At 70.5% G+C, this 57,671-nt stretch carries 45 protein-coding genes and 9 pseudogenes (2 of these 54 running past the window's edge); 33 read left to right on the top strand and 21 right to left on the bottom strand.

From position 1 onward, the window contains the following. The 3 genes from glmS to Pflav_RS37055 form a co-directional block, all read left to right on the top strand. Window positions 1-859 carry the 3' end of a glutamine--fructose-6-phosphate transaminase (isomerizing) gene (glmS, locus tag Pflav_RS37045; RefSeq protein ID WP_173041292.1) on the top strand. It extends 1,013 nt beyond the left edge of the window, so the window shows 859 of its 1,872 coding nt (coding positions 1,014-1,872); the start codon falls outside the window, past its left edge; it ends in the stop codon at window positions 857-859. 149 nt (window positions 860-1,008) lie between these two features. Then, entirely contained in the window at window positions 1,009-1,401 is a 393-nt protein-coding gene (locus Pflav_RS37050; protein WP_173041293.1) for a holo-ACP synthase, read from the top strand. Window positions 1,402-1,459: 58 nt separating this feature from the next. After that, complete coding sequence (locus Pflav_RS37055) at window positions 1,460-2,893, top strand: NAD(P)H-hydrate dehydratase (protein ID WP_173041294.1); 1,434 nt, start codon at window positions 1,460-1,462, stop codon at window positions 2,891-2,893. Window positions 2,894-3,418: 525 nt separating this feature from the next. Here the strand turns inward: Pflav_RS37055 and Pflav_RS37060 are convergent. Continuing rightward, complete coding sequence (locus tag Pflav_RS37060) at window positions 3,419-4,165, bottom strand: glycosyltransferase (RefSeq protein ID WP_269474574.1); 747 nt, start codon at window positions 4,163-4,165, stop codon at window positions 3,419-3,421. 26 nt (window positions 4,166-4,191) lie between these two features. Further along, window positions 4,192-4,389, bottom strand: a complete 198-nt coding sequence (locus Pflav_RS49185) for a glycosyltransferase (RefSeq protein ID WP_269474575.1) — start codon at window positions 4,387-4,389, stop codon at window positions 4,192-4,194. 42 nt (window positions 4,390-4,431) lie between these two features. Between Pflav_RS49185 and alr the strand changes: the two genes are divergently transcribed. From alr to Pflav_RS37085, 5 genes and pseudogenes are all read left to right on the top strand, one after another. Further along, window positions 4,432-5,607 (top strand): alanine racemase, encoded by a 1,176-nt coding sequence (alr, locus tag Pflav_RS37065; RefSeq protein WP_173041295.1) that lies wholly within the window; start codon window positions 4,432-4,434, stop codon window positions 5,605-5,607. Continuing rightward, window positions 5,604-6,739: pseudogene (locus Pflav_RS37070) on the top strand (alpha/beta fold hydrolase). Before alr ends, Pflav_RS37070 begins: the two are co-directional and overlap by 4 nt. Before the next feature lie 88 nt (window positions 6,740-6,827). Next, a pseudogene (gene ung / locus Pflav_RS37075) lies at window positions 6,828-7,492 on the top strand (uracil-DNA glycosylase). After that, window positions 7,489-7,929 (top strand): ribosomal protein S18-alanine N-acetyltransferase, encoded by a 441-nt coding sequence (gene rimI / locus Pflav_RS37080; RefSeq protein ID WP_173041296.1) that lies wholly within the window; start codon window positions 7,489-7,491, stop codon window positions 7,927-7,929. The pseudogene ung and the gene rimI overlap by 4 nt, the downstream one beginning before the upstream one ends. Window positions 7,930-7,998: 69 nt before the next feature. Then, window positions 7,999-8,253, top strand: coding sequence for a hypothetical protein (locus Pflav_RS37085; protein WP_173042850.1), 255 nt, complete (start codon window positions 7,999-8,001; stop codon window positions 8,251-8,253). Between the two features lie 5 nt (window positions 8,254-8,258). On the opposite strand, the gene Pflav_RS37090 is transcribed toward Pflav_RS37085, so the two are convergent. Beyond that, window positions 8,259-9,980 (bottom strand): substrate-binding domain-containing protein, encoded by a 1,722-nt coding sequence (locus tag Pflav_RS37090; RefSeq protein WP_173041297.1) that lies wholly within the window; start codon window positions 9,978-9,980, stop codon window positions 8,259-8,261. A 230-nt stretch (window positions 9,981-10,210) separates the two neighbouring features. Here Pflav_RS37090 and Pflav_RS37095 point away from each other — a divergent pair, with 230 nt between their 5' ends. The 5 genes and pseudogenes from Pflav_RS37095 to Pflav_RS37115 all read left to right on the top strand — a co-directional run. Continuing rightward, on the top strand, window positions 10,211-11,644 hold the full coding sequence (locus Pflav_RS37095; protein ID WP_173041298.1) for a DUF6318 family protein: 1,434 nt from the start codon (window positions 10,211-10,213) through the stop codon (window positions 11,642-11,644). 67 nt (window positions 11,645-11,711) lie between these two features. Then, window positions 11,712-13,409, top strand: a pseudogene (locus Pflav_RS37100) (ABC transporter ATP-binding protein); the annotation flags it as partial. A 7-nt stretch (window positions 13,410-13,416) separates the two neighbouring features. Then, entirely contained in the window at window positions 13,417-15,156 is a 1,740-nt protein-coding gene (locus Pflav_RS37105; RefSeq protein WP_173041299.1) for an ABC transporter ATP-binding protein, read from the top strand. Between the two features lie 45 nt (window positions 15,157-15,201). Next, window positions 15,202-15,777: an ArsR/SmtB family transcription factor gene (locus Pflav_RS37110; RefSeq protein ID WP_173041300.1), complete on the top strand. Its 576-nt coding sequence runs from the start codon at window positions 15,202-15,204 to the stop codon at window positions 15,775-15,777. Continuing rightward, a pseudogene (locus tag Pflav_RS37115) lies at window positions 15,774-16,928 on the top strand (MFS transporter); the annotation flags it as partial. The gene Pflav_RS37110 and the pseudogene Pflav_RS37115, both read left to right, overlap by 4 nt. A 33-nt stretch (window positions 16,929-16,961) precedes the next feature. Here Pflav_RS37115 and Pflav_RS46685 read toward each other — a convergent pair. The 8 genes from Pflav_RS46685 to Pflav_RS37155 form a co-directional block, all read right to left on the bottom strand. Further along, the gene (locus Pflav_RS46685) at window positions 16,962-17,252 is read right to left on the bottom strand and encodes a DUF1707 SHOCT-like domain-containing protein (RefSeq protein ID WP_232072348.1); all 291 of its coding nucleotides are present in this window, start codon (window positions 17,250-17,252) and stop codon (window positions 16,962-16,964) included. Between the two features lie 123 nt (window positions 17,253-17,375). Continuing rightward, complete coding sequence (locus Pflav_RS37125; RefSeq protein ID WP_173041302.1) at window positions 17,376-18,560, bottom strand: ROK family transcriptional regulator; 1,185 nt, start codon at window positions 18,558-18,560, stop codon at window positions 17,376-17,378. Window positions 18,561-18,594: 34 nt separating this feature from the next. Then, on the bottom strand, window positions 18,595-19,851 hold the full coding sequence (locus Pflav_RS37130; protein WP_173041303.1) for a sugar ABC transporter permease: 1,257 nt from the start codon (window positions 19,849-19,851) through the stop codon (window positions 18,595-18,597). Then, window positions 19,848-20,699, bottom strand: coding sequence for an ATP-binding cassette domain-containing protein (locus tag Pflav_RS37135; RefSeq protein WP_197939039.1), 852 nt, complete (start codon window positions 20,697-20,699; stop codon window positions 19,848-19,850). The genes Pflav_RS37130 and Pflav_RS37135 overlap by 4 nt, the downstream gene beginning before the upstream one ends. A 167-nt stretch (window positions 20,700-20,866) precedes the next feature. Further along, window positions 20,867-21,973, bottom strand: a complete 1,107-nt coding sequence (locus tag Pflav_RS37140; protein ID WP_173041305.1) for a sugar ABC transporter substrate-binding protein — start codon at window positions 21,971-21,973, stop codon at window positions 20,867-20,869. 261 nt (window positions 21,974-22,234) lie between these two features. Beyond that, window positions 22,235-22,711: a Cys-tRNA(Pro) deacylase gene (gene ybaK, locus Pflav_RS37145; RefSeq protein ID WP_173041306.1), complete on the bottom strand. Its 477-nt coding sequence runs from the start codon at window positions 22,709-22,711 to the stop codon at window positions 22,235-22,237. Between the two features lie 11 nt (window positions 22,712-22,722). After that, complete coding sequence (locus Pflav_RS37150) at window positions 22,723-23,886, bottom strand: class I SAM-dependent methyltransferase (protein WP_173041307.1); 1,164 nt, start codon at window positions 23,884-23,886, stop codon at window positions 22,723-22,725. A gap of 49 nt (window positions 23,887-23,935) precedes the next feature. After that, the gene (locus Pflav_RS37155; protein ID WP_173041308.1) at window positions 23,936-24,124 is read right to left on the bottom strand and encodes a DUF1918 domain-containing protein; all 189 of its coding nucleotides are present in this window, start codon (window positions 24,122-24,124) and stop codon (window positions 23,936-23,938) included. 273 nt (window positions 24,125-24,397) lie between these two features. Between Pflav_RS37155 and groES the strand changes: the two genes are divergently transcribed. From groES to Pflav_RS37170, 3 genes are all read left to right on the top strand, one after another. Continuing rightward, window positions 24,398-24,712: a co-chaperone GroES gene (groES, locus tag Pflav_RS37160; protein ID WP_089012574.1), complete on the top strand. Its 315-nt coding sequence runs from the start codon at window positions 24,398-24,400 to the stop codon at window positions 24,710-24,712. Window positions 24,713-24,784: 72 nt separating this feature from the next. Beyond that, window positions 24,785-26,440, top strand: a complete 1,656-nt coding sequence (gene groL / locus Pflav_RS37165; protein ID WP_173041309.1) for a chaperonin GroEL — start codon at window positions 24,785-24,787, stop codon at window positions 26,438-26,440. 109 nt (window positions 26,441-26,549) lie between these two features. Further along, window positions 26,550-28,052, top strand: a complete 1,503-nt coding sequence (locus Pflav_RS37170; protein WP_173041310.1) for a molybdopterin-dependent oxidoreductase — start codon at window positions 26,550-26,552, stop codon at window positions 28,050-28,052. Here Pflav_RS37170 and Pflav_RS37175 read toward each other — a convergent pair. Beyond that, complete coding sequence (locus Pflav_RS37175) at window positions 28,015-28,413, bottom strand: WhiB family transcriptional regulator (RefSeq protein WP_173041311.1); 399 nt, start codon at window positions 28,411-28,413, stop codon at window positions 28,015-28,017. The two genes, Pflav_RS37170 and Pflav_RS37175, sit on opposite strands and share 38 nt — an antisense overlap. Before the next feature lie 170 nt (window positions 28,414-28,583). Here Pflav_RS37175 and Pflav_RS47715 point away from each other — a divergent pair. Continuing rightward, window positions 28,584-29,452: pseudogene (locus Pflav_RS47715) on the top strand (response regulator transcription factor). A 15-nt stretch (window positions 29,453-29,467) separates the two neighbouring features. Here the strand turns inward: Pflav_RS47715 and Pflav_RS37190 are convergent. Further along, entirely contained in the window at window positions 29,468-29,869 is a 402-nt protein-coding gene (locus Pflav_RS37190; RefSeq protein WP_180201294.1) for a DUF5319 domain-containing protein, read from the bottom strand. Window positions 29,870-30,019: 150 nt separating this feature from the next. On the opposite strand from Pflav_RS37190, the gene guaB reads away from it, so the two are divergent. The 3 genes from guaB to Pflav_RS37205 all read left to right on the top strand — a co-directional run bounded on the left by guaB (window position 30,020) and on the right by Pflav_RS37205 (window position 34,186). Beyond that, the gene (guaB, locus tag Pflav_RS37195) at window positions 30,020-31,513 is read left to right on the top strand and encodes an IMP dehydrogenase (protein ID WP_232072350.1); all 1,494 of its coding nucleotides are present in this window, start codon (window positions 30,020-30,022) and stop codon (window positions 31,511-31,513) included. Between the two features lie 9 nt (window positions 31,514-31,522). Beyond that, window positions 31,523-32,641, top strand: coding sequence for a GuaB3 family IMP dehydrogenase-related protein (locus Pflav_RS37200; protein WP_173041313.1), 1,119 nt, complete (start codon window positions 31,523-31,525; stop codon window positions 32,639-32,641). 108 nt (window positions 32,642-32,749) lie between these two features. Then, window positions 32,750-34,186, top strand: a complete 1,437-nt coding sequence (locus tag Pflav_RS37205) for a M1 family metallopeptidase (RefSeq protein ID WP_232072352.1) — start codon at window positions 32,750-32,752, stop codon at window positions 34,184-34,186. Here Pflav_RS37205 and Pflav_RS37210 read toward each other — a convergent pair whose 3' ends face one another. Then, complete coding sequence (locus tag Pflav_RS37210) at window positions 34,187-35,296, bottom strand: LCP family protein (RefSeq protein ID WP_173041314.1); 1,110 nt, start codon at window positions 35,294-35,296, stop codon at window positions 34,187-34,189. A gap of 65 nt (window positions 35,297-35,361) precedes the next feature. Between Pflav_RS37210 and Pflav_RS37215 the strand changes: the two genes are divergently transcribed. Beyond that, complete coding sequence (locus Pflav_RS37215; protein ID WP_173041315.1) at window positions 35,362-37,044, top strand: FAD-dependent oxidoreductase; 1,683 nt, start codon at window positions 35,362-35,364, stop codon at window positions 37,042-37,044. Window positions 37,045-37,055: 11 nt separating this feature from the next. Continuing rightward, window positions 37,056-38,609, top strand: a pseudogene (gene guaA / locus Pflav_RS37220) (glutamine-hydrolyzing GMP synthase). On the opposite strand, the gene Pflav_RS37225 reads toward guaA, so the two are convergent. Then, complete coding sequence (locus tag Pflav_RS37225) at window positions 38,610-38,861, bottom strand: PspC domain-containing protein (RefSeq protein WP_173041316.1); 252 nt, start codon at window positions 38,859-38,861, stop codon at window positions 38,610-38,612. A 144-nt stretch (window positions 38,862-39,005) separates the two neighbouring features. Between Pflav_RS37225 and Pflav_RS37230 the strand changes: the two genes are divergently transcribed. From Pflav_RS37230 to Pflav_RS37240, 3 genes and pseudogenes are all read left to right on the top strand, one after another. Further along, entirely contained in the window at window positions 39,006-39,950 is a 945-nt protein-coding gene (locus Pflav_RS37230) for an NUDIX domain-containing protein (RefSeq protein WP_173041317.1), read from the top strand. 10 nt (window positions 39,951-39,960) lie between these two features. Next, window positions 39,961-40,860, top strand: a complete 900-nt coding sequence (locus tag Pflav_RS37235; RefSeq protein WP_173041318.1) for an NUDIX hydrolase — start codon at window positions 39,961-39,963, stop codon at window positions 40,858-40,860. Window positions 40,861-41,098: 238 nt separating this feature from the next. Then, window positions 41,099-41,976, top strand: a pseudogene (locus Pflav_RS37240) (CDP-alcohol phosphatidyltransferase family protein). 78 nt (window positions 41,977-42,054) lie between these two features. On the opposite strand, the pseudogene Pflav_RS37245 reads toward Pflav_RS37240, so the two are convergent. The 3 genes and pseudogenes from Pflav_RS37245 to Pflav_RS47720 form a co-directional block, all read right to left on the bottom strand. Then, window positions 42,055-43,259, bottom strand: a pseudogene (locus Pflav_RS37245) (phosphatidylserine decarboxylase). A 78-nt stretch (window positions 43,260-43,337) separates the two neighbouring features. Beyond that, window positions 43,338-43,700 carry a hypothetical protein gene (locus tag Pflav_RS46695; protein WP_232072354.1) on the bottom strand — a complete coding sequence of 121 codons (363 nt, stop codon included), beginning with the start codon at window positions 43,698-43,700 and terminating at the stop codon, window positions 43,338-43,340. Beyond that, window positions 43,697-45,333, bottom strand: a pseudogene (locus tag Pflav_RS47720) (PspC domain-containing protein). The gene Pflav_RS46695 and the pseudogene Pflav_RS47720 overlap by 4 nt, the downstream one beginning before the upstream one ends. Window positions 45,334-45,769: 436 nt before the next feature. On the opposite strand from Pflav_RS47720, the gene Pflav_RS37260 reads away from it, so the two are divergent. Next, the gene (locus tag Pflav_RS37260) at window positions 45,770-47,059 is read left to right on the top strand and encodes a PspC domain-containing protein (RefSeq protein ID WP_232072786.1); all 1,290 of its coding nucleotides are present in this window, start codon (window positions 45,770-45,772) and stop codon (window positions 47,057-47,059) included. Further along, a complete protein-coding gene (locus Pflav_RS37265) occupies window positions 47,056-47,724 on the top strand; it encodes a response regulator (RefSeq protein WP_173041319.1) in 669 nt (222 codons plus the stop codon). The genes Pflav_RS37260 and Pflav_RS37265 overlap by 4 nt, the downstream gene beginning before the upstream one ends. Before the next feature lie 6 nt (window positions 47,725-47,730). On the opposite strand, the gene Pflav_RS37270 is transcribed toward Pflav_RS37265, so the two are convergent. Then, the gene (locus Pflav_RS37270) at window positions 47,731-48,468 is read right to left on the bottom strand and encodes a PIG-L deacetylase family protein (protein WP_173041320.1); all 738 of its coding nucleotides are present in this window, start codon (window positions 48,466-48,468) and stop codon (window positions 47,731-47,733) included. A 448-nt stretch (window positions 48,469-48,916) separates the two neighbouring features. Between Pflav_RS37270 and Pflav_RS37275 the strand changes: the two genes are divergently transcribed. From Pflav_RS37275 to Pflav_RS37295, 5 genes are all read left to right on the top strand, one after another. Then, window positions 48,917-50,575 carry a peptide ABC transporter substrate-binding protein gene (locus Pflav_RS37275; protein WP_173041321.1) on the top strand — a complete coding sequence of 553 codons (1,659 nt, stop codon included), beginning with the start codon at window positions 48,917-48,919 and terminating at the stop codon, window positions 50,573-50,575. Window positions 50,576-50,724: 149 nt separating this feature from the next. Next, window positions 50,725-51,651 carry an ABC transporter permease gene (locus Pflav_RS37280; protein ID WP_173041322.1) on the top strand — a complete coding sequence of 309 codons (927 nt, stop codon included), beginning with the start codon at window positions 50,725-50,727 and terminating at the stop codon, window positions 51,649-51,651. Continuing rightward, the gene (locus Pflav_RS37285) at window positions 51,644-52,639 is read left to right on the top strand and encodes an ABC transporter permease (RefSeq protein ID WP_173041323.1); all 996 of its coding nucleotides are present in this window, start codon (window positions 51,644-51,646) and stop codon (window positions 52,637-52,639) included. Before Pflav_RS37280 ends, Pflav_RS37285 begins: the two co-directional genes overlap by 8 nt. Window positions 52,640-52,648: 9 nt before the next feature. Next, window positions 52,649-53,686, top strand: a complete 1,038-nt coding sequence (locus Pflav_RS37290; protein ID WP_173041324.1) for an ABC transporter ATP-binding protein — start codon at window positions 52,649-52,651, stop codon at window positions 53,684-53,686. Continuing rightward, the gene (locus Pflav_RS37295) at window positions 53,679-54,725 is read left to right on the top strand and encodes an ABC transporter ATP-binding protein (protein ID WP_173041325.1); all 1,047 of its coding nucleotides are present in this window, start codon (window positions 53,679-53,681) and stop codon (window positions 54,723-54,725) included. Before Pflav_RS37290 ends, Pflav_RS37295 begins: the two co-directional genes overlap by 8 nt. Before the next feature lie 60 nt (window positions 54,726-54,785). On the opposite strand, the gene Pflav_RS37300 is transcribed toward Pflav_RS37295, so the two are convergent. Together Pflav_RS37300 and Pflav_RS37305 are read right to left on the bottom strand one after the other, a co-directional pair. Continuing rightward, window positions 54,786-55,100, bottom strand: a complete 315-nt coding sequence (locus tag Pflav_RS37300; protein ID WP_173041326.1) for a chorismate mutase — start codon at window positions 55,098-55,100, stop codon at window positions 54,786-54,788. Window positions 55,101-55,337: 237 nt separating this feature from the next. Continuing rightward, a complete protein-coding gene (locus Pflav_RS37305; protein ID WP_173041327.1) occupies window positions 55,338-57,203 on the bottom strand; it encodes a bifunctional metallophosphatase/5'-nucleotidase in 1,866 nt (621 codons plus the stop codon). Between the two features lie 225 nt (window positions 57,204-57,428). Between Pflav_RS37305 and pcrA the strand changes: the two genes are divergently transcribed. Further along, window positions 57,429-57,671, top strand: the beginning of a protein-coding gene (gene pcrA / locus Pflav_RS37310; protein WP_173041328.1) for a DNA helicase PcrA. Its footprint extends 2,181 nt past the window's final position; the window shows 243 of its 2,424 coding nt (coding positions 1-243); its start codon is at window positions 57,429-57,431; its stop codon lies beyond the right edge, outside the window.

Consider the following 57,671-nt stretch of genomic DNA (forward strand, 5'->3'; position numbering starts at 1 on the left):
CAGCGAGTTCCGCTACCGCGACCCGGTGCTGGACCGGTCCACGCTGGTGGTGGCGATCAGCCAGTCCGGCGAGACGATGGACACGCTGATGGCGCTGCGCCACGCCAAGGAGCAGAAGGCGCGCGTGCTCGCGATCTGCAATACCAACGGCTCCACGATCCCGCGCGAGTCCGACGCCGTGCTCTACACGCACGCGGGGCCGGAGATCGCGGTCGCCTCGACCAAGGCGTTCCTCACCCAGCTCGTCGCCTGCTACCTGGTCGGGCTGCACCTGGCCCAGGTGCGCGGGATCAAGTACGCGGACGAGGTGGCCGCGGTCGTCGCCCAGCTTCAGGAGATGCCCGGCAAGCTTCAGGAGGTCCTGGGCACGATGGAGCCGGTGCGCGAGCTGGCCCGGTCGCTGGCCGAGGCGAAGAGCGTGCTGTTCATCGGCCGCCACGTCGGCTACCCGGTGGCGCTGGAGGGCGCGCTCAAGCTCAAGGAGCTGGCGTACATGCACGCCGAGGGCTTCGCGGCCGGCGAGCTCAAGCACGGCCCGATCGCGCTGATCGACGAGGGCTGCCCGGTGGTGTGCGTGGTCCCCTCGCCAGCCGGCCGGGGCGTGCTGCACGACAAGATCGTCTCCAATATCCAGGAGGTGCGCGCCCGCGGCGCCCAGACGATCGTGATCGCCGAGGAGGGCGACGACGACGTCGTGCCGTACGCGGATCACCTGGTCCGGGTACCCCGCACGCCGACGCTCCTCGCCCCGCTGGTGACCACCGTGCCGCTCCAGGTGCTCGCCTGCGAGATCGCCGCCGCCCGCGGCCACGATGTCGACCAGCCCCGAAACCTGGCCAAGTCCGTCACGGTCGAATAGTCGCCCGCCGTTAGGGTTGACCGCGTGAGCGAGCGAGTTGGCGCGGCGGCGTCTGGACTGAGCGGCCCCGCCGACGAAGTCGGGGTTTCGGGGTTGCGAGGGAAGACGTCGCCTTCAGCGCCGCACGAGCGAGCGAACCCGGAGGCACAGTGATCGTGGCTGTCGGCATCGACGTCGTCCTGGTCGAGCGGTTCACCAGCGCGCTGGTCCGGACCCCGCTGCTGGCCGACCGGCTGTTCACCGAGGCGGAGCGGTACACGGCGTCGGGCAACCCCCGCTCGCCGGAGTCGCTCGCCGCCCGCTTCGCGGCCAAGGAGGCGGTGGCGAAGGCGCTCGGTGCGCCGGTCGGGCTGCGCTGGCACGACTGCGAGATCGTCACCGACCCGGACGGCCGCCCCTGGCTCACCGTCTCCGGCACGGTCGCGGCCGTTGCCACCGAGCGAGGGATCACGCGCTGGCATCTGTCGTTGTCACACGACGGGGGTATCGCGTCCGCCATGGTGGTAGCGGAGCGCCTGTCGGAAGACGTGGCTTCCCAGTGACGCGGGGGCGGCCGTGCCTTCGCGCGACGGCGGCGTGCGAGCGGGCGAAGGTGGGGCGATGAGGCGGGCCTGGCGGGTCAGCGACGTGCGTGCGGCCGAGGAGGCACTCATGCGCACCCTGCCCGAGGGCGTGCTCATGCGCCGGGCCGCCGCCGGGCTGGCCCGTCGCTGCGCGCTCCTGCTCGCCGAGCGTGGCGGTGTGTACGGCGCCCGCGTCCTGCTGCTCGTCGGCCCCGGCAACAACGGCGGCGACGCGCTCTACGCCGGTACCCACCTTGCCCGCCGGGGTGTCGCCGTGTCCGCGCTGCTGCTGGCGCCGGAGCGGGTACACGAGGGCGGGCTGGCCGCGCTCCAACAGGCGGGCGGCCGGGTGGTCGACGCCGTGCCCCGCGATCTCGACCTCGCCGTCGACGGCATCGTCGGGCTGGGCGGCTCGGGTGGCCTACGACCCGCCGCCGAGGCCGCGGTGCGGCTGCTCCAAGCGCGGGGTACCACGATCGTGGCCGTCGACGTCCCTAGCGGGGTGGACGTGGACACCGGCGCGCTGAGCGGGCCGGTGGTGCGGGCAGACGTGACCGTCACGTTCGGCTGCCTCAAGCCGGCGCTGGTGGTCGGGCCGGCCGCGCCGTACGCCGGCGAGGTGGAGCTTGTCGACATCGGGCTCGGGCCGTGGCTGCGGGCGGACGCCGCGCTGGCCGTACCGGAGTGGCCGGACATCGAGGAGTGGTGGCCGCGCCTGGAAGCCGCCTCGGAGAAGTACACCCGCGGGGTCGTCGGCATCGCGACCGGCTCGGCGATGTACCCGGGCGCGGCCGTGCTCTCGGTGGGCGGCGCGCTGGCCGGGCCGACCGGCATGGTGCGCTACGCGGGCGGCGCCGCCAGCCACGTGCTGCGCCGCTATCCGTCCGTGATCGCGACCGAGCGGGTGGCGGAGGCCGGACGGGTGCAGGCCTGGGTGTGCGGCTCCGGCCTCGGCACCGGCGAGGCGGCCGCAACCGAGCTGCGTACCGTGCTGGCCACCTCGGTCCCGGTCGTGCTCGACGCGGACGCGCTGACACTGCTTGTCAACGGCTCGATGACCGACCAGCTGCGGGGCCGCGACGCGCCGACCGTGGTGACCCCGCACGATCGCGAGTTCGCGCGGCTGGCGGGCGGCGAGCCCGGTGCCGACCGGGTCGGCGCCGCGCTCCGGCTGGCCTCGTCGATGAACGCGGTCGTCCTGCTCAAGGGCGACCGCACGATTGTCGCCACGCCGGCCGGCCGGGCGTGGGCCAACCCGACCGGCACCCCCGCGCTGGCCACCGGCGGTACCGGCGACGTGCTCGCCGGGCTGCTCGGCTCGCTGCTGGCCGCCGGGGTCTCACCGGAGCGGGCGGCGGTCGCGGCCGCGTACCTGCACGGTCTGGCCGGACGGGACGCCGCCCGCCGCGGTCCGGTGACCGCGCCCGACGTGGCCGCCGCGCTCAGCGACGTCGTGCCCGCCTCGTCCTGACCATCTTCATAGAGATTTGAAAGATTTGAGCTACCGCGACCTCCGCCGTGGTCCGGACCGTCGCTCCCGCGGCCTCACCCTCCGCGGTTCACAATCCAACCCGAGCCGCTTGGCGAAGTAGGCGGCCTCCCGGACCGCATCCGGCCCGGCCGCCGGGCCATGATCAGGACGCGGCGCCAGGGCACGGACGATGAGGCTGTTCTTCGATCGAGGGCGACCGCCGTCGCCGAGCCCACCCGACCCGCGGGGCCGGGCCTTCGCGGCCTTCGCCGCCTTGCGGGGCGCGTCAAGATCCAGACAAAATCCCTGATTTTGTTGCTTCCAAGGCGGTCTGAGGCAACAAAATCAGGGATTTTGCTGCCTAACTCGGCCGGTGGGCTGTCGGCGGGTGATCGAGATCGTGGACCGGGGTCGATGTGTGGGGGGTCGTTGCCGGCCGGCCCATATGGGTGAGGCTGCGGGAGCAGCGGTCTGGACCACCGCGGGCATCGCGGTAGCCCAAATTTTGATCTTGAATTTGATCTTCTAGGAGTGCGTGGACTCCGAGGACGGCTGGCGGGCGCTCGGCGGCCGCACACTCGACGCCTCGGTCTCCTTGGCCAGGTAGTGCGGCCGGCGCTTGGCCTCGTAGTAGAGGCGGCCGATGTACTCGCCGATGATGCCGAGGATCATCATCTGGATGCCGCCCAGCCCGATGACGCTGACGATGATCGTGGTGTAACCGGGCATGTCGATGCCGCGCACGAGCGCGCTGACCACGACCCACGTCATGTACGCCACGGCAAGCACGGTCAGCGTCAGCCCGGCGTAGATCGCCAGGCGCAGCGGCCGGTTGTTGAACGACAGCAGCCCGTCGAGCGCGTAGTTGAAGAGCTTGCCGATGGTCCACTTGCTCTGGCCGCCCTGCCGCGCCTCGTTCTTGTAGGCGAACGCGACGGTGTTGAAGCCGATCCAGGAGTAGAGGCCCTTGGAGAAGCGGTTGTACTCAGGCAGCGAGAGGATCGCGTCCACGGCCCGCCGGGAGAGCAGCCGGAAGTCGCCGGCGCCGTCGGTGAGCTGCACGTCGACCAGGCGGTTGATCATCCGGTAGAACGCCCGCGAGGCGATCGTGCGGAAGAAGTGGTCGCCACGCCGGTCGCGGGTGGCGATCACCTGGTCGTACCCCTGATCGAAGAGCTCGACCATGCGCGGCAGCAGGTGTGGCGGGTGCTGGAGGTCGGCATCCATGATCACGATGGCGTCGCCGGTGGCCCGCTCGAGGCCGGCCAGCATGGCCGCCTCCTTGCCGAAGTTACGGCTCAGCGATGTGTACTTGACCGATTCGTCCGGGCAGCCAGCCCGCGGAGCGCCACCAGCGTGCCGTCGTCGCTGCCGTCATCGACGAAGACGATTTCGATCTCCGTAGTCAGCGCCGCGGTGGCTGCCGTCACAGCAGCGTGGAGCCGCTCGACGGATGCCTCCTCGTTGAAGCACGGCACTACGACCGACAGGAGCATGTACAGGATGTTACGGGTTCGCGGGCCAGTAGGCTGATCTGCATGTGGCAGGCCGAAGTCCGCGTCGACCTGGACGCGATACGGGACAACATGGCTGTGTTGCGCGACGGCACCACCGCCGAGGTCATGGCGGTGGTCAAGGCGGATGCCTACGGGCACGGCATGTTACCGGTGGCTCGAGCGGTCCTCGAGTCTGGCGCGAGCTGGCTTGGCGTCTGCACCCTCGACGAGGCCCTCACACTGCGGCGAGCCGGCATCAGCGCGCCGGTGCTCGCCTGGCTGCTCGCGCCGGGGCTGCCGTTGCACGAGGGGATCGCGGCCGGCATCGACCTCGGGGTCGGGAGCCTGGACCAGCTCGGCGAGATGATCGGCGCCGCCCGCACGGCTGGCCGCCCCGCGCGGGTACACCTGAAGATCGACACGGGCCTCTCGCGCGGCGGCGCGACGCCGGCCGACTGGCCGGCGCTGGTCGAGGCCGCCGCGAAGGCCGAGGCCAACGGATGGATCGAGGCCGTCGGGGTCTGGAGCCATTTCGTGTACGCGGACGCGCCCGGCCACGAGACGATCGACCGCCAGCTCGACGTCTTCCGCGAGGGCGTGGCGACCGCCGAGCGCCTCGGTGTGGACGCTCCCTACAAGCACATCGCCAACTCGGCGGCCACCCTCACCCGCCCGGACACCCACTTCGACCTGGTGCGGCCGGGCATCGCGATCTACGGCCTCTCGCCGTCGCCGCGGACCGGCACGGGCGGGCTCGGTGAAGGGGAGCGCTACGGGCTGCGCCCGGCGATGACCGCCCGCGCGAGGGTGGCGCTCACCAAGCGGGTGCCGGCCGGGCAGGGCGTGTCCTACGGCCACACGTACCACACCGAGCGGGAAACCACGCTCGCGGTCGTCCCCCTCGGGTACGCGGACGGCGTCCCGCGCCACGCGTCCAACTCCGGACCCGTCGAGCTGGGCGGCAAGATACGGCGAATCGCCGGCCGGGTCTGCATGGATCAGGTGGTGCTCGACTGCGGCGACGACCAGGTGGCACCGGGCGACGTGGCGACGCTCTTCGGCAGCGGCGCCAACGGCGAGCCCACCGCTGACGACTGGGCTGAGGCGGCCGGCACAATTAACTACGAGATAGTCACCCGCTTCGGGGGTGTGCGGGTACCTCGCCACTACGACGGAGCGGCCGCCTTCACCGCTGACGCCGGAGGTACATGGGGATGAGCGTCTTGAATGGCCTGGCCAGCCGGTCGATGCGCAGGCGGGCCGGCCTGCTGGGCGCGGTCGTGGGCGTCGCCGCCGTGGGTGTGGCGGCCGGCGTTGTCGCCGAGCGGGCCCTCGTGCGCCGCTCGAAGCGGGCGCCGGACGACCCGTACGCGGAGGAGGACTTCGGCCAACTCGCGTACGACGAGGCGCTGACCGTCACCGCCGCGGACGGCACCGACCTGTACGTCGAGATCGTCGAGCCCACCGACGGAGTGGAGCTGGACGCCGACTTCGTCGCCGACGTGACCGGGGCGATGACCTCGCTGGAGCCGACGCTCGTCTTCATACACGGCTTCGGCCTCGACATGGGTACGTTCCACTTCCAGCGCAAGGAGCTGACCCGCCGCGGCGACTACCGGATGGTCTTCTACGACCAGCCGGGCACGGCCGCTCCCGCAAGCTGGAGTCCGGGGAGTACGAGCTGCCCGCGCTCGGTGAGGCCCTCAAGCACGTGCTCGACGAGACCGTGCCGGATGGCCCGATCGTGCTGATCGGCCACTCGATGGGCGGCATGACCATCATGGCCTTCGCCGAGCAGCACCCGGAGTACTTCGGCAGCCGGGTCGTGGCGACCGTGCTGATGTCCACTTCGGGCGGCCGGCTGGAGGAGACCAAGTTCGGGCTGCCCGCGTTGATCTCCAAGGCCGGCACACCGCTGCTCCCGCTGGTCAACAGCGCTACCCGGGTCAGCGGCGGCGTGATCGACCGGGCCCGGAGCGCCTCGTCCGACCTTGCCTGGCTGCTCACCCGGCGGTATGGCTTCGGCGACCCCAAGCCCAGCCCCGCGCTCGTGTCCTACGTGGAGGAGATGAACTCCCGCACCTCCACCGAGACTGTCGCCCGCTACCTGCGCACGCTCTACACGCACGCCCGCTACCCCGCGCTCAAGGCGCTGCGCTCCGCGCACTCGCTGGTCATCGTCGGCGACCGGGACATGATCACGCCGGTCAACCACTCCGAGGAGATCCTGCGACACCTGCCGGACGCCGAGTTCGTGAAGGTGCCGGACAGCGGTCACGTGGTGATGCTGGAACACGCCGACGAGGTCAATGCGGTGCTCATCTCGTTCCTGGAGAAGCTGACCGCGTGACGATCCTGTCCACTGTGTCCCTGGCTAAGCTCGTACCCCTCAATGGGGACTGGATGGCACGCGTGGAGGAACTGTGACACTCGACCTGATGGCGCTGCTTCCGGCGGCATGGCACTCGGCGGTCGCCGGATACGTCGACTCGGACCGGGTTGCCGAGCTGAGCGCCTTCGTCGAGGCCGAGTACCAGGCCGGCCCGTGCTTTCCGCCGCTGGAGGACCTCTTCTCGGCGTACCGGCTCTGCGCCCCGGACGACTGCCGCGTGCTGATCCTGGGGCAGGACCCGTACCACAAGGCGGGCCAGGCGCACGGGCTGAGCTTCAGCGTCCGCCCGGGGGTATCGGTCCCGCCGTCGCTGCGCAACGTCTACAAGGAGCTCGCCGCCGACCTGGACGTGCCGCCGTCCCGCTCGGGTGACCTCACCGGCTGGGCCGCACAGGGCGTCCTCATGCTGAACGCGGTGCTCACGGTCCGCGCCGGAACGCCCGGGTCGCACGCCAACCGGGGCTGGGAGGACTTCACCGACGCCACGATCCGCGCGCTGAACGACCGCGAGGAGCGCGTGGTGTTTCTGCTGTGGGGCGGCTATGCCCGCAAGAAGAGCGCCCTGGTGACAAACTCGACGCACGTGGTGCTCGAAGCCGGCCACCCAAGCCCGATGAACCCGCGCGGCTTCCTGGGCAGCCGCCCGTTCAGCGCCACGAACAAGGCCCTTGCCGACGCCGGCCTGCCCCCATCGACTGGTCCCGCCTATGATTCAGCCGCTTCGCTGGTGGCACATCGAGGAGGTACTGGCCATCGAGGCCGACCTCTTCGGTGCCGAGCAGTGGTCGGCGGCCATGTTCTGGAACGAGCTGGCCAATGGCCACCACTACCTCGTGGCGACCGGCGACGAGGGGGAGATCCTCGGGTACGCGGGGCTCACCGTGCAGCCACCCGACGAGGCGTGGGTGCAGAACATCGCGGTGCGCCGTGACGCCCAGCGCCGGGGCATCGGGCGCACGTTGCTGGAGGCGCTGCTGGCGGAGGCGGCCCGGCGCGGCGTACGCAAGGTGCTCCTCGAAGTGGCTGTCGACAATGGACCGGCGCAGAAGCTTTACGGCGCCTACGGATTCGAGGCGGTCGGTCTCCGCCGCGGGTACTACCAACCGAGCAACACCGACGCCCTGGTGATGATGAGGCACGATGACTGACCGACAACGGTGCGATGGTGGCCGCTGGGCGCTCACGCTGAGCGCGGTGAGCGTGTAGTGTCCGGCGACGTGATCGTCCGGATGTGGGAGGTACGCGGCGAAGCCGCGAAGTTGGCCGACCTGATCTCGTGGGTGTGCGACACGGCGGTACCGCGGATCGAGGTGGAGCCGCTCCACATCTCCAGCGAGGTGTTCTCCTCTACCGATAACCGCGTCGTGGTCATATCGAAGTGGCGTAGCTCCCCGATCCCGCTGCCCGACCCACCGAAGGAGCTGGTGGCCCGGGCACCGCACGTCTGGGACTTCACCCAGGTCGACCGCTAGCGGCGCTAGGAGACGCGGCCGGCGAAGGCGAGGATGATCTGCTGGATCGCGCTCACGTCGTTGCGTTCGAGGAACGTGCGGCCGCCGGTGACCTTCGTGATCTGCTCAAGCGCCGTCGCGTCCGCCTTCGGCCCGACCGCTATGGCCAGGATGGGCAGCGGGCGGTCGGCGCGGGCTGACGCCTTCAGCTTGTCGAGTAGCTGCTCGAGCGACAGGCCGGACTCGTCCTCGTTCTTGCCGTCGGTCATCACCACGAGCATGTTCTGCGCGTTCGGCTTCCACGCCTTCTGCATCTGGTCGTAGGCCGCGCCGATCGTGTCGTAGAGGCCGGTGTCGCCAGCGGCGCGCAGGCCCTGCACCGCACCCGCGACCGCCTGCCGGCGGGGGACGCCGCCGAGGTTGCCGCCGGCCGGGCCGAGCGCGACGAGTTCCACATAGTCGGTGGTCGGAGTCAGGTCCGTGGCGAACGCCCACAAGCCGATGACCGTGCCGTTGTTGAGCAGCCCGGCACCGGCGATCGCGGCCTTTTGGATGAGCTGGAGGCGGGTCTGGTTCGTGCCGGGCACCGGGTCGTTCATCGAGCCGGACACGTCGAGCAGCAGGAGCGCGTTGTTGGAGCGCTGGAGCACGCCCCACACGCCGAGCATCTGGGTGAGCGCCTGTGCGCTGGCGGTGCGCTCGCGCCCGGTCACCGTAACCCGGAAGCCGCGGTCTGGATTGATCAGCCCGGTGTCGCGGGTGGCGTGGCCGGAGTCCCGGAAGCCAGCCGCCGCGTACGCTTGGCGGCTCTCCGGATTCTGTAGGTGGGCGAGCAGGGCCGCGGCCGCCTGCCGGCGCACGTCGTCGACCCAGGGGGCACGCAGCACGGCGAACGGGTAGTCCGCGTAGGCCGCGCCCTCCTTCGGGTAGATCGGCACGAGCGGCACCGTCGGCGACGCCTCCGCGTACTCGGCGAGCTCGCGTTCCAATACCGGGATCGCGGCCGGCAGCGTGGGGATGTCGTCGTTGCCCACGCCGGCGTACTCGCGCAGCAGCGCCGCCGGATCCTCGGCGCTGATGGTGGTGAGCTGCGAGGCGGAGAGCGCGATGTACAGCTCCTCGTTGGTCTGCTGCTGGTTGTTGTCCGGATCCATGATCGTCATCGCGGCGGCCAGGCCCGCGCCGGAGCGGGTCGGGTCGGCCATGCCCAGCCGCAGCGCGCCCCACTCAGGGTGGCCGTAGTCGGTCCAGGTCTTGCCGCCCTGGAACGCGCCGACCAGCTCGGTCCACCCGAGCGCCCGCTCGGGCCAGCCGAGCGCCTCGGCCATCGGCCGCTGCATGGCGATGACGGTCGGCGTGGTCGCCAGGCTCGGTGGTTTCTCCTGCGGCAGCACACTCGCCGCGTCCGGCCGTCCCGCGGCGAGCGACAGCCAGGCGCTGAAGTCGGGCATCCAGACGTCGGGGCGGGGACCGTCGCGGGCCTCGTCCCAGCCCGGTCCGATCGAGGCGGCCACCGCGCTGGACGGCATCGCCCGTACCGTGGCGGAAACACAGTGGGTGCCAACGGTTGGGCCGGCGTCGCTCCACTTGTCGGTGAGCTCGTTGACGAGGGGGTAGTGGTCTGGTGCGGCGACCACGCTGATCTCGACCGGCGCGCCCGTGCAGCCCTCCTCGTCACCGCCCAGCTGGAAGTAGCCCACTGTGCCGCCGCCGACGGCGAGCGCCACAGCGCCCGCGGTCACTGCCATCCGGCCGCTGCGGCCTGCGCGCCGGTGCCGGAGCACGGATTCCGCCATGACAGTTCACCCCCCACTCCGCGATGACCTCCAGCGAGGCGGTCGTCGCACTGCGTACCGATAGATGACTTATCGCCGTGTTGGTTGCACAGTGATACGAACATACGGTCCCGGGGGGTTGGGTTAGTGGCCATGACGGTCACGATCCTGCAGGCCAATGGTCATATTGGGGGGACGTGTAGGTGACTCGAACGGTAGGAGGCCGTTACCGGCTGTATGAGTTTCTGGCCGGTGGAGATACCGGCGAGGTATGGGAAGCGCTCGATCTCGGCACTGACCGTACCGTTGCCGTCAAACTGTTGTATCCCGACCTCGCCGCGGATCCGCGGCTGGTCGACAGGTTCGTGCGTGCCCAAGGTCAGCTCAAGATGCTGTGGCATCCGAGCATTGCCCGGCTGCTCGACATCGTGGCGGAAGAGGGGACGCTGGCCCTGGTGACGGAGCTGGCGCCGGGGGTGGACCTGGGTCGCCGGCTCGCGCGTGAGGGCCCGCTCGACGCCGGCAGCGCGTCCGCGGTGGGGGCCGCGGTGGCCGACGCGCTGAGCGCCGCGCACCAGCTGGGCGTCGTGCACGGCGACGTAAAGCCGTCCAATGTGGTGGTTCCGCCGCGCGGGGAGGGTCCGGCCCGCGTCACCGACTTCTCGGTGATGCTTCTGGTACGGGCTGGGCGCCGCTACCCAGAGCCCTTCGAACGGCGACGGTACCGGGCGCCGGAGGTGACCGAAGGCGCGATCCCGGTGCCGCCCAGCGACGTGTACGCGCTCGGCGCGATGCTCGCCGAGATGCTGCCCGGCGACCCGCCGGCGCGGCTGCGGATGATCGCCGAGGAGTGCGTGCGCGCCGACCCGGGCTCGCGCCCGTCCGCCGCGGAGATTGGCCACGAGCTTGGCGCGCTGGCCGCGCGGCTGGAGTCGGCGCCGGTCGCGGTGGGACCCGCGGGGCAGCTGGCCATCGATGCCACCCCGGTCCGGACCCGTCGCCGCCCGGGAGGAGGGCGTGGACCCGCCTGGCTTCTCGGGAGTCCGGCCCGCATGGGGATCGTGTTCGGCCTGGTGCTCGCGCTGGTGCTCGGCGCGTTCGCCGTGACCCGCCCGTGGCAGCCGGCCAGCGACCAGGACGGCGAGGGCACCAGTACGCCCAGCGGCTCACCCGGTGGTGCCGCCTCGGCGGCCGGGACGGTCAAGCCGCCACAGATGCCGGCTGCCGCCAGCGCGCATACGCGGGAGGGCGGGGTCGAGTTCGTCCGGTACTGGTTCGCGCTGCTGAACTACGCGCAGGGTAGTGGTGACACCTCGCCGATGAAGGCGGCCGCCGGCCCGGGCTGCCGGGAGTGCGACCGGATGGTGGAGACGGTCGACGGCGCATACGGCGACGGTGGCTCGATGAGTGGTGGCGTGTACGTGGTCCGTAACGTCGCCACCAACGGACTCTTCACTCTCGACAGTCCGATCTTCGAGGCGACGCTCGACCGCAGCCCGCGCGCCACGCTCGACCGTACCGGCGTGGAGCGGGACAGCCTGCCCGGCCTGACGGTCGCGAACTGCATGGTGAGCCTCGACTGGACCAGCGACCGCTGGCGGGTCGTGGGCGTACCCACGGCGGGCTGCGTGGGCTGAGGAGGGGCCGCGAGCAGCGAAAATCGGTGGCGTTGTGGAGAGTTGATCTCGTAGCGTCACCGTTACTATGCGTTCCTTACCGGTCGACGATCCCGGCACGCCCGATCACCGGTCACCCACCCGATTCCTGTGGTGGCTGGCCGTGCGTGCGTGGCCGTCAATGCTCGGCGGCATCTGCTGGGGCGTCGTGTGGATGGTCAGCCAGGCCCTGATGCCAGCGGTGATCGGCAAGGCGGTCGACGCCGGCCTGGCCGACCGCGACCGTGGCGCGCTGCTGACCTGGGGCGCCGTCCTACTCGGACTCGGCCTTGTCCAGGCGGCATCCGGCATCATCCGGCACCGGTTCGCGACGTTCAACTGGCTCACGGCGGCGTACCGGACCATCCAGATCACCATCGCGCAGGCCAACCGCCTCGGCGCCACGTTGCCGAAGCGACTGGCCACGGGCGAGGTGGTCAGCATCGGTACCGCGGACATCAACCACATCGGCAGCGCGCTCGACGTGGTGGCGCGCGGCTCCGGCGCGGTGGTCGCGATCATCACGATCGCCGCGATCCTCTTCGGCGCGTCGGTGCCGCTCGGCCTCGTGGTCATCCTCGGCGTGCCGCTGCTGATGGCGCTCGTGGGCGGGCTGATCCGGCCGCTGCACCGCCGCCAGCAGGCATACCGCGAGCAGCAGGGCAAGCTCACCAGCCGGGCCGGCGACATCGTCACCGGGCTGCGGGTGCTGCGCGGCGTGGGCGGCGAGGCGACCTTCGCGGCGCGCTACCGCGCCGAGTCCCAGTCGCTGCGGTCCGCCGGGGTACGGGTGGCGCGGGTCGAGTCGATGCTGGAGGCGGCCCAGGTGCTCGTGCCGGGCGCCTTCGTGGTACTGGTCGTGTGGCTGGGCGCCCGGTTCGCGCTGCGCGGTGAGATCACGCCTGGCCAGCTTGTGGCCTTCTACGGGTACGCGTCGTTCCTGATCGCTCCACTTCGGACGATCACGGAGGCGATCGACAAGCTGATTCGCGGGCACGTGGCCGCGCGGCGGGTGGTGGCGATGCTGGCGCTGCGGCGCGACCTGGCCGAGCCGGCCCAGCCTGCGACGCTGCCCGACGGCCAGGGCGACCTTGTCGACGCGGAGTCCGGCGTCGTGATCCGTCCCGGCCGGCTCACCGCGATCGCCGCGCACACGCCCGAGGACGCGGCCGCCATCGCTGACCGCCTCGGGCGGTACGTGGACGGCGAGGCGACGCTCTCCGGCGTACCCCTGCGGGACCTGTCGCTGGCGACGGTGCGGAAGCGGATCCTGGTGGCCGACAACGACGACCGTCTCTTCTCCGGCCCGCTGCGGGAGGAGCTCGCGGGCCTGGGCGGCGAGGTCGACGACACGCGGATCGCCGCAGCGCTGGCGGCCGCGAGCGCGACCGACGTCGTCGACGCCCTGCCCGACGGGCTGGACACGGTGGTGGCCGAGCGCGGCCGCGAGTTCTCCGGTGGTCAGCAGCAGCGGCTGCGGCTGGTCCGGGCGCTGCTGGCCGACCCGCAGGTGCTCGTGCTCGTCGAGCCGACGAGCGCGGTGGACGCGCACACCGAGGCGCGGATCGCCGCGCGGTTGGGTGCGGCGCGGGCCGGGCGGGCCACGGTGGTCTGCACGACGAGCCCGCTGATGCTCGACCGCGCCGACCACGTGGTGTTCGTCGAGGACGGGAAGGTGGCCGCCGAGGGCAGCCACGCCGAACTGCTGGAGACCGAGCCGCGGTACGCCGCGGTGGTGACCCGAGGGAGGACTCGTGAGTACAGCGTTGCCGATCGCGGACGCGCGGCAGGTGCGGCGGTACGCCCGCGCGCTGATGCGCCGGCACCCCGCCGCGCTGGCCGGCGCGATCGGCCTGCACGTGCTCGCCGCGGTCGCCGGTCTGGCCGCGCCGCGCCTCATCGGCGACCTTGTCGAGGCGATCGAGCGCGGCACCACGACCGTCACCGTCGACCGGATCGCGCTGGTCATCGCTGGTTTCGTGGTGGTGCAGGCGGTGATCACGCGGTTCGCGCACATCGCCTCCGCGCGGCTGGGCGAGCGGGTGCTGGCCGAGCTGCGGGAGGACTTCGTCGACCGGATTCTCGCCATCCCACTGTCCACGGTGGAGCGTGCGGGCACCGGTGACCTGGTGACCCGCACCTCGCGTGACGTCGCGGCGCTGTCCCAGTCGGTGCGCTTCGCGGTACCGGAGACGCTGATCGCGCTGGCGACCGGCGCGTTCGCGATCGGCGCGCTGTTGCTCGTCGACCCGCTGCTGGGCCTGCCTTGCCTGGTCGCGGTGCCGGCCCTGTGGGTGGGTACGCGGTGGTACCTGCGCTACGCGCCCGACGGCTACCTGCGGGAGAACGCGGCGTACTCGGACATCACCGACGGGATCACCGAGACCGTGGAGGGCTCGCGCACGACCGAGGCGCTGCGCCGGCAGGACCGTCGGCGGCGGCGCACGAACGAGGACATCCGCCGGCAGTACGCGGCCGAGCGGTACACGCTTCGGCTGCGCACGGTCTGGTGGCCGTTGACCGAGGTGTCGTACGTGGTGCCGGTCGTCGCCACGCTCGTCGTGGGCGGCTGGTTCTACCTGGAGGGGTGGGTATCGCTCGGCGAGGTGACCGCCGCCACGCTGTACGTGCAGCTGCTCGTCGACCCGCTCGACCGCTTCCTCTCCTGGCTGGACGAGCTCCAGGTCGGCGGCGCCTCGCTGGCCCGCATCCTGGGCGTCTCCGAGGTGCCGGAGGACCGCACAGCGTCGGGCGTGCGGCCCGAGGGCGAGGACGTCGAAGCGCGCGACGTCCGATACTCCTATGTGGTGGGACGGGACGTGCTGCACGGTGTCTCGCTCGCGGTGGCGCCGGGGGAGCGGCTGGCCATGGTGGGACCGTCCGGCGCGGGCAAGTCGACGCTCGGTCGGCTGCTGGCTGGCATCCACGGCCCGCGCACCGGCTCGGTGACGGTGGGCGGCGCGCCGCTTGTCGAGCTGCCGCTGGACGAGTTGCGTTCGCACGTCGCGCTGGTCACCCAGGAGCACCACGTCTTCATCGGTACGCTCCGCGAGAACCTGGTGCTGGCCCGCCCGTCGGCCACCGACGAGGAGGTACGCGCCGCGCTGGCCGCGGTCGACGCGCTGGAGTGGGCCGGCACCCTGCCCGACGGACTGGCGACGGTCGTGGGGGCAGGTGGGCACCCGCTCTCGCCCGCGCAGGCGCAGCAGCTGGCGCTCGCGCGGCTCGTCCTGGCCGACCCGCACACGCTCGTACTCGACGAGGCGACCTCCCTCATCGACCCGCGCGCGGCCCGCAACCTGGAGCGCTCGCTCGCCGCGGTGCTGGCGGGGCGCACGGTCATCGCGATCGCGCACCGGCTCTTCTCCGCCCATGACGCCGACCGGGTGGCCGTGGTCGAGGACGGACGGATCACCGAGCTCGGCTCGCACGCCGAGCTGGTCGCGGCCGGTGGCTCGTACGCGGCGCTGTGGCGGAGCTGGCACGGGTCATAGAAGACCGTCTTGCAAAGGAGTCTTTGCAAGACTAGGTTTGCAAACATGTCTAGGGAAGATCGGGTCCGGCTCGATCCGACGTCGCTGCGCGGGGTGGCGCATCCGCTGCGGGTGCGCATCCTCGGGCTGCTGCGGCAGGACGGGCCGGCCACCTCCACCACGCTCGCCGAGCGTCTGGGCCTTTCCACCGGCGCGACCAGCTACCACCTGCGGCAGCTCGCGGCGTATGGGTTCGTGGTCGAGGAGACCGGCCGCGGGGTGGGTCGGGAGCGCTGGTGGCGGGCCGCCCACAAGGGCACGGTGCTCGACCAGGAGACGGTCAAGCAGGCGCCGGGCGACGCGGAGACCTACATGCGGGCGGTGGCCGCCACCTACGCCGACACCATGGAGCGATGGCTCGGTGAGACGCAGGTGCTGCCGGAGGAGTGGCGTCCCGGCAGCACGCTCAGCAGCACGACGCTCCGGCTGACGCCGGACGAGGCGGGGCGGCTGCGTGAGGAGCTGCTCGCCGTGGTCGAGCGCTACCGCGAGCACTCCGAGCCGGATCCGCCGGAGGGCACCGAGATCGTCCAGTTCCAGGTGCAGCTGATGCCCTTCGTAAGGCCGCTGGACAACGGATGAAACGGGGTTTCGCCGGCCTGCTCGCCGCCGAGGGAGTCTCCTTCATCGGCACCCGGATGTCGTTCGTGGCGCTGCCCTGGTTCGTGCTCGTCACGTCGGGCAGCGCGGCCCGCACCGGCATCGTGGCATTCGCCGAGATGCTGCCGTACGTGCTGGTCTGCGCGTTCGGCGGCCCGCTGCTCGACCGCCTCGGCCACCGGCGGGTGAGCGTGCTCGGCGACCTCGGCAGCGCGGTGGCGGTGGCGGCGATCCCCCTCCTGCACCACGGCCCTGGGCTGAGCTACGGCGGGCTTGTCGCGATCGTGACGCTGCTCGGCACGCTGCGCGGCTTCGGCGACTCGGCCAAGCGCGTGCTGCTGCCCCGGACCATCGCCACGGCCGGCATCAACGTGACCCGCGCGACGAGCCTCCACGATGGCCTGTTCCGCCTCTCCACGCTCCTCGGCCCGCCGGCGGCCGGCCTGCTGGTCACCGCCTTCGACGCGACGGTGGTGCTGCTGATCGACGCCGCCTCGTTCGGAGTCGCCGCGGTCCTGATCGCCGTCCTGGTGCCGGGCGCCGAGGCGGAGCGGCGGCACGAGCCGTACCTGCGGGCGCTGCGAGCCGGCTGGCAGTTCATCGGTCGAGACCGGCTGCTCCTCGGCCTGGCCGTCATGATCTTCGTGACCAACCTGATCGACCAGTCGTACTCCGCGGTGCTCGCGCCGGTCTGGGCTCGTGACGTGGCCGGCTCCGCTACCGCGCTCGGGCTGCTCTTCGGCCTCTTCGGCGTCGGCGCGGTGGCCGGCAGCCTGGTCTTCGCGGTGGTGGCGCCGCGCCTGCCGCGGTACGGCACGTTCGTGATCGGCATGCTGATCGGCGGCGCGCCCCGCTTCGTCGCGCTCGCGCTGGGCGGCGACACGTGGGTGGTCTACGCGGTCGTGCTCCTCGCCGGCTTCTCGATCGCCGGCGTCAACCCGGTGCTCAGCGCGATGCAGTACGAGCGGGTGCCCGAGGCGATGCGCGCCCGGGTGCTGGGCATCACGCTGGCCATCGCCTGGGGTGGCATCCCGCTCGGCGCGCTGCTCGGCGGCTGGTCGGTGGAGTGGCTCGGGCTGACCGTGTCGTTGCTGCTCTTCGGCGCGCTCTACCTCGCGGTGACGCTGGCGCCGTTGGCACTTCCGGAGTGGCGGGAGATGGACCGCTCAGCGGGTCAGCCCCATGAAGACCAGCAGCAGGACGAGCGCGGCAGCGGCGATGGCGAAGATGACGAGCAGGTCCCGGCGGCCGGTGTCCGGAGCGGCCGGGGTGGTGACGGGCTCGGCGGGTAGGTCGCGGGTCACCGCGGAGAGCTCGGCGAGCGTCCGCGCCGCGTAGGCGCTGTCCACCCGCTCGGTGAACTCGTCGAGCGTCAGCCGCCCGGCCTCGGTGTGCCGCTGGAGGGCATCCACGACGCGGTGCCTGTCCTCATCGGACGCCCGCAAATCCTCGCTCACGGCCGTCCTCGCTTCGCTGCGGGCGGCCGTGCGGCTCCAAGCGCCCTGTGCCTGATGGTTCGCTCGCTCCGCTCGCTCACGGCCACAGGGTAGCCCCGGCTCAGCTCGACGAGGGACCAGCGCTCAGCTCAAGAGGGGATCAGCCAGTAGGCGCTCGAACGCCAGCTCGGCGGCGCCGATGAGCGCGCCGTCCTCGCCGAGCTGCGGGGTACGCAGGCGGACGTGCTCGCGGGCGGCGGGCAGGGCCATGGAGTTGAGCCGGCTGCGCACCTGGGCCGCGGCGGCGAGGTAGACGTCGCGGAGGGTACCGCCGAAGATGACCATCTCGGGGTCGAAGATGTTGACCAGGTTGGCCAGGCCGAAGCCGAGCCAGTCGCCGACCTGCCGTACCGCCGCCTGGGCGTTCGCGTCGCCTCGGGAGGCCGCGTCGACCACGGCCAGCGCCGCGCCCCGGCCACCGTCGCCGTCCCGCCCAGCGGCATGGAGCAGCGCGCGGTCGCCGATCTCGGTCTCCCAGCAGCCGCGCGAGCCGCAGTTGCAGGGCCGTCCGCCGGGCAGCACCACCATGTGGCCGACCTGTCCACTCTGTCCGGCGTGGCCGGTCAGCCGCCGCCCGCCGACGATGATGCCGGCGTCGACGCCGGCATCGCGATGGAGATAGATAACGTTGTCGCAACCAACTGCCGTGCCTCTGGCGTGCTCGGCCAGCGCGGCCACGTCGGCCGCGTTGCCGACCACGATGGGCCGCTCGGCGCCAAGCTCGCCGGTGAGCAGCGCACCCAGCGGCTCGGCCACCGCGGCGCTGTCGGTGCCCCCGCTCAGCACCGCCTTGCCATCGGCCCGCCGCATCATGCGAGACACCGAGACGCCGCCGCCGACGTACAACGCCGTGTCCGGCACCGACTGCTGTAGGTCCTTGACGAACTCGGCCAGCAGCGGGACCGCCTCGGCCGCAGGCAGGCCGGAGGGACGGTCGTCCACCCGGTGGTCGAGCACCTCGCCACCCAGTCCCACCCGGGCCGCACGCAGCAGGTCCACCTCGATGCTGAACGCGTAGGCGTACACCCGCTCCGACTCCGGCCGGACGACCAGCGATGGTCGTCCGGCCCGGCCGGTCTCCCGCGGCGCCGCCTCCGTCACCAGGCCGGCAGCGGCCAGGTCGGCGGTCAGCGCCCCGATCGTGCTGCGGTTGAGGCCCAGCTCAGAGGTGAGCTCGGCGCGCGAGGTCGGGCCGTGGATGTGCACGTACCGAAGGAGCGCACCGAGGTTCTGCCGGCGCACCTCCTCCTGGCTTGGTCCCGTGCGCATCCGTTGCCCAGCCTCCCCAGTCGACTTAAGGGCGCTACCTATTGCCCGTGGCAGCCGCCCGCCTGCGGGACAGGGCGTCCACGCCGGCGGCCAGCAGCAGTACCGAACCGGTGAAGACGAACTTCTGGCCGGAGCTGAGGTTCATTAGGCCCATGCCATTGTCGATCACGGCGATCACGGCGCCACCGAGGACCGCGTCGAGTACGCGACCCTTGCCGCCGAAGAGGCTCGTACCGCCGATGACCGCCGCGCCGACGGCGTAGAGCAGCACGCTGCTACCACCGGTGTTCGGGTCGACGGAGCGAGCCCGGCTGGCCGCGATGATGCCGCCGATCGCCGCCATGAACGAGCAGATCACGAAGACCGAGATGCGGATCTTGTCCACATTGATACCGGCCCGGCGTGCTGCTTCCCGGTTGCCGCCGACCGCGTAGATGTGCCGCCCGTACGCCGTGCGGTGCAGGACGAACGTCCACACGATCAGCAGTACCGCGATGATCGGCACCACGATCGGTACACCCTTGAGCGAGTTGATCATCGGGTTGATGCTCCGCTCGAGGTTGAGGAAGTACACCGCGAGGGCGAGGATGAGCGTCAACCCGGCGATCCGGCCGAGCACCACTGCCAGCGGCTCGGTGACCAGGTTTCGCGCCTGCCGCCGGCGCAGGCTCATCAGCTGGACCAGTGCGTAGCCGCCCGCGATCAGTATCACCAGGACCCAGCCCAGCCAGGGCGGAAGGTTGCGGTTTTCGATCGCGACGATCACCTCGTCGCCGATGGAGATGTTCGTACCGCCCTTGATGAGCAGCAGCACCGTGCCCTGGAAGGCGAGGAACGCGGCGAGGGTCACCACGAACGACGGGATGCCGACCTTGGCGACCAGGAAGCCGAGCACCAGGCCGATCACGATGCCGGTCGCGAGGGCGGCCAGGATCGCGACGTACCAGGGGAAGCCCTGCACGGCCACGACCTGCGCCAGGACCGCCGCGCACACGCCGCTCGCGAAGCCGGCCGAGAGGTCGATCTCGCCGAGCAGCAGCACGAAGACAAGGCCCATCGCGATGACGGCGACCGCCGCGCCCTGGGTGAACAGGTTGGCGAAGTTGCCGGCCGAGAAGAAGGCCGGCCGCATGATGCCGAAGAAGACACAGAGCACGACCAGGCCGAGCACGGCGGGCAACGCGCCCAGATCCCCGCCGCGGATCCGGGCGACGTAGTCCCGAGCGATGGTGGCCACCGTCGGCTTCGGCGTCACGGCCGCCGGTTCGATCTGTTGCGCCGTGATGGTCATTCCTTGGCTCCCGGGATGGTCGGTTCCATGAGCTCGTGGCCGTTTTCCGCCGGGGGCAGGCCGAGGTTTCCGCTACGGCCGGCGGTGATCAGCTCGACCACCTGTGCGTGGGTGACGTCGGTCGTACGGACCTGGGCGACCATGCGGCCGAGGAACAGCGCCGCGATGTTGTCCGAGACCGCGAAGACATCGTTCATGTTGTGCGAGATCAGGACGACGGCGAGGCCGTTGTCGGCCAGCCGCCGGACCAGCTCCAGCACCTGAGCGGTCTGCGCCACACCGAGCGCGGCGGTCGGCTCGTCCAGGATGACGAGCTTGCTGTTCCAGAGCACAGCCTTGGCGATCGCCACCGTCTGCCGCTGGCCACCGGAGAGGCTCGCGACGAGCTGGCGGAGCGACTTCACGGTACGGACGGAGAGGCCGGCCAGGGTCTTGGCGGCCATCTGCTCCATGGTCGGCTCGTCCAGCACGAGGCCCGAACGCTTCTCCCGGCCGAGGAACATGTTCTGGACGATGTCGAGGTTGTCGCAGAGCGCCAGGTCCTGGTAGACGACCTCGATGCCGAGCGTGGCGGCGTCCCGCGGGCTATGGATGCTGACCGGGTTGCCCTCGAAGAGGAACTCGCCCTCGTCGCTCGGATAGATCCCGCTGATGCACTTGACCAGCGTCGACTTGCCGGCGCCGTTGTCACCGACGAGCGCGGTGACCTCGCCGGGCGGTACGGAAAAATCCACGTCTTGCAGGACCTGTACGGGGCCGAACCGCTTTACGATCCCGCGCGCTTCAAGCAGCGGTGTCACGGTGCCATCTCCTTTTGGCGTTGATCCAGGGCCGGGTGTCCCACCGATGCGCTGGCCGAGGACGGTTCAGACGGCGACCGGCGGCGTTGGAGAACCGCGGGTCGCCGCCTGAGTCCTGTCTCGGCTTGGCAAAGACCGTCAGGGCAGGGCCCTAGGGCATACCGTGCCGACCGATCGGTCGACGCCGATATGCCCTAGATCGACCGTAGCTCAGGTCAGCTGATGCCGGCCTGGGTGCAGGCGGCGGCGTAGCTGCCCGTGCACAGCTCTTCCTTGGTGACGAAGCCGTCAGCGATGACGTCCTTCACGCTCTCCTTGGTGATCGCCACCGGAGTCAGCAGCACCGACGGGACGTCCCGGCCGCCCTCGGGGTCCTTGACCGTCTGCGAGGTGCTCTTGCGCTCGCCCTTGGCCAGGCCGATGGCCAGCTCGGCGGCCGCGTCGGCTTCCTTCTTGATCGCCTTGTAGACGGTCATGCACTGGTCACCCGCGAGGATGTTCTGCAGGCCCTGAACGGTGGCGTCCTGGCCGGTAACCGGGACTCGACCGTTCAGCTTGTTCTTCTTGAGGATGGAGATCACCGCGTTGCCGAGGCCGTCGTTCGCGGCCAGCACGCCGTTGATCTTGCCGCCGGTCTGGGTCAGCATCTGCTCGAAGATCGTGCCGGCCCGGGCGTTGTCCCAGTCCGGAACCCACTGGTCCGGGCCCTGGACGTACTCGCCGGCGTCGTACTTCGGCTTGAGCACCGAGTCGTAGCCGTTCTTGAACAGCGTCGCGTTGTTGTCGGTCTGCGAGCCGTTGAGCTCGGCCACGACCGGCTTCTGCGCGTTGGCGGCGGTCAGGCACTTGACCAGGCCCTCGCCCTGGAGCTTGCCGACGGCCTCGTTGTCGAAGCTGACGTAGTACTCGGCGGAGCCGCCCAGCGTCAGCCGGTCGTAGTCGATCGTGGCCACACCCTGCGACTTGGCCTTGTCGAGGACGGCCTTGCCGGTGCCGGAGTCGAGGTTGACGATCATGAGGACCGTCGCGCCGTTGGTGATCATCTGGTCGGCCAGGGTCTGGAAGGTGTTCTTGTCACCCTGGGCGTTCTGGATGTCGTACTGCACGCCGGCGGCCGTGAAGGCTTCCTGGAGGTACTTGCGGTCCGCGGTCTCCCAGCGGTCCGAGGACGCGCTGTCGGGGAGGATCACGCCGATCTTCGGCGTCTTGCCGCCGCCGTTGGTGCCAGAGCCGGTGTCACTGCCGGAGTCGTCGCCACACGCGGCGAGCGACCCTACTGCCAACAGGCTGGCGGCAGCGATGGAGAGGATCCCTTTGCGCATTGCATGGGCCCTTTCATCGAAATGTGGGTGTTGGTGGGTGTTTCGCGCGTCGTGGCGCGGTGAGCGTCGTGGGGCACGTACTTTTGTTGTGTCCGGCAACGTATTCCGGCAGAGAGCGATCCCACAAGACCGCTGACGCCACGAGTTTGTTGGCAGCGATAACAATTCGGCAACGTGATCGACATGTGGCCGTTCGTGGATCACGCCCGACTGATCAGCCGTCACTCTGGCCCCACGAAGGGGCAAAACGGACGAAATCGATCAGGCGCGGATCACGGCGAGTGTCGCGGCGGTGAGCCGCACCAGGTCGTGCGGCGACAGCTCCACCTGAAGGCCCCGGCGACCTGCGGAAACATAGATCGTCTCGTAGTCGGCGGCGGTCGTGTCGACGACGGTGGGCAGGCGCTTGCGCTGCCCGAGCGGGCTGATTCCGCCCCGCACGTATCCGGTGGTTCGCTCGGCCACCGCCCGGTCGGCGAGTACCGCCCGCTTGCCGCCCGCCGCCACGGCGAGCGCCTTGAGGTCGAGGTCGCCGGTGACCGGTACGACCGCGACGGTCAGCGCGCCGTCCACCTCGGTGACCAGCGTCTTGAAGACCCGCTCGGCCGGTACGCCCAGCGCGGCAGCGACCTCGGCGCCGTAGTTGGGCGAGTCGGGCGACACCGAGTAGGGGTGGGTGGTGTGCGCGACCTTCTGCTTCGTGAGGAGCGACGTCGCCGGGGTGCCCTGACCTGCCACGGAGGACGAGGCTATACCGGCTCGCAGACCAGGGCGGTCGGCGCACCGGCCACCCGGGTCAGCACGAGCGACGCCGCGGCCGGCCCTGCCAGTCGCAGGTCACGGCGGAGCCGCTCGGGCTCCAGGGCGGACCCGCGCTTGAGGATCTCCAGCCGCCCGACACCCCGCGCGCGGAGCAGCGCCCTCAACCGTTTCAGCGAAAACGGCAGTACCTCTTCGATCTTGAGGCAGCGCGCGTACGGGGTCGGCGCGGGTGTGTCGGCGTACACGTACGCGATCTCGGGGTCGGCGAGGTGCCCGCCCACCGCCGCGGCGAACTCGGCGACCAGGTGCGCGCGGACCACCGCCCCGTCCGGGTCGTACAGGTAAGGCCCGACCGCCCCCACCGGCGCCTTCGCCTCGCCCGAGCCGGTGAGCTCGGCCACCCCGAGCAGCGTGGACCGGCGTGGCACCTCCGCGAGCGGCCCGCACCAGAACGCCGCCTCCACCACCTCACCCCGTACGCTCACCCACTCCGCCTCCGCGCCGGGTGGCACGAGCCCGTGGTCGATGCCGGGCGCCAGCTTGAGCACGGTACGCGGGACCCGCTCGGGGAGGGCGGCGACGAAGTCCCACGGCGGTGAGTAGGCCGCGGGATCGAAGACCCGCCGCCCCTCCCGCCGCCGCGCCGGGTCGCAGAAGACCGCGTCCACGCCGGACAGGTCGGCGGCTGTGGCGTCACCGGTTACTACGGTGATCCCGGCCAGCCCCAGCACCTCCGCGTTCGCGGCGGCAACCATCGCGGTGCCCGGGTCGGCTTCCACCGCGTACACCTCGATGCCGGCACGTGCGGCGGCGATCGCGTCCGCGCCGATGCCGCAACCGAGGTCGGCGAGCGTGCGCGCCCCCGCGGCGCGCAACCGGGCGGCGCGGCGGCTGGCCACCGCGGACCGCGTCGCCTGCTCCAGCCCGGCGCGCGTGAAGAACATCCGGTCGGCGTCGGCACCGAACTTCCCGACCGCCCGCCGCCGCAGCTCGGCCTGGGTGAGCGCGGCGGCGGCGAGGTCGGCGGGCACGCCGGAGCCCCGGAGCGCGGCGGCCGCGGCCAGCGGATCTCCGCCGGCCAGCTCGGCCGCCGTCGCGAGGGCCTTCACCCCTTCCGGGGTACGCAGCGCGGCGAGCTGCTCGGAATTCACCGCCCGATTGTCGGGGCCGGGAGTGGGGCGCCCGCCAGCGGGCTGTGAGTCAGCGGGTTGTGGACTCGATTACGCAGTCTGTGCCTGGGAAGACCAGGCTCTCGCGGCCGTCGGGAAAGCGGACGAGGTACGGCGGGCTGCCGTCGGCCCCACGAACCTCGACGATCTCGGCGGTCCGGTCGCTGGCACCGACCGTGTTGCTGTGTACGTGCAAGCGGTCACCGACTGTGGCCTGCATGTCATCGCCTCCGCGCGGTTTGGGCTGCGGGGTGTCCTTAAGACCATGCCGTAAAACACGCCGACACGCCATCGGTTCGGGGCACGCTGGCACTCTCCTTGACGGAGTGCTAGATACCGGCATAACCTGCGGGTTAGCACTCTCAAACCGAGGGTGCTAGCTCTCGGGCACGCCGGCACCCGCGACGACGGCACCGCCCGGTGGCATGAGGCAGCAGTATTACCGCCGTCCGGAGCGATCCGGATAGCTACCAGACAAGTACCCCAGGAGGGTATGCCCGTGACTACCGCGACCAAGGTTGCGATCAAGCCGCTCGAGGACCGGATTCTGGTCCAGGCGAATGAGGCTGAGACCACCACGGCGTCGGGCATCGTGATCCCCGACACCGCCAAGGAGAAGCCGCAGGAGGGCACCGTCCTCGCTGTCGGCCCCGGCCGCGTCGACGACAAGGGCAACCGGATCCCGGTTGACGTCAAGGTCGGCGACACGGTCATCTACTCGAAGTACGGCGGCACCGAGGTCAAGTACGCCGGCGAGGAGTACCTGGTGCTCTCCGCCCGCGACGTCCTCGCTGTCATCGAGAAGTGACTGACTGATCGCTGACATCGCCCCGGGCCGGCACCACGCGGTCCGGGGCGCTGGCGCTTTGAAGGGACATAGATGGCGAAGATCCTGAGTTTCTCGGACAACGCCCGGCATCAGCTTGAGCACGGTGTCAACGCGCTGGCGGACGCGGTCAAGGTCACTCTCGGCCCGCGCGGGCGCAACGTCGTGCTGGACAAGAGGTTCGGCGCTCCGACGATCACGAACGACGGTGTGACGATCGCCAAGGAGATCGAGCTCACCAACCCGTACCAGAATCTTGGCGCGCAGCTGGTCAAGGAGGTGGCGACGAAGACCAACGACGTCGCCGGCGACGGGACCACCACCGCGACCGTGCTCGCCCAGGCCATGGTGCGTGAGGGCCTGCGCAACGTGGCCGCCGGCGCCAACCCGGCCGGCCTCAAGCGCGGCATCGACGCCGCCGCGGAGGCCGTGTCGAAGGCGCTGCTGGGCAAGGCGATCGAGGTCGCCGACAAGCAGTCCATCGCCCACGTCGCCACGATCTCGGCGCAGGACGCCACGATCGGCGACCTGATCGCCGAGGCGATGGAGAAGGTCGGCCGCGACGGTGTCATCACCGTCGAGGAGGGCTCCACCCTCGCCACCGAGCTTGAGGTCACCGAGGGCCTCCAGTTCGACAAGGGCTTCATCTCGCCGCACTTCGTGACCGACCCGGACGCGCAGGAAGCGGTGCTCGAAGACGCGTACGTGCTGATCACGACGCAGAAGATCTCCTCGGTGGAGGAGCTGCTGCCGCTCCTGGAGAAGGTGCTCCAGGCCAGCAAGCCGCTCCTGATCATCGCGGAGGATGTCGAGGGCCAGGCGCTGGCCACGCTGGTGGTCAACGCGATCCGCAAGACCTTCAAGGTCTGCGCGGTCAAGGCCCCCGGCTTCGGCGACCGCCGCAAGGCGATGCTCCAGGACATGGCCATCCTCACCGGCGGTGAGGTGGTCGCGCCCGAGCTCGGGTACAAGCTCGACTCGGTCGGCCTGGAGGTGCTGGGCACCGCTCGGCGCATCGTCGTCGACAAGGACAACACCACGGTCATCGAGGGCGGCGGCAACGACGCCGAGGTGACCGACCGGGTCTCCCAGATCCGCAAGGAGATCGAGGCTACGGACTCCGACTGGGACCGGGAGAAGCTGGCCGAGCGGCTGGCCAAGCTCTCCGGCGGCATCGCGGTGATCAAGGCCGGCGGCGCGACCGAGGTCGAGCTGAAGGAGCGCAAGCACCGCATTGAGGACGCCATCTCGGCGACCAAGGCCGCGGTCGAGGAAGGTACCGTGCCGGGCGGCGGCGCCGCGCTGGCGCAGGTGGCCCCGATGCTCGACGGCGGGCTCGACTTCGCCGGCAACGCGGTCACCGCCGACGAGCTCGTCGGTGTCTCGATCGTCCGCAAGGCGCTCGACGAGCCGCTGCGCTGGATCGCTCAGAATGCCGGCCACGATGGCTACGTCGTGGTCAACAAGGTGCGGAGCAACGACTGGGGCTTCGGCCTCGACGCGGCCATTGGTCAGTACGTCGACCTGGTCAAGTCCGGCATCATCGACCCGGTCAAGGTGACCCGCAACGCCGTCACCAACGCCTCCTCGATCGCCGGGCTCCTGCTCACCACCGAGAGCCTGATCGTGGAGAAGCCGGAGAAGGCGGAGCCGGCGCCGGCCGGTGGCCACGGCCACGGGCACGGCCACCAGCACGGACCTGGTTTCTGATCTCTGATCCACCGGGACACCACGGAGGGGGCCTACGGGCCCCCTCCGCTTGTTACGGAGGGCTTACGAGGCTCCGCACGACCGCAAGCGGCGCGGCAGACTTGGGCCCATGCGAAACGGCGTGCGCGGAGCCCTGGCGGGGGTCGTCGCCGCCGCGGTGGCCCTTGGGCTGGCGGAGTTCGTGGCGGTGTTCACGGGCGCCCGCTCGGCACCGCTTGTGGCGGTCGGCGGGGTCGTCGTAGATCACGTGCCTGAACCGCTCAAGCAGTTCGCCATCGATGTCTTCGGCACCCACGACAAGACCGCTCTCCTGGTCGGCACGGTGGTGCTGCTCGCCGCGTTCGCCGCGCTGATCGGCTGGCTGGCGGTCCGCAACATCTGGTTCGGCGTGGCCGGCATCGCCATCTTCGGCCTGGTCGGCGTCGCGGCGGCCGTGACGAGGCCGGACGCCGGCGCGGGAGCCGCTGTGCCGTCGTTGCTCGGCGCCGCGGTGGCCGGTCTGGTGCTCTGGCGCCTTCTCGCCGGCCCGGCTGAGCCGGGCGACTCCGCTGACCGCCGCCGCTTCCTTACGAACGTGGCCGTGGTGGCCGGTGTCGCGGCCGTGAGCGGGCTGGGCGGTCGCTGGCTGGCCACCCGGCGGACTGTGACGGAGGCGCGCAGGGCGGTGCGGCTGCCGGTCCCGGCCAGCCCCGCGCCGGCCGTGCCCAGCGGATCGGACCTCAGCCTCACCCAGCTCGCGCCGTACGTCACCTCGAACCGCGACTTCTACCGCATCGACACCGCGCTCGTACTGCCGCAGGTCGACCCGGCGTCCTGGACGCTGCGGATCCACGGCCGGGTACGCAACCCGGTCACGCTCACCTTCGACCAGCTGCTGGCCCGGCCGATGGTCGAGCGGTACGTGACGCTCGCCTGCGTCTCCAACGAGGTGGGCGGCGACCTCATCGGCAACGCGCGCTGGCTGGGCGTACCGCTGAAGGAGCTGCTCGAAGAGGCCCAGCCGCTGGAGGGTGCCGACCAGGTCGTAGGGCGCTCGGCCGACGGCTGGACCTGTGGCACGCCCACCGCGGTACTCCTCGACGGCCGGGACGCCCTGCTGGCGGTCGGGATGAACGGCGAGCCGCTCCCGATCCAGCACGGCTTCCCGGCGCGGATGGTGGTCCCTGGGCTGTACGGCTACGTGTCCGCCTGTAAGTGGATCACCGAGCTGGAGCTGACCAGCTTCGCCGACTTCGACGCGTACTGGGTGCCGCGCGGCTGGTCCGCTCAAGGGCCGATCAAGACCGAGTCCCGGATCGACACGCCCCGCTCGCGCAACAACCTCTCCGCCGGCCCGGTGACCGTCGCCGGGGTGGCCTGGGCGCAGCACCGCGGCATCCGCAAGGTGGAGGTACGGGTCGACGGCGGGCCGTGGCAGGAGGCGACCCTGGCCCGTTCGGTGTCGATCGACACGTGGGTGCAGTGGTCCTGGCGTTGGGAGGCGACGTCAGGCAAGCACCGGCTACAGGTACGCGCCACGGACGCGACCGGCTATGTGCAGACGGAGGAGGAGCGGCCACCGGCCCCGGACGGCGCTACTGGCTGGCACTCGGTCGACGTTGAGGTGGGATAGCCGGCACGGCCTTGTGCGGCCGGCCAAGTCGCGCTTCAAGGCGGGCCACGTCGACCCGGGCCTGGTGCCGGTCGGCCAGGTCCTCCCAGCCGACGGCGAGCAGCCGCAGCCGCTCGGACTCGCTGAAGCCGCCCCACACGCCGTACGGCTCACGGACCGCCAGCGCGTGCGCGGCACACTCCGCGCGTACCGGACACGAGTGGCAGAAGGACTTCGCCTTTGCCTCACGACGGTTGCGCGACGAGCCGCGCTCACCGTCGGGGTGGAAGAACTGCGCGCTGTCTCTACCCCGGCAGGCGCCCAGCCGCTGCCAGTCCCAGATGTCGGCGATGGGACCGGGCAGTCTGCTCACGTTGGACATCGGCACTCCTCCCACGGGCCGCTCCGGCCACGCGAACCACGAATTACCCGCGTGCGCCCGTAGGGAAACCGGCGTGTCTTCTGTCGGGAACTTTCAACTTCTTTAGTCCGAAAGCCCGTAATGATCACTTGGTTCCGTGGTCTCCTCCTCAGAGGAAGAGGAGGATCACAGTGCGTACCGTCCTCGTGTGTGTCCGGACACCGCTCGCGGCGCAAACCGTCGCGTCCGCCGCTGCCCGTCTCGGGATGAGCGGCGCCGTGCGAACCGCCGTATCGGAGACCGAAGCCTTACTTCGGCTGGCCGAGCGCCCCGCCGACATAATCCTCGCGGATACCACGCTGACCAGGCGGGACAGCGTCGGCTTCACCCGGCGGGCCTTGATGCGGGCGCCCGGGGCGGTGATCATCCTCTTCGGCGCCGAAGACCCCGCGTGGCGGCTGCCACCATCGCCGCCGGCGCCCGTGGCGTGCTGCGCGGTGGCGGTGACCACGACCTGGTGAGCATCGTCGCCAAGGCGCTGCTGCTCTGCCTGCCCGAAGCCGCCCGCCCGGCCGCCGCCCGGCCTGCGGTGTCGCGGTCCGGCGAGGCGGTGGCGGTGGCCGGTGAGCCCGCCGCCGACCCGGCGCTGCCCGCCGACAACGCGGGCGGTGCCGCCGTCGCCCTGCCGGCGAACGGCCCGCTGTCGCGTACCCCGCAGCCCTCGATGGTGCCGGTGCAGCGCGGCGACCAGCTCGACGTGGGCCCAGGTGGGCCCGGCCGGCCGCCCGGCGCGAGCCCGAACACCGGCCCGAGCTGGCGGGTCGGTCCGCGCACCGGCGACCGGCCCGAGGTAGTGGCCCGGCGCATGACGCTGACCGAGCGCGAGCTACAGGTCCTGCGCGGCATGGCCGACGGCAAGAGCAACGCGGAGATCGGGCGCGAGCTATTCGTCTCCGAGGACACGGTCAAGACCCACGCCCGGCGGCTGTTTCGCAAGCTTGGCGCCCGCGACCGGGCGCACGCAGTCGCCGCGGGTTTTCGGGCCGGCCTCGTCGCGTGACCGCGGCGGGGCGGATCAGGAGTCGTCGTCGGAGCCCTCGGACAGGGTGTCGTGCACACCGTCCGCGTAGCCCCGCGCATACTCCCAGGTCACGTAGTGGTCGGGATCCGGGTCATACGCCGGCTCGTGCACCCGGGGACGCCCCGAGTTGAGCAGGTGGCGCAGGTTACCCCGGAGCAGGTCCCAGTCGAAGTAGTGCGGCTCATGGCAGTCTTCGCACTCGATCACGAGCCCACGGATGCCGATGGGGCTCAGCAGAGCCTGATAGATTTCGAGGTCAGCCAAGTCCTCCAGCACGTCCTGCCGCTCAGCGTCGGACAGCGGGTCGAGCTGGGGGTCCTCACCGAGGTCCTCCAGCCCCGCGGACGGGTCAGCGGGATCGCCGTTGAACGGGTCGATCGGCTCGTCGTGCTGCACCCCTCCACCGTAGTCGCAACCCAGCTCTCCGCGTGTGCCGCGCGTCTGCCGGCGTACCCCAGTTGTGATCCGTCGAGCCGCCGGTCGGCGCGGAAGGGCGAGCCCACAGATGGGTACGATGAACCATCGCGTCACCGAGAGGACTCAATTGTGGATAACCTGCCCGCCGCTGAGACTGTGCCGATCGGGCTGACCTTTGACGATGTGCTGCTCCAGCCCGCCGAGTCTGAGATCATCCCGAGCCAGGTGCACACCGCGACCCAGGTGAGCCGCAACGTCAGCGTGGCGATTCCGCTGATGTCGAGCCCGATGGACACGGTGACCGAGGCGCGGATGGCCATCGCGATGGCTCGCCAGGGCGGCCTGGGCGTGCTGCACCGCAACCTCTCGATCGAAGACCAGGCGCTCCAGGTCGACCAGGTCAAGCGCTCCGAGGCGGGCATGGTGACCAACCCGATCACCTGTAGCCCGGACGACACGCTGCGAGACGTCGACGCCCTCTGCGGGCGTTACCGGATCTCCGGTGCGCCGGTCACCGACGCCAACGGCACGCTGGTCGGCATCGTCACCAACCGCGACATGCGGTTCGTGACCGACGGCAACACCCCGGTGCGCGAGATCATGACCCGGATGCCGCTGGTCACCGCGCGGGTCGGGGTCTCCAAGGACGAGGCGCTCGCCCTGCTGCGCCAGCACAAGGTGGAGAAGCTGCCGATCGTCGACGAGGCTGGCCGGCTGCGCGGGCTGATCACGGTCAAGGACTTCACCAAGAGCGAGCAGTACCCGGACGCCACCAAGGACCCGGCCGGCCGGCTGCGGGTCGCCGCGGCGGTCGGCGTGGGCGAAGACGCGTACAAGCGGGCCCGCGCGCTGGTCGACGCCGCCGTCGACGTGCTCATCGTCGACACCGCGCACGGTCACCAGCGGGCCGTGCTGGAGATGGTCGCCCGGCTGAAGAAAGACACCACGGTCGACGTGGTGGGTGGCAACGTGGCGACGTACGCGGGGGCGAAGGCGCTGGTCGAGGCGGGTGCCGACGCGGTCAAGGTGGGTGTCGGGCCGGGCGCCATCTGCACCACGCGGGTGGTGGCCGGCGTGGGCGTGCCGCAGATCACCGCCGTGATGGAGGCTACTCGGGCCTGCCGCCCGGCCGGCGTTCCGGTGATCGCGGACGGCGGCATCCAGTACTCCGGCGACATCGCGAAGGCCCTCGTGGCCGGCGCGGACACGGTGATGCTCGGCAGCCTGCTCGCCGGCTGCGAGGAGAGCCCGGGCGAGTTGCTCTTCATCAACGGCAAGCAGTTCAAGGCATACCGGGGGATGGGGTCGCTCGGCGCGATGCAGTCGCGTGGGCAGGCCCGGTCCTACTCCAAGGACCGCTACTTCCAGGACGACGTGCTCAGCGAGGAAAAGCTGGTGCCCGAGGGCGTCGAGGGCCAGGTGCCCTACCGCGGGCCGCTGTCCCAGGTCGCCCACCAGCTCATCGGCGGCCTCCGGCTGGCCATGGGGTATGTCGGCGCGGAGAGCATCACCGAGCTGCACCGCCGTGGCCAGCTCATCCGGATCACCGCGGCCGGGCTCAAGGAGAGCCACCCGCACGACATCCAGATGACCGTCGAGGCGCCCAACTACCACACGCGATAGGAGCGACCCGTGCGTGACGTGGTCGAGATCGGGTTGGGAAAGACCGCGCAGCGCGGATACCACCTCGACGACATTGCGATCGTGCCGAGCCGCCGTACGCGGGACGTCGACGACGTGTCCACGGCCTGGCAGCTCGACGCGTACCCCTTTGAAATCCCATGCGTGGCGCATCCGTCGGATGCCACCATGAGCCCGGCGACGGCCGTTGCCCTTGGCCGCCAAGGCGGCCTCGGCGTGCTCAACGTCGAGGGCCTGTGGACCCGCTACGAGAACCCGACGAAGATCCTCGAGGAGCTGTCCACGCTCGACGAGGAGGCGCCCGCGACGCGGCGTCTTCAGGAGGTGTACGCCGAGCCGATCCGCCCGGACCTGATCGCCGAGCGGGTGCGCGCGATCCGCGAGGGCGGCGTGACCGTCGCCGTGCGCGTGTCGCCGCAGCACACCCTCGCGCTCGCTCCGGTGATCCTCGACGCGGGCGTCGACATCCTGGTCATCCAGGGCACGCTTGTCTCGGCGGAGCACGTCTCCACGACTGACGAGCCGCTCAACCTCAAGGAGTTCATCGCCGACCTCGACCTGCCGGTGATCGCGGGTGGCTGCACCGACTACAAGACCGCGCTGCACCTCATGCGCACCGGTGCGGCCGGCGTGATCGTGGGCGTGGGCGCCGACGAGTGGTCCACTACGGACACCGTGCTCGGCATCCGGGTCCCGATGGCCACGGCGATCGCCGACGCCGCCGCGGCCCGGCGCGACTACCTCGACGAGACCGGCGGGCGGTACGTGCACCTGATCGCCGACGGTGACATCCAGACCTCGGGCGACATCGCCAAGGCGCTCGGCTGCGGTGCCGACGCGGTGATGCTCGGCGAGCCGCTCTCGCTCTGCGAGGAGGCACCGGGGATGGGCGCGTGGTGGCACTCGGCCGCCAGCCACCCGAAGCTGCCGCGGGGCGCGTTCGGTGTGGCCGGCGAGCCTCTGGGCAGCATGGAAAAGGTGCTGTACGGGCCGGCCGACGAGCCGGACGGGCAGCTCAACCTCTTCGGCGGGCTCAAGCGGGCAATGGCCAAGTGCGGCTACCGCGACGTCAAGGAGTTCCAGCGGGTCGGCTTGGTTCTTGATAGGTAGCGATACTCCATCTTTGTCGCTGGTCGTCGCGTCGCGTGCCCGCGACGCGACGACCAGCTCCGGAACAACTTTCTTGTCGCTTTCGGCGCGAGAGAGGACGCTCCCTACGTGAAACGCAGGATCCTGGCCGCCGCCACGGCCGTCGTGGCGCTGGTCGCCGGCGGCTGCACCGGCTCCGACCCGTCACCGTCTCCGTCCCCCGGTCCGGAGTCGCCGCTGGCCACCAAGCCCGAATTCCAGGCCGGGAAGGACGGCGTCGGCGACCCGTACTTCCCGACGTACGGCAACGGCGGCTACGACGTGCGCAACTACCGCCTCGTGGTGAAGTACGACCCGCGCACGGACGCGCTCACCGGTACCGCCACGATCACAGCGGCCGCCACGGAAGACCTGTCCAGCTTCAACCTCGACTTCGTCGGGCTCTCGGTCGACTCGGTGAAGGTCAACGGCACCAATGCGAGCGACAAGCGGAAAGACGCCGAGCTGGTGATCACGCCGTCCGACGGGATCATCAAGGACGCCGAGTTCACTGTCGAGATCGGGTATTCGGGCAAGCCGCAGGCGATCCAGAGCCCGGACTTCGGCGAGGGCGGCTTCCTGCACACCGACGACGGCGCGATCGCGCTCGGCCAGCCCGAGTCGGCGAGCAGCTGGTTTCCGGTCAACGACCACCCGATCGACAAGGCCACGTACGAGGTCGAGGCGACCGTGCCGGACGGGCTGAGCGCGTTCAGCAACGGCGTACCCGGCGGCAGCACCGACGCCGACGGCTGGACCACGTGGAAGTGGTCGGAGAAGGTGCCGATGGCCAGTTACCTGGCCTTCCTGGTGGTCGGCAAGTTTCGGGTGGAGACCGGCGAGCACAAGGGCAAGCCGGTCGTGACCGCGATCCAGTCGACGCTCGCCCGGGGCGGCTCGGCGGAGCAGGCGATGGCGCAGACCACCCGGATCGCCGACTTCCTGGAGACCCAGTTCGGCCCGTACCCGTTCGAGGCGTACGGCGGCGTGGTGGTCGACGACGAGCGCATCCGGTACGCGCTGGAGACCCAGTCCCGGCCGGTTTACGGCGGCGTCTTCTTCAGCCAGGGCCCGTTCACCGAGGTTGTCGCGCATGAGCTGGCCCACCAGTGGTTCGGCGACAGCGTCTCGATCGCGCAGTGGCGGGACATCTGGCTCAACGAGGGCTTCGCCAGCTACGCCGAGTGGCTGTGGACCGAGGAGAGCGGTGGGCTCTCGGTGCGGGAGAGCTTCCAGCAGGAGTACGACAAGATGGACTGGCGCAAGCCGACCGCGGACCCCGGCAAGGCCGGACTGTTCGGCCAGGCGGTGTACAAGCGCGGCGCGCTCGCGGTGCAGGCCCTGCGGCTGAAGGTCGGCGACGACGACTTCTTCCGCATCCTCAAGACCTGGACCGCGGAGAAGCGCAACGGCAACGCCACCACCGCCGAGTTCATCGCGGTCGCGGAGCGGGTCTCGGGCGAGTCCCTGGACAGCCTCTTCGACGACTGGCTGGTCGGCGACACCGCGCCGCCGATTCCTCGGTAGTTACCGGCGGACCACCAGTGCCGGGTGGGCGCGCAGGTACGCGTCCGCCCGGCCGGCCACCAGCTCGGAGATGAACTTGCGGCTCTCCGCGGAGAGCTGTTCGCCCCGGTACCCGGACCCGCGGCCCACGCCGCCGCCGGGAAGCGTGACGAGCCTGAGCGCCTCGGGGCGCAGGCCGCTGAGCGCGTACGCGTAGTCGATCGCCGGCCGGCCCCGCCCGTCGAACGTCAGCGTCTGGCCGAGCGCGCGCAGCACCCGGTCGACCTCCAGCGGGTTGCGGCCGACGTCGAGGCTGAACGCCTTGGCCAGTACGGCCCGGATCAGCTGCTGGTGGTGCCGCTGCCGGGTGTAGTCGCCGCCGGGCAGGTAGCGCTGCCGCGAGAAGTCGAGCGCCTGCCAGCCGACGAGGTGGCGCATGCCCACCTCGTACACCATCTGGGGGCCGCCGTAGCCGGCCGGCCCGCCGCCCGGCGCGCGGCCTCGCCCGTCCGGCCGCAGGTGCTGTGACGGGGTGCGCTGGTCGACGTAGATGTCCACGCCGCCGAGCGCGTCCACAAGCTTCCGGAAGCCGGTGAAGGTCAGCACCGCACCCGCGTCGAACCGCTTGATCCCGGTGTACCCGCTGACCGTCTGCGCCAGCAGCTGGAACCCCTGCGCGACGCTGGGCTTCGCGTCGCCCCGCCGGGCGCCTTCGCTCATCGCGTGCGTGAGCTTCGTGTGCCCGCCCCGGTAGCCGGACTTGGGGAACTTCGGGATGTCGACGACGAGGTCCCGGGGGAGCGAGAACATGTAGGCCGTCTTCAGCCCGCGCGGTACATGCAGGATCGTCACCGCATCCGCGTGCGGCTCCCAGGTCGGGTCGTCCTCGCGGGTGTCGACGCCGACGATCAGCAGGTTGAGCGGCCCGGTGATGTCGGTGCCGGGCGGCGGCGGGGTGGGGCTTGGCGTGGGCGAAAGAGAGATCAACGGCGTGGGCGTGCCGAAGAGTTCAGCGGTCGGCACCCGGTACCGGTCGCGCAGCCCATAGATCACGGCCACCGTGGCGCCGCCCAGCACCACAACCGCGGCCAGCGCGGCCGCGCCAAGCATGATCCAACGTCGCCGAGTCATAGAGTGGCCATCGTGCCCGGTCAGTGCTCTGGTGTGCCAGCTACCGGCGAGTAAGGATAAGCGCCATGCGGTATGACGTCGTCGTGATCGGGTCGGGCTTCGGCGGGAGCGTCGCGGCGCTGCGACTGGCTGAAAAGGGTTACTCGGTCGCGGTGCTGGAGGCGGGGCGGCGCTTCGCGGACGACGAGTTTCCGCAGACCTCGTGGCGCGCCCGCCGCTTCCTCTGGGCGCCCAAGCTGGGCTGCTTCGGCATCCAGCGGATCACGCTGCTCCGCTCGGCGGGCGGGCAGGCGGGCGCGGGCGTACTGGTGCTCTCCGGCGCCGGGGTCGGTGGCGGTTCGCTCAACTACGCCAACACCCTCTACGAGCCGCTGCCCGCGTTCTACGACGATCCTCAGTGGCGCGGCATCACCGACTGGCGGGCCGAGCTGGCCCCGCACTACGACCAGGCGAAGCGGATGCTCGGCGTTACCACGTACCCCCACGACACCGCGGCGGACCGGGCGATGCGCGCGGTGGCCGAGCGGATGGGAGCCGGGCACACGTTCCACTCCACGCCGGTCGGCGTACACATCGGACGGCCGGGTGAGAAGGTCGCCGACCCGTACTTCGGTGGTGCCGGGCCGGAGCGCACCGGCTGCCTGCACTGCGGCTCGTGCATGACCGGCTGCCGCCACGGCGCGAAGAACACGCTGGTCAAGAACTACCTCTGGCTGGCCGAGCGGCTGGGCGTCGAGGTGCACCCGCTGACCACCGCGGCCGCGGTACGGCCGTCCGGCTCGGGCTACCGGGTCGAGACGGTACGCACCGGTGCCTGGCCGAGCCGGGGGCGGCGGGTCTTCGAGGCGGACCAGGTGATCTTCGCGGCCGGGGCGCTCGGCACCCAGCGGCTGCTGCACGCGATGAAGGCCGCCGGCACGCTGCCCCGACTGTCGGACCGCGTGGGCGCGCTGACCCGGACCAACTCCGAGGCCATCCTCGGCGCCGGCGTGCAGCGGCCGGCGGCGCGGCGGCGCGGGCTCGACTTCACCGAGGGCGTGGCGATCACCAGCTCGTTCCACCCGGACGAGCACACCCACATCGAGCCGGTGCGCTACGGCCGTGGCTCGAACGTGATGGGTTTCCTCCAGTCCGCGCTTGTCGACGGCGGGCCACGCCGGCCGCTGCGGTGGCTGGGCACGATGGTGGCGCACCCGCTCACGTACCTGCGGCTGCTCTCCGTGCGCGACTGGTCCAGCCGTACCGTGATCGCTCTGGTCATGCAGTCGCACGACAACTCGCTGACCACGCGGTACAAGCGCGGCCAGCTCCGCACGACCCAGGGGCACGGCGCGCCCAACCCGACCTGGATCCCGGCCGGAAACGAGGCGGTGCGGATGCTCGCCGAGGAGATCGGCGGCCTGCCCGGCGGGGCGATCACCGATGCGTTCAACGTGCCGATGACCGCCCACATCCTCGGCGGCGCGGCGATCGGGGCCACGCCCGAGGACGGGGTCGTGGACGGCTATCACCGTATCTTTGGCCACCCGGGCCTGCACGTGGTCGACGGCGCGGCGGTGGCCGCCAACCTGGGCGTCAACCCGTCGCTGACCATCACCGCGCAGGCCGAGCGGGCGATGTCCTTCTGGCCGAACAAGGGCGAGGAGGACCCGCGCCCGCCGCTCGGCTTGGCGTACGAGCGGCTCGCGCCAGTGGCGCCGGTGACACCCGCCGTGCCGCCGCACGCCCCAGCCGCACTCCGCCGGTAGGCTTTGGGCGCATGAGCACACCGCCGCGTCCGGTACTGGTTGTCGACTTCGGGGCCCAGTACGCCCAGCTGATCGCCCGACGGGTGCGTGAGGCGAAGGTCTACTCGGAGATCGTTCCGCACTCGATGCCGGTCGCCGAGATGCTGGCCAAGGACCCGGCGGCAATCATCCTGTCCGGCGGGCCCTCCAGCGTGTACGAGCCGGGCGCGCCGCAGGTCGACGCCAAGCTCTTCGACGCGGGCGTGCCGGTCTTCGGCATCTGCTACGGCTTCCAGGCGATGGCGCAGGCGCTGGGCGGCACGGTGGCGCACACTGGCCAGCGCGAGTTCGGCGGTACGACGCTGGCCGCCCGCCCCGACGCCGGCGTAATGCTCCGCGACCTGCCCGCCGAGCTGTCGGTCTGGATGAGTCACGGTGACTGCGTGACCGAGGCGCCGGCCGGCTTCGCGGTGACCGCCGGGTCGCCGGGCGCGCCCGTGGCCGCCTTCGAAGACCTGGCTGGCCGGCGGGCGGGCGTGCAGTTCCACCCGGAGGTGGCGCACACCGCGCACGGTCAGGCAATGCTGGCCCGCTTCCTGTACGACATCGCCGGCATCGAGCCGACCTGGACGATGGGCAACATCATCGACGACCAGGTGGCCGCGATCCGGGAGGCGGTGGGTGACAAGGAGGTCATCTGCGGGCTCTCCGGCGGTGTCGACAGCGCTGTGGCCGCCGCCCTCGTTCACAAGGCCGTCGGCGACCAGCTCACCTGCGTCTTCGTCGACCACGGGCTGCTGCGCGCGGGCGAGGCCGAGCAGGTGGAGCAGGACTACGTGGCGGCGACCGGCATCAAGCTCAAGGTCGTCGACGCCGCCGACCGCTTCCTCACCGCGCTCGACGGGGTAACCGACCCGGAATCGAAGCGCAAGATCATCGGACGCGAGTTCATCCGGGTGTTCGAGGCCGCCGCGCGGGAGGTCGCGGCGGCGGGCGACGTCGAGTTCCTGGTACAGGGGACGCTCTACCCCGACGTCGTGGAGTCCGGGGCGGCACCGGTACCGCCAACATCAAGTCGCATCACAACGTGGGTGGCCTGCCGGACGACCTTAAGTTTTCGCTGGTCGAGCCGCTGCGGACGCTTTTCAAGGATGAGGTTCGGCAGCTGGGACTCTCGCTCGGGCTGCCCGAGGCGATGGTGTGGCGGCACCCGTTCCCGGGCCGGGGCTGGCGATTCGGATCATCGGCGCCGTCTCGGCCGATCGGCTTGCCGTGCTGCGCGCCGCGGACCTGATCGCCCGCGAGGAGCTCACCGCGGCGGGGCTCGATCGCGATGTCTGGCAGCTTCCGGTCGTCCTGCTCGCCGACGTGCGGTCGGTAGGGGTGCAGGGCGATGGCCGGACGTACGGCCACCCGGTCGTCCTGCGCCCGGTCTCCAGCGAAGACGCGATGACGGCCGACTGGTCCCGCCTGCCGTACGACGTGATCGCCCGGATCTCCACCCGCATCACCAACGAGGTGCCCGAGGTCAACCGCGTGGTGCTGGACGTGACCAGCAAGCCCCGGGCACGATCGAGTGGGAGTAGCTAGGCGCTCGGTCCGGTCGGGGGATGCACGGGCCAGGCGGGCGCGTCCGCGGGCTCTTCTGGCATCAGAAACCACATCACCGGGTACGCGACTGCGGCCAGCCCAGCGCTGAGCACCACCGCGACCGCGAAGATCACGCGAACGAGCACCGGGTCGACGTTGAAGTAACGGCCGAGGCCGCTCGCCACGCCCGCGATGATGCGGTCGGTGGTGGGCCGCCTGAGCTGCTTGTAGGGAGGGTTCTCGGTCATGCTTCTACGGTCCGCGCCGGGCCGGTCGGCGACCTCGGTGAGCGCCCGGATGCGCACCCTGATACCTCCCGGATAGGTGCTCATCTGTCAGCAATCTGACTGTGGTCACAGACTTGTCACCTCATTCGGGAAGAATGCCCCTCTGTGACCCCCGCGCTTGAGCCGCTACGCAGGATCGCGGCCTATGCCGTGGTGTCCGATTCCGATGGTCAGGTGCTGCTCGTGCGCGCCTCGTCACGCTCCGGTACACCCGGGGTCTGGTCCCTGCCCGGCGGCGCTGTCGACCACGGTGAGGATCCCAACCACACGGTGGTTCGCGAGACCGCCGCGGAGACCGGCCTCTCGGTGAGCGTGACCGGGCTACGTGACGTGTTCGCCGACATGCGAGCGCTCCCGCATCGGGGCATCACGATCCACACCGATCGGCTGATTTACGACGTGACCGTGCGCGGCGGCACCCTCTGCGACCGCGTCGGCCAGCCCACCGACCTGGCCCGCTGGCACAGCCTCGACGCGGCCGAGAGACTGCCGCTGCGGCGGTTCACCGCGAGCGCGCTGGGCCTGCCCGCGGAAACTGTCGAGCCTCGGCCGGACGAGGCGCCCGACTTTCCGTCGTTCTACGCGGTGCCCGGCCCGGACGGGCTGCACCGGGCGCAGCGCTTCGCGGCGTACGCGGTGGCGACCGACCCGGCGGGCCGCGTGCTGCTGACCAAGGTCGCCGACGGCTACCCGGGGGCCGGTTGCTGGCACCTGCCCGGCGGCGGCACCGACTACGGCGAGCAGCCCGGCGCGGCGCTGATCCGCGAGCTGCTGGAGGAGACCGGGCAGGCCGGGCGCCTTGTCGAGCTGCTGGGCGTGGCGAGTCACCGCGACGCCGCCTCACTCGGCCCGGAGGGCTACCCGATCGACTGGCATGGCGTGCGCGCGTTCTACCGGGTGGTGGTCGAGGCGCCGGCCCCGCCCACCGTGGGTGACGTGGGCGGCTCGACGTCCGAGGCCCGCTGGTTCGGCCGCGACGAGCTGTACTCGCTGGCGGCGCACGAGCTCACCGAGGTGACTGCCGAGGCGATGCGCGCGGCCCAGCTCTAAGCTCGCTCAGATGAGGCGGATCGCGGCTTACGGGGTGTGCCGCGACCCCGACGGGCGGGTCCTGATGGCTCGCGGGTCGCCGGCCGCCGATCTGCCCGGCTTCTGGCAGATGCCGGGCGGCGGGCTGGACCACGGCGAGCACCCGGCCGACGCGGTGGTGCGTGAGATCGCCGAGGAGACCGGCCTGACCGTGGTGGTCACCGGGCTCAGGGCGGCCGTTTCCGACGTCCTGTGGGGCAGCCACACGGACCGCGTGATCTACGACGTGGCCGTGCGCGGCGGGACACTGCGCAACGAGCCGGACGGCAGCACCGACCTGGCCGCCTGGATTCCGCTGGCGGATCTGCCCGGACTGGTGCTGATGCCGTTCACGGCCGAGCTGCTGGGGCTGCCCCCGGAGCCGGTCACCGTTCCCGCGCCGGCACGCCCGGTGCTGCCGGCCGAGCCGCGTCCGGCTCGTGGCCAGCGCTTCGCGGCGTACGGCCTGGCGACCGACCCCGCGGGCCGCGTGCTGCTCACGCTGATCGCCGAGGGGTACCCGGGCGCCGGAAAGTGGCACCTGCCCGGCGGCGGCATCGACCACGGGGAGCAGCCGGTCACCGCCCTTTTGCGCGAGCTGGCCGAGGAGGCCGATCAGGTCGGGGAGGTCACCGACCTGCTCGACGTAAACCACGTGCACAACCCACAGGCGCTGGGGCCGGAGGGCTACCCGATCGACTGGCATGCCGTGTGGGCGATCTTCCGGGTACGGGTCGGCGCACCCACCGAGGCGCGCGTGACCGAGGCGGCCGGCGGCTCCACGGCGAGGGCTGAGTGGTTTTCGCCGGTTGAGGCCGCAGCGCTCCCGATGACCAATGTGGCCGCGGCCGGAGTCTCGCGGTTGGCGACCGGTTTGGGTGGCGGCGGCTAGAATGTGAGGCTGCGAAATTTTTGCGGGCGGGCCTACCTGGGGTTCGCTTCGCGACTTTCGTACGGCTATCGCCAAGCCAGCCCGACTGTGCGATGGTGTAGGCCGCATGCGACCGGGCGGCCGTCGAGGCGGCGGGCAAACCGATCCGGTCATGGAGGGATACGTGCCGAGAGCCCCTTGGCGCCGACGTCGTGCGACGGACAGTCCACGCCCTGGAGGGCGTCGCTGGGCAGGGCGTTTGCGCCGCGGCGGCTCGTTCGCCCGGCAGGTGCTGCTGGTCCGCGTCGGCCGTCGCCGGTCGGAGTCGAGTGCCGGGTCCGCCGTTGTCGTGCCGGACCCCTTCGAGTCGGTGGTCGACGGCGAGATCGAGTCGCTTCTGCCGGTGAGCCCGGCTCCCGCGGGGCGGCCGTCAGCGGCGGTGCGATCCCACTGCTTCCGGGTGAGCACACACCCGCCCGGCGGGCGAAGTTCGTAATCGTCAACGCCTGCACGCTCAGCAGCCTTACGCTCGGCCTGCTCGCGATCTTCCTGGCCATGCAGGGCGACGTGCGCACCGCCGCTTTGTGCCTCATCGCCTGTGTGGCGTTCGACGGCCTCGACGGCGCGCTTGCCCGCCGCTTCGGCGTGGTCAGCCCGTTTGGCGCGCAGATGGACTCGCTCGCCGACATGTGCTCGTTCGGCCTCGCCGCGCCCGTCGTGGTGTACGCGTCGCTGGCCGGGACCGTGCCCACGGCGGCCGCCGCTGCGGGCTGCACGCTGGTGGCTGGATGCGCGGCGATCCGGCTGGCCCGCTTCAACGTCTCGCCCAAGGACGGCCGCTTCTTCTGCGGCGTGCCCACCACGATGGTCGCGGCCGTGCTCGCCGTGGGTGTGCTGATCGAGCTGCCCATGCCCGGTGTGGCCCAGCTCGCCGGCGTGGCGCTGCTGGCGTTCGCGATGGTGTCCAGCTTTCCCTACGCCAAGATCGCCCGCCTGATCAAGCTGCCGCCGTGGCTGTGGCTGCTGCCGGTCGTGGGCGCGCTTGTCGACCCGCGGCTGACCTTCGCCGTGATCGTGGCCGGCTATCTGGCCAGCGGCCCAGTGCTCTGGCTCCGCCACCGCCACGCCGCGTCTTAGCCAAGTTGATCAGGGACTTTGTGGAGCGACACGCCGCGCGGCTCGCCCACCAAGTCCCTGATCAACTGCGGGAGTGAATCAGGTCCAGCGGGCTATTACTGACGTGCCGCCCAATACTTTGTCGCCGGGGCCACCAGCGGGTTGGCGGCACCTGCTGGCAGGTAGATGTCTGTTCTTGAGCCGAACCTGATTAGGCCGAAGCGTTCGCCTTTTGCTAGCAGGGCACCTACCGGGGCGCGCTGTACGATCCGGCGGGCCACGAGGCCGGTCCGCTGGGCCACCACCACCGTGCCGTGCTCCGTGTCCAGCACCGTGTACGCCGCGACGTTGTGCTCGGCCGCCGGCCGCATCGCCGGGGCGAAGCCGCCGTCGGTCACGAAGTAGTCGACCACCCGGCCGGCGACCGGCGCGCGGTTTACGTGCACGTCGAGCACCGACAGGAAGACCGCCACCCGCAGGAACTCGTCCGGCCCGAACCTGTCGTCGCGCACCCGCTCGACGGAGAGCACCTTGCCGTCGCTGGCCGCCACGATCGCCGACCGGTCCTCCGGCACGTCGCGCTGTGGGTCGCGGAAGAATGCGGCCACCGGCGCGGCGGCCAGCGCCGGCACCAGCCACAGCCGCGACTTCGGGCGGGCGATCCGGGTGAGCGCGGCGAGGCCGAGCGCGATGCCGGCGGCGGCCACGCCATTGGAGTCGATGTGCATGGTGCGGGTCAGCGGCACGCTCGACGGCCGGTACGCGGGCGCGACGTGCCCGGCCAGTGCCGAGTCGGCCGCGGTGAAGCGGAGCCGGTGCACCCGGAGCGGCGGGTTGTTGCGCACGACCAGGTCGGATCCGACACCGAAGAGCGCCGCCTGTCGGTCGAGCTCGGCCGCCGCGCCCCCGGTGATCCCGGTGGCCACCGACAGCACGCCGCCCTCGACCAGGTACTTGGTGAGGCCCTCGACCGTCGTCCGGGCCTCCTCGGCGGAACCCTCGATCGGCTCGGCGACGATCACCACGTCGGCCGGGTCCGCCTCGGCGAGCGAGTCCGCGACACGGACCCGCTCGGCCACCCACCGGCTCTGCGCCTCGACGTGGTCGCGGAGGGCGCCGGCCGCGGAGGGCCTCGCCGGCACGACAGTGAGCGTGTCGCCGGGCAGCATGCCTTCGATGGCGGCGGCCAGTGTGGCGGAGCGTCCGTGTGCGCCGACGACGAGGCCGGACTTGGGTCCGTTGTGCCGGGCCAGCTCGGTGGCGAGGGCGCGCGCGGCGCGGGCGGCGATACGGGTCTGCGTCACGCGCTCAGCATAGGCGGCATTCCTGACGCAATCAGGGCGTCCCGCACGCGCGGGACGCCCTGAAGGGAGTGGCTGCCGTCAGTCCGAGGTGCTGTCGCGCTTGGTGGTCTCCGGAACCCCGCTGACCGGCGGCAGGTACGGCGTCTGCGGCCCGGCCAGCAGCTCCCGCACGATGTCGGCGTGCAGCTCGGCGGGGAGGCCGCTGACCGGTGCGATCGCTGGCTCCGGCGTTGGCTCGGCCGGTGGCGGTGGCTCGCTCTTGCCGGAGCGGAGCGCGCCCATCAGGCCCAGCACGCCGAGGAAGATCAGCGCTCCGGCCACAAACCAACCCACGGCCGGCAGCGACAGGTCGAGGAGCTGGGCGATGAACCACCAGGCGGCGATGGCCAGGAAGAGGAGGGCGAACGTCAGGGAGACGCTGTCGGTACGGTGCGGCTTCATCGGTGTACCTCCGCGGAGCCAGCGTTGACCTTGATGGTGATGTTGAGCTTGCCGCCGCCCTCGCCGTCGGGGCCGAGGTCGGTGATCTCACCGGGCGAGGCCTGGATGCCGCCGCTCTTGTTTTCGAAGATGTGCGCGTCGCCCGCGGTCACCTCGGCGTGCACTGTGGTGTCCACATTGGGCGGCACGATCACCTTGAGGTCACCGAAGCTCACGTGCACCATGATCGTCTCGTCCTGACCGGTGAAGTCCACCTTGGACAGGTCGAGGACCGCGCTGCCGAAGTTGTGCTCGTACCGCTCGGCCATGGTCTGCGCGGCGCGCGGCTGCCAGACGACGTCGCTGCCCGAGGACTCGTACCGGCCGACCTGGCTCTCGGCGATCGTCGATATGCCGAGTGCGGCCGCGGCGATGAAGCCGAGCGCGATCAGCCACCGGCCCCGGCCGAACCAGGTCCCGACCAGCAGGCCGAGCCCGACCGTGACGAGCACGCCGAAGAAGTACGTGGACGGCTTGATGTGGATCAGGTTGGTCAGGTCGAGCATCGCGACCAGGCCGAGCGCCACGAAGATCAGCGAGAACGTCGCGGTGCCGAGCGGAGAGCGCTCCTTGGGTGGCTTCGGCGGCCTGGGCGGTACGGCCGGCGGCGCGCCGTAGCCGGGAGGATAGGGACCGTGCCCGGCGTACGGCCCGTGCGGTGCGAACGGCGGGCGGTAGGTCCCCGCGGCGGCATTGGTGGGGCCGGCGGGAAGGGCGGGCCCGACCGGTGCGGCGGACGCGGAGACATCGGCGGTGGGCTAGGTGGGCTGGGAGGCTGCATTGGCGGCACCGGAGGGGTCGGGGGCACCGGCGGCGGTGCCGATGACGGGCGTGGGGGTGGCGGAGCTGCGGGGAACGTGGCCGTTGTCGGGTATGGCCCGGAGTGAGCCGGCCGGCCGGGACCCGCTGCCGGCGGGTACGGGTACGGGTATGGCGGCGCGGCTGGCTGCCACGGCCGCCCCGCCCCGAACGGCACCTCACCCCCGCTGGGTGCCGCCGGGGCGGAGCGGCCGGGCTTCCGGTTGAGCAGCAGTGCCCCACCGATGAGCACCGCGGCGCCCAGCACTACTGCCCGGAAGCCGTCCGTAACGATCAGACCGAACATCAGCACGACCACGACGCCGAGCACGATCACCATGACCGGTGACATGCTCGACCGGCCGCGGCCCAGCATCGACTCCACCGGCGAGGCGGTGTCGCCCTCGGCTGGGATGACGAGCCAGCCGGCGAGGTAGACGAGGATGCCGATGCCGCCGAAGAAGCCCAGCACGGCGAAGAGCACCCGCCACAGCACCGGATCGGTGTTGGTGGCCCGGCCGATCGCCGCACAGACGCCGGCGACGTAGCGGCCCTGGCGCGGGCGGACCAGCCCGTACCGCGAGGTGAAGGCCATGCTCGGGTCTTCGCTGGTCGGCGGCGGTGGCGGCGGTGCGCCGGCACCGGGTGGCGGAGGCGGCGGCCGGTGACCACCCCGTGGTGGTGCGGCCGCACCCGCCTCGCGCTTCGTCGGCTCCTTCTCGGCCGCCGCGGACCCGCCGCCCACGGGCGTGTCCTGAAGCGTGGGATCGGCCGCCCACCGGTCGGACGCCGGCATCTCGGTCGTCGGCTCCTCCGGCCGCGCGTCCCCCGCCGGCTCGTCGGCCCGCACCTCGGCGGTCGGCTCGTCGGCCCGCACCTCCGCGGTCGGCTCGTCGTGCCGCACCTCAGCGGTGGGCTCGTCGGCCCGCACGTCGGCGGTGGGCTCGTCGTGCCGCACCTCAGCGGTAGGCTCGTCGCCTGCCACGGAGCCGGCACCCGCTGAGGCTCCGGCATCCGAAGGCGCGGGCGTCGCGGGCGAGGGCTGGGTCGTGTCTTCGCCCTCCGGTCGGCGGGCCTGGGCACCTTCATCCGTCATGCTTTCGATCCTCGCCGCTGCCGCACCCGAACAGCCTCAGGCACCAACCCTGACCCCACCCTGAGATCTCCGCGGCGAATGTCCGGGGCGTCCCCGTGGCAAGGGGACGTAACTCGTGTGACGATCGGTGAGCAGGATTCGAGCGCGAAGGAGTAGAGCGATCGTCACCGTCGGGACCCAGCAGCCCCGCCTCACCCGTTCCCGCGACCAGCGCGTGGTGGCGGGCGTTGCTTCGGGCATCGCGCGCCACCTGGGCATCCCCGTGGTGCGCGTGCGTATCGCGTTCGTGGTCCTGCTCCCGCTCAGCGGCCTGGGGATGCTCCTCTACGCGGCGTTCTGGGCGGTGCTGCCGCTCCAGGCCGGCTCGGCCCAGGAGCCACCCCGGCGAAACTTCATGCACCTGCTCCCGTTCATCGCGATCGGGCTGGGCCTCATCCTGGTGCAGACTCTCGCGTTCGGCTTCGGCGCGCTCGGCGTCACCGGCCTGGCCGGCTGGCTTGTCGCGATCATCGCGGTCGGCGCCGGCATCATCTGGCACGAGTCCGACCCGGAGCGGCGCCGCCAGTGGAGCGAGACGCTGCCCCGCGTGCCGTGGCTGGGCGCGGTGGTCGACGAGAGCGACCGGCGAGCGTTCCTGCTCCGCTTCATCGGCGGCGGCGTGCTCGTCTCGGTCGGCATCATCGGCGTCGTCGCCGTCTACTCCCCGGCAGAAAACTTCGGCGCGGTCATCAACGGCATCATCTTCGCGCTCGTGGGTCTCGCCGGCGTGGCGGTGGTGGCCGGCCCGGTGCTGTGGCGTACGTACAACCAGCTGCGCGCCGAGCGTGAGGGGCGCATCCGGGAGACGGAGCGGGCCGAGCTGGCCGCGATGGTGCACGACCAGGTGCTGCACACGCTCGCGCTCATCCAGCGCAATGCCGCGGACGTCAAGGCAGTGCAGCGGCTCGCCCGAGGTCAGGAGCGGAGCCTGCGCAACTGGCTGTACAAGCCGATCGCCTCGCCCACCGAGCGGTTCGCCGCCGCGCTGGAGCAGGTGGCGGCCGAGGTCGAGGATACGTATGCGATCAGCGTGGAGACGGTCGTGGTGGGCGACCGGGACACCGACGAGCGGGTCGGCGCGTTGGTGGCCGCGGCCCGCGAGGCGCTCGTCAACGCGGCCCGCCACGCCAAGGTGCAGACCGTCTCCCTCTACGCGGAGGTCGAGCCCGACCAGCTGAGCGTCTTCGTACGCGACCGGGGCGCCGGCTTCGACCCCTCCACGGTGGAGGATCATCGGCATGGCGTCCGCGGCTCCATCATCGGGCGGATGCAGCGACACGGCGGGCGCGCGCAGATCATCAGCGAGCCCGGCGATGGCACCGAGGTGCGCTTGTTCCTGCCGACAACAAGCCGGGAGAGCGTCTCCAGTGGGAAGGACGCACCATGACCGACCAGACCGAGCAGGCCGAGCAGCGGCGGCTGAGGGTGTTCCTCGTCGACGACCACGCGATGTTCCGGGCCGGCGTCCGCGCCGAGTTGGGCGTGCACGTCGACGTGGTCGGTGAGGCGAGCACGGTGGCCGAGGCGATCTCGCGGATCGCCTCAATGGAGCCGGACGTGGTGCTGCTCGACGTGCACATGCCGGACGGCGGCGGCCGGGCCGTGCTCGACGCGATGCGCCGCAGCCACCCGCAGGTCCGGTTCCTCGCCCTCTCCGTCTCCGACGCGGCCGAGGATGTGATCGGCCTGATCCGGGCCGGCGCCCGGGGCTACGTCACCAAGACCATCTCGCCGGACGAGTTGGCCGCGGCGATCCGCCGGGTCGCCGACGGCGACGCGGTGTTCAGCCCGCGGCTGGCCGGGTTCGTGCTCGACGCGTTCGCCGCGCGCCCGGACGCGCCGGTGGCCGACCCCGAGCTCGACCAGCTCACCAACCGTGAGCGCGAGGTGCTGCGGCTGCTCGCCCGGGGGTATGCGTACAAGGAGATCGCCAAGGAGCTCTTCATCTCCATCAAGACGGTGGAGACCCACGTGTCGAACGTGCTGCGCAAGCTCCAGATGTCCAACCGCTACGAGCTGTCCCGCTGGGCCGCCGACCGCCGCCTCGTATAGACCGCGTCACTCAGTCCGTAGGACCGTGAACGACTCGGCCAGCCGCCCTGGAGGCAGCCCGGCCGCCTCGGCCACCGCGACCAGCCGGTCGCGGAGCCAGCCACCCTCCAGGTCCAGGTGCGCGGTCTGGGAGACGTGCGCGCGCAGTGCCGCCAGCTGGCGGGGGTGCGCCTCCGTGATGTCCACGGCGTGATCCGGGTTGGGACCGCCGGCGTACCAGACCTCTCGCACCACCCACGGCTCCAGCCCCGCCTCCAGCAGCTCGGGGTGGGCGAACGGGTTGCGCGCGTCCGGGTAGATCGCGCACGTGGTGGCCTCGCCGACCGCGAGGTGGTCCGGGTGGCTCGGGCCGGTCAGCCGCTCCCACCGGCGCAGCGGGCTGCTGGTGAGGATGCGGTCCGGCCGGAAGCGGCGGATCGCGGCGGTGATGTCGCGGCGCAGCTCGAAGCTCGGCGTGAGCTGACCGTCCCGGTACCCGTCGAGGAAATCAACCTGCTTGACCCCGATGGCGGCGGCCGCCGCGCGCTGCTCGCGCTCCCGGATTATGGGGATTTGCTCCCGTGGCGTGTCGTCGAATCCACCGGCATCGCCCCGCGTCACGATGACGTACGCCACATCGATGCCGGCGTCCACCCAACCGGCTACCGTGCCTGCGGAGCCGAAGTCGATATCGTCTGGGTGCGCGAACACGGCTAGTACACGCTGGACGTCGGAGAGTGCTGGAGCTGAGGCTGGGAACGTCACAACAACCGATGGTACGACGGAGCGGGCGTCGGCCGTTCGTCCGAAAAGCTCCTGGTCAGAGCCAAATGATCATGGCGAAACATGATCTTTACACAGTATCGACCGCGTCCCGGCAGAATATCGGCTTGATAACGCTCCTTCACGATGGCGGGCGCACGGTGTCACAGTGTCAGCACCTCACCCGCCCCGCACCAGCGCCCAGGAGGCATGGTCATGCACGCAGACGCCGCACCCAAGGCTGTCCGCGATTCAGTAGCCTCCCTGGCGTTCCGCGCGTCGGCGGTGGTGACGACCGATCTCAGCGGATCAACAAACTGCCAGGTCATCGCGAGTGCCAGGCGATAGCCCCCATGGCAGTGACGCCGCGGAGCTGTCGGGCGGCACCGACCCGTAGCTGTGCGAAAAAACTGAGGAACGACAGCGAACCACTCAAGGGAGGCCCTGAGAAATGAGAGTCTCGAAGCGTGCGAGCGCGGTAGCCGCAATCGCGGCTGTCGCACTCGTCGCGGCAGGCTGCGGCGGCGGAGATGACACCGAGGAAAACAGCGGCAACGCGGACAAGACCGCGAATGGCGCTATCACCATCGACGGCACGCAGCCGGCGAACCCGCTGCTGCCGAGCGCAACCAGCGAGACCGGTGGCGGTGACGTCCTCGACTTCATGTGGACCGGTCTGATCAACTACCCGGCGGGTGGTGGCGACCCGGTCAACGCGGTGGCCGAGGACATCGGTACGACGGATGCCCAGACCTACACGGTCAAGATCAAGAAGGGCATCAAGTTCCACGACGGTACCGAGGTCAAGGCGAAGAACTTCGTCGACGCCTGGAACTTCACCGCCTACTCGGAGAACGGCCAGCAGCAGGCCAGCTTCTTCAGTGACATCGATGGCTACGAGGCCGTCCACACCGAGGACCCGGACGGCGAGGAGGGCCCGCAGAAGGCCCCGAAGCCGACGACCGACAAGATGTCTGGTCTGGCGGTCGTGGACGACTACACCTTCACGGTCAAGCTCGCCGCGCCCAACTCGATCTTCCCGGTCAAGCTCGGCTACAGCGCGTACTTCCCGATGCCGGACTCGTTCTTCGCCGCGGCTGACAAGAACGAGTGGGGCAAGAAGCCGGTCGGCAACGGCCCGGTCAAGTTCGTCTCGTGGACGGACAACGTCGAGATCAAGCTGACCCGCTTCGACGACTACACCCTTGACGACAAGGTCAAGATCAAGGACGTCACGGTCAAGCTGTACCAGGAGGACACCGCGGCCTACGCCGAGCTGGTGGCCAACCAGCTCGACTTCCAGCAGCAGGTGCCGTCCTCCTCGCTCGCCGGCGAGAAGTGGAAGGCCGACCTGGGTGCCCGCGGCCTGACCGTGGACATCCCGGTTATGCAGATCATCGCGTTCCCGATCTACGACAAGCGGTACCAGAACAAGGACCTGCGTCGTGCGGTGTCGCTGTCGATCAACCGGGAAGAGATCGCGTCGAAGATCTTCTTCAACACCCGCAAGCCGGCCACCAGCTGGGCCGCGCCGGGCACCCCGGGTGCCACCGGCTTCGACTGCACGACCTGCAAGTACGACCCCGAGGCTGCCAAGGCTGCGCTTCAGGCCGCCGGTGGCTTCGAGGGCGAGATGGTGATCTACTACAACGCCGACGCCAGCCACAAGGACTGGGTGGAGGCCGCGGCCAACAGCGTCGCGACCACGCTGGGCATCAAGGTGCGCGCCGAGGGTATGCCGACCTTCGCGGTCTTCCGGCAGAACATCGACGGCAAGAAGATGACCGGCCCGTACCGCGCCGGCTGGCAGGCCGACTACCCGAACGGCGAGAACTGGCTCGGCCCGCTGTACGTGACGGGCGCCAGCTCGAACGACGGTTCGTACAGCAACCCGCAGGTCGACGCGCTCTACCAGGAGGGCTCGCGGCTGGCTGACGAGAAGGCCGCCGAGGCGAAGTTCGCCGAGGCCATCAAGATCGTCGACGCCGAGGTGCCGTCGATCCCGATCGTCTCGGTCACGCAGCAGTCCGGTATCTCGAACCGGATCGCCCCCAGCGTGAAGACCAACTGGGTCGGCTCGATCGACCTCTCCACGGTCGAACTCGTCTGATCCACCGCTATCAACACCTCAGGGTCCGGCCTACCATCACCGGTAGGCCGGACCCCCTGGGGTTTTCCACCAGGTGACGTGCGGCCACCCCTCGTGCGTCGCCCCCACCCTGTCCAGGCGTCAAACAGGACGCCCCGTCTGGAGGACCCATGGGCCGTTATGTCTTGAGACGGCTACTCCAGCTCATCCCCGTCTTCTTCGGGGCGACGCTGTTGATTTACGCGCTGGTTTGGGCCGTCCCGGGAGACCCCTTCGCCGGCAAGTGCGGCGAGCGGGCTTGCCCGGACTCGTACGTCCAGTTCATGACCGAGAAGTACCACCTGGACGACCCCTGGCCGGTCCAGTACGTCTACTACATGGGTCACCTGCTGACGGGCGACTTCGGCCAGACCTTCGGCGGCCGCGAGATCAGCGAGATCATCGCCCAGGCGTACCCGAACACACTGAAGCTGGCCCTGATGGGTCTGCTGATCGAGGGCGTCATCGGCCTCACCGCGGGCATCCTCACCGGTCTGCGGCGCAACGGCTTCCTGGACAACCTCGTCCTGGTCTCCACGCTCTTCCTGCTGGCGATCCCGACCTTCGTCAGTGGCTTCCTGCTGCAGTTCGTGCTCGGCACCCAGTTCAGGATCATCGATCCAACGGTCGCCGAGGGCGCCCCGTTCTGGGACTACCTCGTCCCGGGGTTCGTGCTGGCCAGCATCTCGATGGCGTACGTGGCCCGGTTGACCCGTACGAGCATCGCGGAAAACTCACGCTCCGACTACGTGCGCACAGCGGTCGCCAAGGGCCTGCCGCAGCGCCGAGTGGTCGGGGTCCACCTGCTCCGCAACTCGCTGATTCCGGTGATCACGTTCCTCGGTACCGACCTGGGCTCCCTGATGGGCGGTGCGATCGTGACCGAGGGGATCTTCAGTATCAATGGAATCGGTCGGGAGGTTTACCGGGCTATCGTTACCAAGGAGAGCGCGACCGTTGTCGGCATCGTGGTCGTCCTGGTGATGGTCTACCTGTTGATGAACCTCCTGGTCGACCTGCTCTACGCCGCACTCGACCCGAGGATCCGCTATGAGTGACCCGACATCTCGCTCCCTGGTCACCACCCAGCCCCCGGAGCATCCTGACGTCGTCGCCGGCGCCGCCCCCCTTGGCACCAGCACCGGCCTTTCCCCGGGCCAGAAGGACAAGCCCCGTGGCCTGCTCGGTGACGCCTGGTACGACCTGCGCCGCAAGCCGCTGTTCTGGATCTCGGCGTCGTTCATCATGCTCTTCGTTCTGATGGCCGCTTTCCCGTTCATCTTCACCAGCCACAGCCCCACCGACCCCGTTGGTACCGGCCTGAGTCGCAGCCTCGAGGGCCCGAGCGGCGACGCCTGGTTTGGCACCGACATCCAGGCGCGGGACATCTTCGCGCGGGTGATCTATGGCGCCCGTGCCTCGATCATCGTCGCGGTGAGCGCCACGATCGGCACCGTGCTGCTCGGGGCGACGGTGGGTGTGCTCGCCGGCTTCTGGGGCGGCTGGGTCGACGCGCTGCTTTCCCGGCTCGCCGACGTGTTCTTCGGGATCCCGTTCGTGCTGGGCGCGATCGTCATCCTCTTCACGTTCAACCCGAAGGGCGCCGGCTCCAACGAGTGGAAGATCATGGGCCTGGTCATCGTGGCGCTCTGCCTGCTGACCTGGCCGGTGGCGATGCGGATTATGAGATCCAGCGTGCTCGCGGCCAAACAGGCGGACTACGTGGTGGCTGCCCGCGCGCTGGGCGCGAGCAATGCCCGGATCATCTTCAAGCACCTGATCCCCAACTGCCTCGCCCCGGTGCTGGTCTACTCCACGATCCTCATCGGTGCGTACATCGGCGCGGAGGCCACGCTCTCCTTCCTCGGCGTGGGTCTCCAGTCGCCGGTCGTGTCGTGGGGCGTCATGATCAGTGACTCTCAGCAGTACATCCGGGTCAGGCCGAACTGGCTGCTGTTCCCCTCTGCGTTCCTCGTCGTCGCCGTGCTGAGCTTCGTGATGCTCGGCGAGGCGGTCCGCGAGGCACTCGACCCGAAGCTGCGGTAGGAGACATCGTTGTCAAACGTCTACGTAGCCGACCAGCCTGAGACGGCGCGCGAGGGTCGGCCGAGCGGCCGCCTCCTCGAGGTCGAGGACCTCCGCGTGGAGTTCCGCACCCGGGATGGTGTCGCCAAGGTCATCAACGGCGTCACCTACCACGTCGACGCCGGCGAGACGCTCGCCGTGCTCGGCGAGTCCGGGTCGGGCAAGAGCGTGACGGCCCAGACCATCATGGGTATCCTCGACACCCCGCCCGGGTTCGTCACCGGCGGCCAGATCCGCTTCCACGACAAGGACATGCTCCAGATGTCCAGCGAGGAGCGGCGCCGCATCCGGGGCGAGGGCATCGCGATGGTGTTCCAGGACGCGCTGTCGGCGCTCAACCCGGTCTTCACGGTCGGATTCCAGATCGCCGAGCAGTTCCGGGTCCGCCGGGGCATGAGCCGGCGTGACTCCAAGATCCGCGCTGCCGAGATGCTCGACCAGGTCCAGATCCCGAATGCGAAGCAGCGGATCAACGAGTACCCGCACCAGTTCTCCGGCGGTATGCGGCAGCGCGTGATGATCGCGATGTCGCTGGCGCTCGACCCCGAGGTGCTTATCGCGGACGAGCCCACCACCGCGCTCGATGTGACGGTGCAGGCCCAGATCATGGACCTGCTCGCCGATCTCCAGCGCGAGCGGCAGATGGGCCTGATCCTCATCACCCACGACCTCGGCGTCGTGGCAGACGTGGCGGACCGGATCGCGGTCATGTACGCGGGCCGCATCGTCGAAGAGGCGAACGTCCACGAGCTGTACGCGAATCCAGCGCACCCGTACACCATCGGGTTGCTGGAGTCGATCCCGCGCATCGACGAGAAGGGGCAGCAGCTCCGGACCATCCGCGGTCTCCCGCCGAGCCTGCTGAAGATCCCGTCCGGCTGCCCGTTCCACCCGCGCTGCCCCATGGCGCAGCCCATCTGCCCCGAGAAGGTGCCGCCGCTGCTCCAGCTCGGGCCGACCCGGGCCAGCGCCTGCCACTTCGCCGAGGAGCTTGTGAAACGTGACTGAGTCAATCCTCGAGGTCCGCGACCTGGTCAAGTACTACCCGGTCAACCGCGGAGTGGTGTTCAAGAAGACGGTCGGGCACGTCCAGGCGGTCGACGGCGTCTCGTTCGACCTGCACAAGGGCGAGACGCTCGGTGTCGTGGGCGAGTCGGGCTGCGGCAAGTCGACGCTGGCCAAGGTGCTGATGCACCTGGAGCACCCGACGAGCGGCAGCGTGCACTACAAGGGCCAGGACATCTACAAGCTACGCGCGGGCGGCCTGCGCAAGCTGCGCCGCAACATCCAGCTGGTGATGCAGGACCCGTACACGTCGCTCAACCCCCGCATGACCGTGGGTGACCTGATCGGCGAGCCATTCGAGATCCACCCGGATGTGGCTCCCAAGGACAGCCGGCGGCGGAAGGTGCAGGAGCTGCTCGAGGTGGTCGGTCTCAACCCCGAGCACATCAACCGCTACCCGCACCAGTTCTCCGGCGGCCAGCGGCAGCGCATCGGCATCGCCCGCGCGCTGGCGCTCCGGCCCGAGGTCATCGTCTGTGACGAGCCGGTGAGCGCCCTGGACGTGTCGATCCAGGCCCAGGTGATGAACCTGCTGGAGAAGCTCCAGGACGAGTTCGGCCTGTCGTATATCTTCATCGCGCACGACCTGTCGGTGGTCCGTCACCTCTCCGACCGCGTCGCGGTGATGTACCTCGGGAAGATCGTCGAGATCGGCACCGAGGACGAGATCTACGAGCGGCCCACCCACCCGTACACGCAGGCGCTGCTCTCCGCCGTGCCGGTGCCCGACCCGAATAGCCGGAAGAACAAGGCGATCATCCGCCTGACCGGCGACGTGCCGAGCCCGACCAACCCGCCGTCCGGCTGCCGCTTCCGTACGCGCTGCTGGAAGGCCCAGGAGATCTGCTCCCGCGAGGTGCCGCTGCTGGAGGTCCGCAGCAGTTCCGACCACCCGAGCGCCTGCCACTTCGCGGAAAAGCGGGAGATCGTGGTCTCGCACGAGGCGGGCGACCTGACCGACCTGCCCACCCGGACGCTCTAGGGGTTTGGTCTCTGGGGGCAGGCGACCGCGCGCAGCGGCGTCTGCCCCAGGGCGCCTGCCCTACAGCGGCCCGCGCCCGGCTCGGAGGATCAAGAGGGCCAGCTGGGTGCCGTCGGCGCCCAGAGCGGAGCGGAAGCGCTCGACGATCTCCCGCTCGCGGGACAGCACGAGCCTCGTGCCGCCGGAGGCGAGACGGGTGGCGCCCACCTGCTGGGAGAGGCTGGCCCGCTCCTGCCAGAGCGCGATCAGCGCGTTGTCGATCTCGTCGATGCGCTCGCGCATGGCGAGGATGCTTTCCGCCGCGTCTGGGGCGTTCGTGCCCGTATCGTCGCTGCTCGCCGGGGTGCCGGGCTGTTCCGCCACGTCGGTGGCCATCGGGTACTCCCTGGGTTTTCGTCCGGTCACCTGGAGTCCAGAGCGCAAAAGCCCCGGGCTCCAGGAGCCCGGGGCTTTTGTAGGTCTAGTGATCAGGCGCGACCTACGGCTGCCGGACTCCCGGAGCCGTAGCTAAAGTAACGCCGCACCTGCTGGATCACGCGGTGAAGTATGCCAGCGGCTCCGGGTGGGGTGCAAGGAGGGACCCCGCGCTTGCGAGGCCCCTCCTACCGGATTTCAGGCGGTCTTCGTGATGCGGTTCTGCGGGCCGGGCGACACCGGAGCGGCGCCCAGGTACGACACGAGCGCGTCGATGTCGAACCCGGGCGCGGTGCCCCGGTCCGTGCCGCTGGTGAGGCGGGTGAACCCGTCACCACCGTTGGCCAGGAAGTCGTTCGTGGTGACGCGGTACGTGGCGGCCGGGTCGATCGGCGTGCCGTTGAGCGCCAGGTTGCTCACCTTGGAGCCGGCCGCCGCGGTCGAGTTGTACGAGTACGTAAAGCCAGCCGAGACCTGAAGGATGCGCTGGACCGTCTGCCCGCCGAACCCGACGAACTGCTGCTCCAGCACCTCCTTGAGCAGCGCACCCGTGAGCGTCTGGGTGACCACCAGGTTGTTGAACGGCTGGACCGTGAAGCACTCGCCGTACGTGACGTCGCCGGGCGCCTCGCCACCGGGCGAGTTGGCGAACGTCATCGGAGCCCGGATGCCGCCCGGATTCATCAGGGCGATCTGGGCACCGGCGCTGGTCGTGTAGGCGAGCTGCGCGTCGGCGATCACGTCACCGAGCGAGCTCTCGCCAGCGGCGTTGTTGGCGTTGGTCAGATCCGCCGTGATCTTGCCGACCACCTTGTTGGCGATCGGGGCGACCGCCGTGCGGTACTTGTCGGCGATCTTCTTGGCGCCCTTGTCCACGAGCTGCGGGTTGCGCACCGGCACGCCGCCCGCGTCGGTCTGCCAGCTACCGTCCGGGTTGCGGACGCCGTTCTCCACGATGACGTTGCGCGCGGCAATCTCGGCGAACCGGCCGCTGCGCTTGTCCAGCGTGAAGTCGATGTCGGTGACGAGCACGCCGTTGCTGCCGGCGCTGGTCACGACCGTCGGGGCGCCCGAGGAGTTGGGCAGCTGACACGAGTAGAAGCGGTGGGTGTGGCCGGAGACCACGATGCCGAACTCCGGACGCAGCCCCGCCACGATGTTGGTGATCGGGCCGGCGAAGTTGGCGCACCCGTCGACCGGCTGCGGGTTGGGCGGAGCGGACTGCGCGCCACCCTCGTGGATCAGCAGCACCATCGACTTCACGCCGACGAAGCGGAGCAGCGTGGCCCACTTGTTCGCGGTCTCGACCTCGTCGCGGAAGTCGACGGTCGAGATGCCCGCCGGGTTGACGATCGAGGGCGTGCCCTTGAGGGTCATGCCGACGAAGCCGACCGGCACGCCGTCGACGATCCGGATGTCGACCGGGAGCAGCAGCGGCAGGCCGGTGTTCTTCTTCACCACGTTGGCGGCGAGGTAGTTGAACTTGGCGCCCTTGAAGCCGTCGCCGTCCTGGCAGCCGTCCACCGGGTGGCAGCCGCCGCGCAGGAGGCGCTGTAGCTCGGTCGTACCCTCGTCGAACTCGTGGTTACCGACCGAGCTGATCTGGAGGCCGGCGTTGTTGAGCAGCTCGATCGAGGGCTCGTCGTGGAACGCCGCGCTGACCAGCGGCGTCGCGCCGACCAGGTCGCCAGCGCCCACGGTGATCGACTCACGCCGCTCGGACTTGGCCTCGGAGCGGAGCTTCTTCACCCAGGTGGTCAGGTACTCCACGCCACCGGCGGGGGTGCCGTTGACCAGGCCACCGCTGCCGGTGGGCGGGTCGATGGCGCCGTGGAAGTCGTTGAAGCCCAGCAGGTTGCCCTTGGCGGTGCGGTTGCCCTTGCCGTGAGCGCCCAGCTCGTACGACACCGAGACCGGAGACATCGGGGTCCAGGCGGCGGCCGCCTGGTCGGACTCGGCGGAGTCGGGAGAACTGAACGGCACGGTTGCGACAACGGCCAGCGCGAGGGCGGGTACGGCGAGGTTACGCAGCACCGCCCAGCCGCGCGAGCGCGGTGGGGTCATAGTGTCTCTCCCTAATGTGCATATGCGCATGTGCGAGAACAACAGAGGTCATGTTTCTCGTCAGGGCATGATCACACCAGATCTGGCCGGTGACGGTTAAGTGGCCATACGGCGCGCGACCAGGTCCTGACCTCCCAACTTGGCCGGATTGGGCGCTCTCGCGGGTGGCGACGCGGTCCCGAGTGCCCCGGAAACGACGGACCCCCGGCATAGACTCAGTGCGCGATGCATGCTCTCTTCGACACCCCTCAGACAGACGCCCCGGCGGAGGGCGGCGATGCCGCCGCTCAGGAGCCAGAGGCGCAGCCCAAGCGGCCCCGGCGGCCCCGGCTCGACCCGGAAAAGCTGCTGGAAGGGCTCAACGGGCCGCAGCGCGATGCCGTGGTGCACGCCGGCTCGCCGCTGTTGATCGTGGCGGGCGCGGGCTCGGGCAAGACCCGCGTGCTCACCAACCGGATCGCATATCTG

This window comes from Phytohabitans flavus (genome assembly GCF_011764545.1).
In the GTDB taxonomy this organism is placed as follows: domain Bacteria; phylum Actinomycetota; class Actinomycetes; order Mycobacteriales; family Micromonosporaceae; genus Phytohabitans; species Phytohabitans flavus.

Excerpts from the sequence above, each read along its gene's own strand:
- alr (WP_173041295.1), top strand. The coding sequence starts at position 4,432 with ATGTGGCAGGCCGAAGTCCGCGTCGACCTGGACGCGATACGGGACAAC.
- Pflav_RS46695 (WP_232072354.1), bottom strand. The coding sequence starts at position 43,700 with ATGAAGCCGCACCGTACCGACAGCGTCTCCCTGACGTTCGCCCTCCTC.
- rimI (WP_173041296.1), top strand. The coding sequence starts at position 7,489 with ATGATTCAGCCGCTTCGCTGGTGGCACATCGAGGAGGTACTGGCCATC.
- Pflav_RS37055 (WP_173041294.1), top strand. The coding sequence starts at position 1,460 with ATGAGGCGGGCCTGGCGGGTCAGCGACGTGCGTGCGGCCGAGGAGGCA.
- Pflav_RS37285 (WP_173041323.1), top strand. The coding sequence starts at position 51,644 with ATGAGTGACCCGACATCTCGCTCCCTGGTCACCACCCAGCCCCCGGAG.
- Pflav_RS37140 (WP_173041305.1), bottom strand. The coding sequence starts at position 21,973 with ATGCGCAAAGGGATCCTCTCCATCGCTGCCGCCAGCCTGTTGGCAGTA.
- Pflav_RS37265 (WP_173041319.1), top strand. The coding sequence starts at position 47,056 with ATGACCGACCAGACCGAGCAGGCCGAGCAGCGGCGGCTGAGGGTGTTC.
- Pflav_RS37175 (WP_173041311.1), bottom strand. The coding sequence starts at position 28,413 with ATGTCCAACGTGAGCAGACTGCCCGGTCCCATCGCCGACATCTGGGAC.
- Pflav_RS37060 (WP_269474574.1), bottom strand. The coding sequence starts at position 4,165 with ATGCTGGCCGGCCTCGAGCGGGCCACCGGCGACGCCATCGTGATCATG.
- groES (WP_089012574.1), top strand. The coding sequence starts at position 24,398 with ATGCCCGTGACTACCGCGACCAAGGTTGCGATCAAGCCGCTCGAGGAC.
- Pflav_RS37275 (WP_173041321.1), top strand. The coding sequence starts at position 48,917 with ATGAGAGTCTCGAAGCGTGCGAGCGCGGTAGCCGCAATCGCGGCTGTC.
- Pflav_RS37090 (WP_173041297.1), bottom strand. The coding sequence starts at position 9,980 with ATGGCAGTGACCGCGGGCGCTGTGGCGCTCGCCGTCGGCGGCGGCACA.
- groL (WP_173041309.1), top strand. The coding sequence starts at position 24,785 with ATGGCGAAGATCCTGAGTTTCTCGGACAACGCCCGGCATCAGCTTGAG.
- Pflav_RS37225 (WP_173041316.1), bottom strand. The coding sequence starts at position 38,861 with ATGACCGAGAACCCTCCCTACAAGCAGCTCAGGCGGCCCACCACCGAC.
- Pflav_RS49185 (WP_269474575.1), bottom strand. The coding sequence starts at position 4,389 with ATGCTCCTGTCGGTCGTAGTGCCGTGCTTCAACGAGGAGGCATCCGTC.
- Pflav_RS37235 (WP_173041318.1), top strand. The coding sequence starts at position 39,961 with ATGAGGCGGATCGCGGCTTACGGGGTGTGCCGCGACCCCGACGGGCGG.
- Pflav_RS37280 (WP_173041322.1), top strand. The coding sequence starts at position 50,725 with ATGGGCCGTTATGTCTTGAGACGGCTACTCCAGCTCATCCCCGTCTTC.
- Pflav_RS37155 (WP_173041308.1), bottom strand. The coding sequence starts at position 24,124 with ATGCAGGCCACAGTCGGTGACCGCTTGCACGTACACAGCAACACGGTC.
- Pflav_RS37110 (WP_173041300.1), top strand. The coding sequence starts at position 15,202 with ATGTCTAGGGAAGATCGGGTCCGGCTCGATCCGACGTCGCTGCGCGGG.
- Pflav_RS37210 (WP_173041314.1), bottom strand. The coding sequence starts at position 35,296 with ATGACTCGGCGACGTTGGATCATGCTTGGCGCGGCCGCGCTGGCCGCG.
- Pflav_RS37305 (WP_173041327.1), bottom strand. The coding sequence starts at position 57,203 with ATGACCCCACCGCGCTCGCGCGGCTGGGCGGTGCTGCGTAACCTCGCC.
- Pflav_RS37125 (WP_173041302.1), bottom strand. The coding sequence starts at position 18,560 with ATGCGCACGGGACCAAGCCAGGAGGAGGTGCGCCGGCAGAACCTCGGT.
- Pflav_RS37130 (WP_173041303.1), bottom strand. The coding sequence starts at position 19,851 with ATGACCATCACGGCGCAACAGATCGAACCGGCGGCCGTGACGCCGAAG.
- Pflav_RS37215 (WP_173041315.1), top strand. The coding sequence starts at position 35,362 with ATGCGGTATGACGTCGTCGTGATCGGGTCGGGCTTCGGCGGGAGCGTC.
- Pflav_RS37300 (WP_173041326.1), bottom strand. The coding sequence starts at position 55,100 with ATGGCCACCGACGTGGCGGAACAGCCCGGCACCCCGGCGAGCAGCGAC.
- Pflav_RS37170 (WP_173041310.1), top strand. The coding sequence starts at position 26,550 with ATGCGAAACGGCGTGCGCGGAGCCCTGGCGGGGGTCGTCGCCGCCGCG.